The organism is Streptomyces sp. NPDC057565, assembly GCF_042801455.1.
In the GTDB taxonomy this organism is placed as follows: domain Bacteria; phylum Actinomycetota; class Actinomycetes; order Streptomycetales; family Streptomycetaceae; genus Streptomyces; species Streptomyces yanii.
The window spans coordinates 400,104-457,774 of record NZ_JBHVFU010000001.1 but is presented as its reverse complement, the minus strand read 5'-3'; the positions used below and the strand labels follow the sequence as shown (position 1 = coordinate 457,774).

The 57,671-nt window shown below is 68.8% G+C and carries 45 protein-coding genes and 1 riboswitch (2 of these 46 cut by a window edge); of the genes, 27 read left to right on the top strand and 18 right to left on the bottom strand.

The window, feature by feature from the left end; genetic code table 11:
• From ACFU8W_RS01925 to ACFU8W_RS01910, 4 genes are all read right to left on the bottom strand, one after another.
• Positions 1–2,471 carry the 5' portion of a carboxypeptidase regulatory-like domain-containing protein gene (locus tag ACFU8W_RS01925; RefSeq protein ID WP_384031330.1) on the bottom strand. It extends 1,660 nt beyond the left edge of the window, so the window shows 2,471 of its 4,131 coding nt (coding positions 1–2,471); the start codon lies at positions 2,469–2,471; its stop codon lies beyond the left edge, outside the window.
• 543 nt (positions 2,472–3,014) lie between these two features.
• A complete protein-coding gene (locus ACFU8W_RS01920) occupies positions 3,015–7,136 on the bottom strand; it encodes a S8 family serine peptidase (RefSeq protein WP_384031328.1) in 4,122 nt (1,373 codons plus the stop codon).
• Between the two features lie 875 nt (positions 7,137–8,011).
• On the bottom strand, positions 8,012–9,235 hold the full coding sequence (locus ACFU8W_RS01915; protein ID WP_384031326.1) for a glycoside hydrolase family protein: 1,224 nt from the start codon (positions 9,233–9,235) through the stop codon (positions 8,012–8,014).
• Between the two features lie 980 nt (positions 9,236–10,215).
• Positions 10,216–10,935, bottom strand: coding sequence for a GntR family transcriptional regulator (locus ACFU8W_RS01910; RefSeq protein WP_384031324.1), 720 nt, complete (start codon positions 10,933–10,935; stop codon positions 10,216–10,218).
• 300 nt (positions 10,936–11,235) lie between these two features.
• Between ACFU8W_RS01910 and ACFU8W_RS01905 the strand changes: the two genes are divergently transcribed.
• From ACFU8W_RS01905 to ACFU8W_RS01855, 11 genes are all read left to right on the top strand, one after another.
• Positions 11,236–12,306 carry a sugar ABC transporter substrate-binding protein gene (locus ACFU8W_RS01905; RefSeq protein WP_384031323.1) on the top strand — a complete coding sequence of 357 codons (1,071 nt, stop codon included), beginning with the start codon at positions 11,236–11,238 and terminating at the stop codon, positions 12,304–12,306.
• Between the two features lie 80 nt (positions 12,307–12,386).
• The gene (locus ACFU8W_RS01900) at positions 12,387–13,475 is read left to right on the top strand and encodes a mandelate racemase/muconate lactonizing enzyme family protein (RefSeq protein ID WP_384031321.1); all 1,089 of its coding nucleotides are present in this window, start codon (positions 12,387–12,389) and stop codon (positions 13,473–13,475) included.
• Positions 13,472–14,578 carry an ABC transporter permease gene (locus ACFU8W_RS01895; protein ID WP_384031319.1) on the top strand — a complete coding sequence of 369 codons (1,107 nt, stop codon included), beginning with the start codon at positions 13,472–13,474 and terminating at the stop codon, positions 14,576–14,578. Before ACFU8W_RS01900 ends, ACFU8W_RS01895 begins: the two co-directional genes overlap by 4 nt.
• Positions 14,575–15,639 (top strand): ABC transporter permease, encoded by a 1,065-nt coding sequence (locus ACFU8W_RS01890; RefSeq protein ID WP_384031317.1) that lies wholly within the window; start codon positions 14,575–14,577, stop codon positions 15,637–15,639. The genes ACFU8W_RS01895 and ACFU8W_RS01890 overlap by 4 nt, the downstream gene beginning before the upstream one ends.
• On the top strand, positions 15,636–17,165 hold the full coding sequence (locus ACFU8W_RS01885; RefSeq protein WP_384031315.1) for a sugar ABC transporter ATP-binding protein: 1,530 nt from the start codon (positions 15,636–15,638) through the stop codon (positions 17,163–17,165). The genes ACFU8W_RS01890 and ACFU8W_RS01885 overlap by 4 nt, the downstream gene beginning before the upstream one ends.
• Before the next feature lie 22 nt (positions 17,166–17,187).
• Complete coding sequence (locus ACFU8W_RS01880; RefSeq protein WP_384031313.1) at positions 17,188–17,511, top strand: L-rhamnose mutarotase; 324 nt, start codon at positions 17,188–17,190, stop codon at positions 17,509–17,511.
• A gap of 112 nt (positions 17,512–17,623) precedes the next feature.
• Positions 17,624–18,475, top strand: a complete 852-nt coding sequence (locus ACFU8W_RS01875; RefSeq protein ID WP_384031311.1) for a fumarylacetoacetate hydrolase family protein — start codon at positions 17,624–17,626, stop codon at positions 18,473–18,475.
• An 87-nt stretch (positions 18,476–18,562) separates the two neighbouring features.
• A complete protein-coding gene (locus ACFU8W_RS01870) occupies positions 18,563–19,321 on the top strand; it encodes an SDR family NAD(P)-dependent oxidoreductase (RefSeq protein WP_384031309.1) in 759 nt (252 codons plus the stop codon).
• A gap of 14 nt (positions 19,322–19,335) precedes the next feature.
• Positions 19,336–20,340: an aldo/keto reductase gene (locus tag ACFU8W_RS01865; protein WP_384031307.1), complete on the top strand. Its 1,005-nt coding sequence runs from the start codon at positions 19,336–19,338 to the stop codon at positions 20,338–20,340.
• The gene (locus ACFU8W_RS01860; RefSeq protein ID WP_384031305.1) at positions 20,331–20,768 is read left to right on the top strand and encodes a heterodisulfide reductase-related iron-sulfur binding cluster; all 438 of its coding nucleotides are present in this window, start codon (positions 20,331–20,333) and stop codon (positions 20,766–20,768) included. Before ACFU8W_RS01865 ends, ACFU8W_RS01860 begins: the two co-directional genes overlap by 10 nt.
• Positions 20,765–21,622 (top strand): amidohydrolase family protein, encoded by an 858-nt coding sequence (locus ACFU8W_RS01855; protein ID WP_384031303.1) that lies wholly within the window; start codon positions 20,765–20,767, stop codon positions 21,620–21,622. Before ACFU8W_RS01860 ends, ACFU8W_RS01855 begins: the two co-directional genes overlap by 4 nt.
• 44 nt (positions 21,623–21,666) lie before the next feature.
• Here ACFU8W_RS01855 and ACFU8W_RS01850 read toward each other — a convergent pair whose 3' ends face one another.
• On the bottom strand, positions 21,667–22,050 hold the full coding sequence (locus ACFU8W_RS01850; protein ID WP_345519258.1) for a VOC family protein: 384 nt from the start codon (positions 22,048–22,050) through the stop codon (positions 21,667–21,669).
• Positions 22,051–22,192: 142 nt separating this feature from the next.
• A complete protein-coding gene (locus ACFU8W_RS01845) occupies positions 22,193–22,861 on the bottom strand; it encodes a hypothetical protein (protein WP_384031300.1) in 669 nt (222 codons plus the stop codon).
• On the opposite strand from ACFU8W_RS01845, the gene ACFU8W_RS01840 reads away from it, so the two are divergent.
• From ACFU8W_RS01840 to ACFU8W_RS01820, 5 genes are all read left to right on the top strand, one after another.
• Complete coding sequence (locus ACFU8W_RS01840; protein ID WP_384031298.1) at positions 22,851–23,429, top strand: hypothetical protein; 579 nt, start codon at positions 22,851–22,853, stop codon at positions 23,427–23,429. The genes ACFU8W_RS01845 and ACFU8W_RS01840 overlap by 11 nt on opposite strands.
• A 441-nt stretch (positions 23,430–23,870) precedes the next feature.
• Positions 23,871–25,013: an ROK family transcriptional regulator gene (locus ACFU8W_RS01835; RefSeq protein ID WP_384031296.1), complete on the top strand. Its 1,143-nt coding sequence runs from the start codon at positions 23,871–23,873 to the stop codon at positions 25,011–25,013.
• A 1,155-nt stretch (positions 25,014–26,168) separates the two neighbouring features.
• Entirely contained in the window at positions 26,169–27,986 is a 1,818-nt protein-coding gene (locus ACFU8W_RS01830; RefSeq protein ID WP_384031294.1) for a glycoside hydrolase family 3 protein, read from the top strand.
• 16 nt (positions 27,987–28,002) lie between these two features.
• On the top strand, positions 28,003–28,887 hold the full coding sequence (locus tag ACFU8W_RS01825; RefSeq protein ID WP_384031292.1) for an endonuclease/exonuclease/phosphatase family protein: 885 nt from the start codon (positions 28,003–28,005) through the stop codon (positions 28,885–28,887).
• Positions 28,888–29,290: 403 nt separating this feature from the next.
• The gene (locus ACFU8W_RS01820; protein ID WP_384032036.1) at positions 29,291–31,738 is read left to right on the top strand and encodes a GH92 family glycosyl hydrolase; all 2,448 of its coding nucleotides are present in this window, start codon (positions 29,291–29,293) and stop codon (positions 31,736–31,738) included.
• A gap of 85 nt (positions 31,739–31,823) precedes the next feature.
• Here the strand turns inward: ACFU8W_RS01820 and ACFU8W_RS01815 are convergent, their stop codons facing one another.
• The 5 genes from ACFU8W_RS01815 to ACFU8W_RS01795 all read right to left on the bottom strand — a co-directional run bounded on the left by ACFU8W_RS01815 (position 31,824) and on the right by ACFU8W_RS01795 (position 42,548).
• Positions 31,824–32,822 (bottom strand): helix-turn-helix domain-containing protein, encoded by a 999-nt coding sequence (locus tag ACFU8W_RS01815; protein WP_384031290.1) that lies wholly within the window; start codon positions 32,820–32,822, stop codon positions 31,824–31,826.
• Between the two features lie 121 nt (positions 32,823–32,943).
• Positions 32,944–33,555 (bottom strand): hypothetical protein, encoded by a 612-nt coding sequence (locus ACFU8W_RS01810; protein WP_384031288.1) that lies wholly within the window; start codon positions 33,553–33,555, stop codon positions 32,944–32,946.
• 29 nt (positions 33,556–33,584) lie between these two features.
• Positions 33,585–37,259 (bottom strand): S8 family serine peptidase, encoded by a 3,675-nt coding sequence (locus tag ACFU8W_RS01805; protein ID WP_384031286.1) that lies wholly within the window; start codon positions 37,257–37,259, stop codon positions 33,585–33,587.
• Between the two features lie 752 nt (positions 37,260–38,011).
• The gene (locus tag ACFU8W_RS01800) at positions 38,012–40,828 is read right to left on the bottom strand and encodes a hypothetical protein (protein ID WP_384031284.1); all 2,817 of its coding nucleotides are present in this window, start codon (positions 40,826–40,828) and stop codon (positions 38,012–38,014) included.
• 754 nt (positions 40,829–41,582) lie between these two features.
• On the bottom strand, positions 41,583–42,548 hold the full coding sequence (locus tag ACFU8W_RS01795; RefSeq protein ID WP_384031282.1) for a pirin family protein: 966 nt from the start codon (positions 42,546–42,548) through the stop codon (positions 41,583–41,585).
• Between the two features lie 165 nt (positions 42,549–42,713).
• Between ACFU8W_RS01795 and ACFU8W_RS01790 the strand changes: the two genes are divergently transcribed.
• Positions 42,714–43,070 (top strand): tetratricopeptide repeat protein, encoded by a 357-nt coding sequence (locus tag ACFU8W_RS01790; protein ID WP_384031280.1) that lies wholly within the window; start codon positions 42,714–42,716, stop codon positions 43,068–43,070.
• 380 nt (positions 43,071–43,450) lie between these two features.
• Entirely contained in the window at positions 43,451–43,948 is a 498-nt protein-coding gene (locus ACFU8W_RS01785; protein ID WP_384031278.1) for a GNAT family N-acetyltransferase, read from the top strand.
• 77 nt (positions 43,949–44,025) lie between these two features.
• On the opposite strand, the gene ACFU8W_RS01780 is transcribed toward ACFU8W_RS01785, so the two are convergent.
• Together ACFU8W_RS01780 and ACFU8W_RS01775 are read right to left on the bottom strand one after the other, a co-directional pair.
• Complete coding sequence (locus ACFU8W_RS01780) at positions 44,026–44,799, bottom strand: CbtA family protein (RefSeq protein ID WP_384031276.1); 774 nt, start codon at positions 44,797–44,799, stop codon at positions 44,026–44,028.
• A 28-nt stretch (positions 44,800–44,827) separates the two neighbouring features.
• Positions 44,828–45,046: a CbtB-domain containing protein gene (locus tag ACFU8W_RS01775; protein WP_384031274.1), complete on the bottom strand. Its 219-nt coding sequence runs from the start codon at positions 45,044–45,046 to the stop codon at positions 44,828–44,830.
• 2 nt (positions 45,047–45,048) lie between these two features.
• A riboswitch (adenosylcobalamin (AdoCbl) riboswitch) is annotated at positions 45,049–45,199 on the bottom strand.
• 126 nt (positions 45,200–45,325) lie between these two features.
• On the opposite strand from ACFU8W_RS01775, the gene ACFU8W_RS01770 reads away from it, so the two are divergent.
• The 3 genes from ACFU8W_RS01770 to ACFU8W_RS01760 all read left to right on the top strand — a co-directional run bounded on the left by ACFU8W_RS01770 (position 45,326) and on the right by ACFU8W_RS01760 (position 47,073).
• The gene (locus ACFU8W_RS01770; protein ID WP_384031272.1) at positions 45,326–45,904 is read left to right on the top strand and encodes a histidine phosphatase family protein; all 579 of its coding nucleotides are present in this window, start codon (positions 45,326–45,328) and stop codon (positions 45,902–45,904) included.
• A 305-nt stretch (positions 45,905–46,209) separates the two neighbouring features.
• A complete protein-coding gene (locus ACFU8W_RS01765; RefSeq protein ID WP_384031270.1) occupies positions 46,210–46,704 on the top strand; it encodes an Asp23/Gls24 family envelope stress response protein in 495 nt (164 codons plus the stop codon).
• A 201-nt stretch (positions 46,705–46,905) separates the two neighbouring features.
• The gene (locus tag ACFU8W_RS01760; RefSeq protein ID WP_384032073.1) at positions 46,906–47,073 is read left to right on the top strand and encodes a hypothetical protein; all 168 of its coding nucleotides are present in this window, start codon (positions 46,906–46,908) and stop codon (positions 47,071–47,073) included.
• 158 nt (positions 47,074–47,231) lie between these two features.
• On the opposite strand, the gene ACFU8W_RS01755 is transcribed toward ACFU8W_RS01760, so the two are convergent.
• A complete protein-coding gene (locus ACFU8W_RS01755) occupies positions 47,232–48,671 on the bottom strand; it encodes a dihydrolipoyl dehydrogenase family protein (protein ID WP_384031268.1) in 1,440 nt (479 codons plus the stop codon).
• A 117-nt stretch (positions 48,672–48,788) separates the two neighbouring features.
• Here ACFU8W_RS01755 and trxA point away from each other — a divergent pair, with 117 nt between their 5' ends.
• On the top strand, positions 48,789–49,160 hold the full coding sequence (gene trxA / locus ACFU8W_RS01750) for a thioredoxin (RefSeq protein WP_345519221.1): 372 nt from the start codon (positions 48,789–48,791) through the stop codon (positions 49,158–49,160).
• Between the two features lie 84 nt (positions 49,161–49,244).
• Here trxA and ACFU8W_RS01745 read toward each other — a convergent pair whose 3' ends face one another.
• From ACFU8W_RS01745 to ACFU8W_RS01735, 3 genes are all read right to left on the bottom strand, one after another.
• Complete coding sequence (locus tag ACFU8W_RS01745) at positions 49,245–50,681, bottom strand: aldehyde dehydrogenase family protein (RefSeq protein ID WP_384031266.1); 1,437 nt, start codon at positions 50,679–50,681, stop codon at positions 49,245–49,247.
• 293 nt (positions 50,682–50,974) lie between these two features.
• Complete coding sequence (locus ACFU8W_RS01740) at positions 50,975–51,307, bottom strand: hypothetical protein (RefSeq protein ID WP_384031264.1); 333 nt, start codon at positions 51,305–51,307, stop codon at positions 50,975–50,977.
• 56 nt (positions 51,308–51,363) lie between these two features.
• Positions 51,364–52,386, bottom strand: coding sequence for a LacI family DNA-binding transcriptional regulator (locus tag ACFU8W_RS01735; protein ID WP_384031262.1), 1,023 nt, complete (start codon positions 52,384–52,386; stop codon positions 51,364–51,366).
• A 49-nt stretch (positions 52,387–52,435) separates the two neighbouring features.
• On the opposite strand from ACFU8W_RS01735, the gene ACFU8W_RS01730 reads away from it, so the two are divergent.
• From ACFU8W_RS01730 to ACFU8W_RS01720, 3 genes are all read left to right on the top strand, one after another.
• A complete protein-coding gene (locus ACFU8W_RS01730; RefSeq protein WP_266978230.1) occupies positions 52,436–52,654 on the top strand; it encodes a hypothetical protein in 219 nt (72 codons plus the stop codon).
• A gap of 169 nt (positions 52,655–52,823) precedes the next feature.
• Positions 52,824–54,341, top strand: a complete 1,518-nt coding sequence (locus ACFU8W_RS01725; RefSeq protein WP_384031260.1) for a flotillin family protein — start codon at positions 52,824–52,826, stop codon at positions 54,339–54,341.
• A gap of 214 nt (positions 54,342–54,555) precedes the next feature.
• Complete coding sequence (locus ACFU8W_RS01720; RefSeq protein WP_384031258.1) at positions 54,556–55,050, top strand: type II toxin-antitoxin system PemK/MazF family toxin; 495 nt, start codon at positions 54,556–54,558, stop codon at positions 55,048–55,050.
• Positions 55,051–55,147: 97 nt separating this feature from the next.
• Here the strand turns inward: ACFU8W_RS01720 and ACFU8W_RS01715 are convergent, their stop codons facing one another.
• Positions 55,148–56,002, bottom strand: coding sequence for a TIGR02452 family protein (locus ACFU8W_RS01715; RefSeq protein WP_384031256.1), 855 nt, complete (start codon positions 56,000–56,002; stop codon positions 55,148–55,150).
• A 148-nt stretch (positions 56,003–56,150) separates the two neighbouring features.
• On the opposite strand from ACFU8W_RS01715, the gene egtA reads away from it, so the two are divergent.
• Both egtA and egtB read left to right on the top strand, forming a co-directional pair.
• A complete protein-coding gene (gene egtA, locus ACFU8W_RS01710) occupies positions 56,151–57,488 on the top strand; it encodes an ergothioneine biosynthesis glutamate--cysteine ligase EgtA (RefSeq protein WP_384031254.1) in 1,338 nt (445 codons plus the stop codon).
• Positions 57,485–57,671, top strand: the start of a protein-coding gene (gene egtB, locus ACFU8W_RS01705; RefSeq protein ID WP_384031252.1) for an ergothioneine biosynthesis protein EgtB. Its footprint extends 1,148 nt past the window's final position; only the first 187 of its 1,335 coding nucleotides appear in the window; the start codon lies at positions 57,485–57,487; the stop codon falls past the right edge of the window. The genes egtA and egtB overlap by 4 nt, the downstream gene beginning before the upstream one ends.

The window sequence follows — 57,671 nt, the reverse complement described above, 5'->3', positions numbered from 1 at the left end:
TCCTGTGCGGTGTAGTAGTTCCCCACCGTGGCCGAGAACGTGTGCTCCCCGGTGAGCGAGGAGAACATCCAGTAGAAGCCGTCGCCCAAGTTCGGGTCGTTCGGCGTCGCCGCCGAGGTCGTCTTCTCCGCGGGCTTGTCGGCCGACGTCACCGAGGCGCCGTTGAGCCCGGCACCGATGTTTTTGTCGGTCACCCGGCCGAGGACCAGGCCGCCCGGTGCCGGGTCGCACGTGCGGTCGCCGAGGAAGACGTCGTCGACCTGCCACCACCACCCGAAGCTGGCGGTGAAGTGGAACCTCACCTGGACGCTGGCCTTGCCGGCAGCCTCGGACAGGTCCACGATCTCGGTCCGCGGCCCTCGGGCACTGTCGGCGCTGTGGTGCCAGACGTTGCTCCACGTCTGGCCACCGTCGACGCTGAGATCGACGTCCCCGGTCTGGCCCGAGAAGCTGTTGTAGTCGGTACGGAAGGTCAGGGACGGGTGGGTTCGCCGACTGAAGTCCATGACCGGGCTGATCAGCGAGCTGTCCTGCGTGTTTCCGTTAGTGTATTTCGCGCTGTCGATGACGGCGAAGCCCCCGGAGCCGCCGGTCCTGTTACCGCGCCTGCCGGGGTCGTTGAACACCCAGGTCTGGCCGTTGCCGACCTTGTCGTCCACTGTCCAGCCCGACGGCGCGGTGGTTCCGTCGAACGACTCGGTGGTGCCGTCGTTATGGAGGGCGTACCCGGCCGCGCTGCAGGTCTTCCAGTCGACCGATGCGTTGACGTCATGCGTCACATCCGCCGAAGCCACCTGCACATCTTGAGAGTCCCGCTTGTAGCCCGGATACAGCGGGTCGACCTGCAGTGTGTAGGTGTCGGAAACGGGCACATTCAGCGTGTACTTCCCCGTCTTGGGGTCGGTGTAGGCGACCGACGTCGGCTCGTCCTTGACCCGCACGGTCGCATAGAGCGGCCAGCCCTGGCCGGAACCGTCCTGGACCTTGCCCGTGACGTTGACGCGTGGCTTCGCGGTCAGCGCGAAGTTCTCGGTCACCGTCTGCCCGTCGGCGATCGCGACACCCGAAACGGTCTTGCCGGCGTACCCGAACTTGCTCGCGCTGACGTCATGGGTTCCGACTGGAGCGGTCAGGGTGTAGTGCCCCTGCCCGTCCGTCATTGCCGTGACGTCGCCAACGGATATCTTGGCTGCCGCCAGCGGAGTGGTGCCGTCGGTGACGGTACCCGTGACGGTGCCGTGAGGCGTGTAGCGGAACGCGGCGAGCCCGTTCGGGGTGCCGAGCCCGGTCGGCCCGTCATACCCCGCCCCTCCCTTGCACAGATATGCCGACGTGCAACCGCCGTTGCTTCCGGAGGTCACATCGTTGAGCGCGGTCGGCTGGGCGTAGGGGTAGGAGTTGGGCGCTGAACCCGTCGCCGGTGTCCCGGCCAGCGCGTAGACCGAGGCGATGATCGGGGCGGAGGCGCTGGTGCCGCCGAAGACTTGCCAGCCGCCGTGGTAGACCGCGACACCGGTATTCGGGTCGGCGACCGCGGACACATCCGCGACCGTACGGCGCGCACAGCCGGTGTCCTTCTGGAACGACGGCTTGAGGTCATACGCCGAGCAGCCACTGCCCGCGCCGCTCCATGCGCCCTCGGTCCAACCACGGGCGGTGGAGCCGTTCTTGACCAGCGACGTGCCGCCGACCGCCGTCACGTACTGGGACGCGGCCGGGTACGAGACGCCGTAACCGTCGTCGCCGCTGCTGACGGTGATCGCAACGCCGGGATGGTTGAAGTAGGCATCGTCGGCCTGGGCTTGATCGGAACCTTCGCGGCCGCCGTAGCTGTTGGAGACGAACTTGGCGCCCTGGGCCACCGCCTGGTTCACGGCCGCGCCGAGGTTGTCCAGGTAGTTGTCGTCGGCCTCGACCAGCAGGATCTTGCAGGTCGGGCATGTCGCGCTGACCATGTCGATGTCCAGCGCGATCTCCCCGGCCCACCCGGCATCCGGCGGCGGGTAGTTTGTGCCGCCGCGCTGGTCGATCTTCCTGAAGCAGCCGTTGGCCGTGGTGCACGGCGGCAGCCCGTACTGCTGGCGGTAGACGGCCAGGTCCGCCTCGGCGTTCGGGTTGTCGAACGCATCCACGATCGCGACTGTCTCAGTGGAGCCGGCGGCAGGCAGGTTGTACGCGCTCCGCAGGTCGGCCGGGCCGAAACCGGCGGGAGCAGCATCGAGCTGCAAACCCTTCACCGCGGAGACATCGGTGCGGACCATGGCCAGGCAGGACATCTCGCCGGCCTTCGACGGCTTGGCGCACACCTGATTGGTGGGATGTTGGCCGGCCGAGGTCGGGCCGGCGGCCTTCGTGGGCGGGACAGGATTCTTGGCGGAGGTAGCGGAGACGGAGGCCGCGGCCGGCACAGTGACCATCGTGAGTGCGACGACGGCGAGCGCCACGATCAGCGCGCAGACACGTCCGACCATCGCGGTTAACGCAAACGGACGCGATCTGAGACGGGCAGGTTGAGCGGAGGGAGAATGAGACATGTACAGCTCTCCTACGTACGGGGTGCGTGCAACCCCACATCGTGAATTCCTGATCGGGCAGATCTCGGCTCAGTCGCATTTCTTCAACCGCGACTCGTTTCCGCGGCCCAGCGTGACTGGAGTCCGTGATCACAGGGAGCTTGAGGCCCCAACTCGGTCTCTTTCGGCCGGATGATGACGGCCACGACCACACCGGGCTTTCCGTCGCCGTCACCTTCCAAGGAGAATTCCACGAGCATGTGCTTTCGCCACTCCGAATATGATGACGAAACGTCAAGACCATGCTCATTACCGTGCTTCGAGAAGATGAATCAACCGGACGAGGACGGAACCTTCCGGTCGCGAGGCGGTGCTCGGGTAGAAGAGAGGTTCAACAACGTACGGTGCACGAGACTTTGTTCGTCCCCTCTGCCGGATGACAGGTTCGGGTCGACCGTCCGTGCGGGCCGGGGCCGGGCCCGGCCCGCACGGAGCGTCAGATCAGGTGCAGATGTATGTGAGAGAGAAGTCGGCCGTGGTCGCCTTACCCGCCTTGATCTTGGCCGATTGGGTCTGCGACTCCCAGCCGTCCTTGGACGCGGTCACCGTGAGCGGGCTGTCGTTGACGTCCAACCAGAGCACGTACTGACCCTGTTGGTCGGTCTTCAGCGTGTAGTTCGCCGTCTTCGAGGTGATCTGCACGGTCGCTCCGATCAGCGGCGCTGCCTTTCCGGTGCAGCCGACTCCGGTAACCGTCCCAGTGATCTTTCCCCAGGTCTTGGGCGGGTTCACCGTGAGCGCCACCGGCACCGATGCGATCTCGTACGGGGTCTTCGCCTTGACCGTGAGCAGCGCGGTGAACGTGCCCGGCTGGGTGATCTCGGCGACGTTCGCGTTGAAACTCACGTTGACGTCAACGCTCTCGCCCGGCTGGATCGTCACCTCGGTCTTGTCCTCTGAGAGCCAGGGGACATCGGTCGCGCAATAGCCGGGCAGCAGCTCGGATTTATTGGTCGCGGCCCATTTGTCTTCTCCTCCGATCAAACCTCCGACCTTGTAGAAGCCGCAGGTGGAGCCGCCGCGGTAGACGGTGTTCATGGAGTTGGGCAGCGCGGACCAGGTGTCGGAGCCCGGGTCGTAGGCGAAGCCCCGGTTGGTGATCGTGGTGAGGCCGTTGGTCACACCACCGGACACGAGGAGCTTGCCGTCTGCCGCTGAGTAGCCCATCGCCCACAGGTCGATCGGCAGGTCGGCGATGCGAGTCCATTTGGCCGATGCAGGGTCGTAGCTGTAGGCGTGCTTGGTGGCGGTAGTGCCCGACGACCCGCCCGCGCAGTACAGCTTGTTCGCGATGGTGCCGCAGCCGAGAAAGCCGGCCGGTTCAGGGTAGGGCGTGGCCGAACTCCAGGAGTCCGAGGCCGGGTCGTACACCTGCACATCCGTCTTGTAGCAGCCGTTCTTGCAACCGCCGACGACGTAGATCTTTCCGCCCAGCACGGACACGGCGCCGGCGGCGTACGGTTTCGGCATGTCGGCGCCTGTGGACCAGGTACGGCTAGCCGGGTCGTAGATCTCGGTCTTGGCCACTGTAGAGGTCTCGTCCCAGCCGCCGAAGACGTAGATCTTGCCACCATAAGCGGCCGCCTGCGCCGCCTCACGGCCGGCGCGCAGGTTCGGCAGAGCACTCCACGCCTGGGCGACCGGGTCGTAGACGTATGACTTTTTTGAGCCGGGATATGTTCCGTCGGAGCCGGCGATCGAGTAGACCTTGCCGTCGAGGGTCACCACGGCGTTGTCCAGGACCGGCATGGGGTAGTCGGTCACCGTCGTCCACGGTCCCGCGTACCACTTCGCCGAGGGCTTGGCGGCCGAGGACTTGGCGGTCGTCTGCGTGGTCTTGCCGGGCCGGAACGAGACGGGCCGGTAATTTCCCTTCACTTCCCGCAGCGGAGCGCCCTTCTGCGCCGCGGCGGGCTGGTGGCTGCCCGGCCACTCACCGATCTTGGCGGTCACCGGGGCGGTTCCGGTGTTCTTCAAGGTCACCGTGGAGCTGCCCTGGCCCTTCCAGTCGACGGTCTGCTTGACCGGGGCCTGGCTGACCTCGATCCGGGGTGCGGGCAGGACGAACGTGCCGTCCGTTGCCCGGTGCGGGGCCACATCGAGGGTGCTGTCCTGTGCGCTGTAGGAGAGCCCTGCCGTGGCGGAGAACGTGTGCTCCCCGGTGAGCGAGGAGAACATCCAGTAGAAGCCGTCGCCCAAGTTCGGGTCCTTCGGCGTCGGCAGTGCGATTGCCTTCTCCGTAGGCTTGTCGGCCGACGTCACCGAGGCGCCGTTGATCGCGGCCCCGGTGTTTTTGTCGGTCACCCGGCCGACGACCAGGCCGCCTGGCGCCGGGTCGCACGTGCGGTCGCCGAGGAAGACGTCGTCGACCTGCCACCACCACCCCAAGCCGGCGGTGAAGTGGAACCTCACCTGGACGCCTGCCTTGCCGGCGGCCTGGGACAGGTCCACGATCTCGGTCCGCGGTCCCCGGGCGTCGCTGGTGTGGTGCCAGACGTTGGTCCACGTCTGACCGCCGTCGACGCTGAGATCGACGTCCCCGGTCTGGCCCGCGAAGCTGCGGTAGTCGGTGCGGAAGGTAAGGGCCGGGTGGGTTCGCCGGCTGAAGTCCATGACCGGGCTGATCAGCGAGCTGTCCTGCCTGTTTCCGACACCGTATTTCGCGCTGTCGATGCCGGCGAAGCCACCGGATCCGCCGGTCAAGTTGCCGCGCCTGCCGGGGTCGCTGAACACCCAGGTCTGACCGTTGCCCACCTTGTCGTCGACGGTCCAGCCCGACGGCGCGGTGGTGCCATCGAACGACTCGGTGGTGCCGTCGGAGTGGAGCCCGTACCCGGCCGCGCTGCAGGCCGTCCAGTCGACCGACGCATCGACGTCATGCGTCACATCGGCCGAACCCACCTGAACATTCTGCGAGTTACGCTTATAACCCGGATACAACGGGTCGACCTGCAGGGTGTAGGTGTCGGAAACGGGCACACTCAGCGTGTACTTCCCCGTCTTGGGGTCGGTGTAGGCGACCGCCGTCGGGTCTTCCTTGACCCGCACGGTCGCATACAGCGGCCAGTCCTGACCGGAACCGTCATGGACGTGGCCCGTGACATTCGCGCGCGGCTTCGCGGTCAACGCGAGGTCCTTGGTCACCGTTTGACCGTCGGCGATCGCGACACCCGAAATGGTCTTGGTCTCGTACCCGAACTTGCTCGCGCTGACGTCATACGTTCCCGGTGGGTACACGGCCAGGGTGTAACGCCCATGCCCGTCCGTCATCGCCGTGACGTCACCCACGGTGATCTTGACCCCCGCCAGCGGAGTGGTGCCGTCGGTGACGGTACCCGTGACAGTGCCGTGCGGCCCGGAACGCAAGCCCGCGACGTTCAGAAGCAGGTTGGGGGAACCGGTGCCCCGGTCGGTCACCACTCCGGTGGTGGCTGAGGAGGTCAGCGCCGCTGTGACCTGCGATGGGGTGGCGGTGGGGTCCTCCGCCAGGTAGAGCGCGGCTGCTCCGGCCACGTGCGGGGACGCCATCGAGGTGCCTGAGATGGTGTTGGTGGCGGTGTCGCCGGTGTACCACGCCGACGTGATGGTTGACCCAGGCGCGAAGATGTCCACCGTGCTTCCGTAGTTGGAGAAGCTGGAGCGGGCGTCGCCGCTGGTGGTGGAGCCGACGGTGAGGGCCTCGGTCACACGGGCCGGGGACGAATTGGCGGCATCGATGTTCTCGTTGCCCGCCGCCACGGCGTAGGTGACCCCCGAGGCTATGGAGTTGCGGACAGCGGTGTCCAGCGCAGTGTCGATACCGCCGCCGAGGCTCATGTTGGCCACCGCGGGCTTGACAGCGTTGTTGGTCACCCAGTCCACGCCCGCGATGACGCCGGAGGTGGTACCGGAGCCGGCGTTGTCGAGCACGCGTACCGCGACGATCTTGGCGTCCTTGGCCACACCGTACGACGAGCCCGCGACCGTGCCGGCGACGTGCGTGCCGTGGCCGTTGCCGTCCTCGGCGATGTTGTCACCGTCCACGGCGTCGTACCCGTAGCTGGCGCGACCGCCGAAGTCCTGGTGGCTGATATGCACACCGGTGTCGATGATGTAGGCCGTGACTCCGTGGCCCGCCGTACTCGGGTAGGTGTAGCTGCTGTCGAGCGGCAGGGCTTGCTGGTCGATCCGGTCCAGCCCCCAGGAGGGCGGGTCGGGCTGAGTGCCGGTCGCCTTGACGGCCTGGTCCTGGACGACGGACTCCACGGCCGGGTCAGCGGCGAGCCGCTTGGCCTGCTTCTCCGTCAGCTCGACGGCGTAGCCGTTGAGTGCCGTGTGGTAGGTCCTCTTGACCTTGGCACTGTACTTGGCGGCCAGCGCCTTGCCCTTGCGCGAGTCGGCGTCGGCTCCCTTGCCGAGGATCACGATGTACCGATCCTTGATGGCACCGGGTGCGCCCGCGTTCTCGATCGCACCTTCGGCCTGACTCGCCGCCGTCGCGGGCAGCGCCGGACCGACGCCAAGTATCAGGGCCGCAACGGTGACCGCGGCCGCGCCCTTGAGAGCGCGCCGGGTACGAGACATGACCGTCGTGGTTAACGCGACCGGACGCGATCTGCGCCGGGATGGTCGCGCGGAGGAAAAATGAGACATGAATATCTCTCCTACGGGTGCAATGTGCAAGCCCGGATTGTGAATTCTTCATCAGGCAGATCTCGGCTCAGCCGTACTTCTTCAGCCGCGACTCGTTTTCCGCCGCCGAGCGTGCCGCAGTACGGACTGGCGTCCGTGACCACGGTGAGCTTGAGGCCCTACTCGGTCTCTTTCCGGCCTGGCGACGGCGCTCATGTCGGTTTTCCGTCGCCGTCATTGCCGAGGGCGGATTTCATGAGCACGCGCCCACGAATCGCACCCCGAGAGGAGAACACGGCTGCATGAGGCTGTTTTCGAGGATGGGGCGAGCAGGGTTCTGTGTCTGGGCGGCCGCCGTCGGCAGGAAGCCGGATGCTGCGGCCGTCGTCGCGCCGAAGCGGTGACGAAGCGTCAAGAACCTGCTCACTACCGCGCTTCCAGACGATGGATCAACCGGACGGCATCGGCACTTTCCACCTCGAGCTGGTGCTCGCCGAGACGAGGAGTTCGACGGGATACGGTCCACGGGACTTTGTTCACCCCTTCAGTCGGATGACGGGTTTGCGCGGACGTTACGGCCGGCGGCACGGCTCCGTCATCGGTTGAATGTCGGGACGATCCCGGCGCGAGCCCAACGAATGTCGAATCGCGGTCGTCTTCACGCCAGACGGTGTCGCGGGGGCGATGCTCGATCCCCAAAGACGACGAGGCCACAGCCCATAGAGCTGTGACCTCGTCACCACAACGGCGATCGCGGTATTAATACATGACACTCCCCTATCGACCGCGCTTCTGCAGGCACTGATGCGGCATCACGGACTGCGTTGCTACGGCCAGCGCAGTGGGATGGCGACGTTCTGGGAGCCGGCGGCGGCGCTGCCGCGGGCCATGGCGCAATGCAGTGTGACGGGGCGGCCGTTGTGGTCGAAGAGGAGCTGGGGGCGTTCCAGCGAGCCGAGGGTGATCAGGGTGCCGTCGGTGAGCCTCAACTGCCTCAGCGAGACCACCGGGTGTGCGGCCGGCTTCCATGTGAGGCCGTCGGTCGAGGTGACCATGCCGAGTGCCCCATATTGGGGAGTGAGTGCGTGGGTCCGGTCGGCTCCCTTGTAGAAGTCCTTGACGATCGCGTAGAAGCGGCGGTCGGCACGGTCGTACCAGAGATACGGATCCTCCGCCTGGGTCTCGGCGGTGCCCAGGGCGGTGGCGGTGTAGGGGAAGGGGCCCTCGGGACGGTCGGACTGGCCGACGACGGTGATGTAGACCCCGTTGGCGTTCCAGGTCTTGTACGTCATGAGGAAGCGGGGACGACCGTCCACGGCGGGGGCCTCGGTGACGGACGGGTTGACCACCATCTGGAAGGTGTTCACGTAGTCGGGTCCGGCGATGGGGGTGTCGCTGCGGGTACCGCGGCCGGCGATCAGGTCCTCCAGGGTGCGGGCGCTGATCACACCGATGCGCTGGCCGGCGTGGTACTGCAGCCAGAGAGTGGGCTGCTTGGAGAACCACGGCTCGGGGGTGTTCGCCGGGTTGTTGGCGATGAAGTACAGGTAGTAACGGCCCTGGAAGTAGCGGATGTGCGGGTTGTGCGCGTTGTAGCGGTCCCAGCGGCCGGGGTCTCCCGTCCCCTGAACAACGGTCCGCACGTGCCGGTACGGACCCTGAGGGCCCGGCGAGACCGCGACGGCGATCTCGCTGTACTTCATCCAACCGCTGAAGCCGTAGAAGATCTTCTCCGAGGGGTCCGGACCGCGGCCGGCCGAACCCTCCTGCCAGCGTGAATAGAAGAGGTAATACGCGCCGTCGCGGCCACGGATAGGGGCGCCGCACCAGGTGTACCAGCCCTCGGTACCGAAGATCTGCACCCCTGGGTCGACCGGCTGAATCGCTGCCTGGAAATCCGGGGAGGACGGACCGGCCGAGTCATCGGCGCCCACCAGTCCACCAGGGGAGGTGGCGGCCAGTGCCGCCGGGCCGCTGAGGGCGGTGGCGGCCACGGCCGTCGATATCGTCGTGAGTGCTCTGCGTCGCGTGATGCCATTGCTGCCGTTCAAGGCCAGCTCCTTTCGGTCCTTGGGGCTCTGCGTCCTGCATCGGCCCCTCTGAAGTTCCTCGACTTGCCCTGTGCCCTTGCCTGCTCGCGGAGTTGGGCAACGGGGAGGAGATCTGACACCGAGGTGCAGCTCCCCGATGACGGACGCGAGACTGCGCACCTCGGTGCCGGGTGACAGGGCACTCCTGCGGCTGTCGTAGGTACGGCGATCGCCGGAGCGCCGATCAACCGTGCTGTCGAAGGCGTGAGAGGCCTCCATGCCGCGGGGCGACTGCGGTTCCTATATGATTTGCCGCCGACCGGAGGAACGTCAAGATGCGGGGCGGGAGAGATCCAACCGGGACCGGCGAAGCCCGCCGTCCTTCAGGCCTGAACGCACGGACCGCGCCCCGGCACACTCGCCATACCGGCCGCGGTAGCACAAAGGGCCCGCTGTCAGGGATTTGAGGGCTTCATAGCTGTCGATCGACGCCTGCGCCCGGATAGTTCGGGCGCCATTGAGAAGGCGCCCGAACCGGCCTCGCGAAGGGCGGGCACACCTTCGGGGGCACGCCCACCCTTCTCCTGACCAACGCAGATCCTATACGATTTTGTAGGCTCTTTCGGCCGGCGAGTGGTCGGTTCGCCACCTGGACGTGAGGCGTCATGTCGGGATTGCGCTGTCGTGCTGCGGCGTCGTTGCGTCCCTCCGCAGACCGTGGCGACCATCGACGAGGCGACGGCCGCGGCCGACGTGCGCGGCGTCACCCAGGCATCGGCGGCCCGCCCAGGTGCGTACCCCTGGACAGCGCGGATGGCTCCGGCACGTACTACGTCGCCGAAAGCATCGCCCCGGCTCGTTGCGACGGGGCGGGCCGCCCTGCTGCCGCGCAGATCGGCGGTGGAGCCGACGCTCGGGCGCTACCGGAAGTCTTCGGGAATCTGTGGACGGTGCCGTGCCGTAGCTGCGGCCGGGCCCGCAGATCCCCGCACTCCTCGCGTTCAGGTGGTGACGTCGTACGAACCGTCTTGCGTCGGGTCGATGTCGGGGGTGCCGTGGTCGGCATCGCCCAGCGCGGGCAGCAGTCGCTGCCGGGCCCGCCGGATGTGGCTGCGCATGGCCGCCGCTGAAATGTCCGGGTCCGCCTCGCGCAGCGCCTCCAGGATGCGCTCGTGCTCCACGCACGTCGCCTCGGCACTCTCTTCACGGAAGTGGAGTCGGTAGAGGTGCGCGTGCGCATGAAACCGCCGCAGCGTGTCAGCCATCAGCGCATTGCCGACGGCGTTCGCGATCCGGGCGTGGAACAGCGCGTCCTGGAGGAAGAAGAGACGCAGAGTCTCCCGGCTCGCATCATGCTGCACCCTGCGCATCTCGCGGAGGTGCTCCTCAAGGGCGAGCAGGTCGTCGGCTGTGATGCGGGTGGCCGCCCGGGCCGCCGCGACGGGTTCCAGGAGCAACCGCATCTCGAACAGGTCACCGAAGTCCGCGCTGGTCATGAGCGGCGCCGCCGTATAGCCGGCCAGGGAGCGCTTGACCACCAGGCCATCGGATTCCAGCCGCGCCAGCGCCTCGCGGACAGGCGTGGGCGAGACGTCCAACTCGGCAGCAAGGCCGTTGATGTTGAGCTTGGTCCCAGGTTCGATCTCATGACTGACCAGCCGCTGCCGGATCATGTCGTAGACCGTCTCGGCCAGGATCAGGCGTCCCGGTGCCGAAGCCATCGTGCCCCCTTGTGTCGCTGCCTCTTCTCACTCTATCCAGCTCAAAGATCATATACGATCAATGAAACCGCGCCGTGGACGAGTGCTGAGCACACACGCCCCCCACGGGACGCCTTCCACCCGGAGAAGCGAGCCGGGGAACCCTCGCACTTCGCAGGAAAATGCTTATGTGGAAGCCAGGATCCCCGGCGGTTCCGCAGCCTTCATCTCGATTGAGTCACGGCTCTTGACGGTCTGGGATCGGAAGGCCCAAGCTCCTCGAAAAATATACGATCCATCGAATCGTAAGGAAGCTGAACCATGAAGCGTTCGCTCATTCCCCAGGCGAGGCTCGTCATCGGAGCATCCGTGATACTGGCGGTGGCTCTCACCGGCTGCAGCACCAAGGGCTCGGCGTCGGCCGGCGATCAGGCCACGCCGGCCGCGAAGACAGCGACGTCGAGTGTCAAGGTCGCGTTGGTGCCGGGCGGAGCCCACCCGTACTTCCAACCGTGGAGCGCCGCCGGCGCCAAGGCCAAGGCCGACTTCGGGCTCGGTGACGTGACGTTCAACGAGACGGCCGAGTGGGACCAGAACAAGCAGAACGGCCTGCTGACCTCGCTGGCGGCGCAGGGCTACAACGCCTTCGGTATCTTCGGGGTCTCACCGACCGACATCAACGCCACGTTCAGCGACCTGAAGTCCAAGGGATTCGCGGTCGGGTCACTGGGCTCCTGCCCGACCGGTGATGCCGACAAGGCCGACTTCTGTCTGTCGACCGATGTCGAGCAAGCCGCGTACAAGGCCGCGAAGGCAGCCATCGACGCGATGGGCGGACACGGCACTCTCGTCCACCTCACCGGCAACAACGTCGACTCCAACACCCAGCGCCGGATCGCCGGGGTGAAGAAAGCCGTCGACGAGACCAACGGCAAGGTCAAGCTGCTGACGACCGTCACCGACACCGACAAGGACCTGCAGACGGCGCAGAAGGCGGTCTCGGACCTGCTCACCAGTCACGGCTCGAAGGTCGACGGGATCGTCTCGACCGCCTACAACCCGGCGGTCGCGGCTGCCGCGGGAGTGAAGGCCGCCGGCCTGCCGATCAAGGTCATCGCCATCGACGACGACCCGAAGATCCTCGCGGGCATCAAGAACGGCTCGGTCGCCGCAACGGTCACCCAGAATCCGGTCGGCCAGGCATACGTCGGTGCGTGGGCACTCGGTCGGCTTCAGAGCAAGGCATGCACGGTGCGCACCCCCGGTGTGGTGATCGACTCCGGGTCCTTCGTCGTCACCCGCGCCAACGTCGCCGGCTACGACACCGAGCGTGAGGCCAAGACCCAGCAGCTGCTCAGCGACTTCAAGACCGACGTCCTGTCCTGCTCCTGACCAGCAGCGCGCACTGCCGTCCGGCTGACCCGCGGGACCGCCGGACGGTTCCAGCCACCGAAACCAAGGACATGAGAATCATGGCCAAGATCGTCGAAGCTACCGCCTACCTGGCCGACATCGAAGTGGAGACGCTTCGAACCGACGCTGTCCAGGCGTTCCTCAAGCAGGAGACGGTTTTCGTCGACCTGACAATCGACGACGGCAGTACCGGCACCGGCTACTCGTACACCATCGGCACCGGCGGGACGTCTGTGCTCGCGATGCTCCGCGAGCACCTGCTGCCGCGGCTGATCGGCGCCGACGCCGCCCAGATCGAGCACATCTGGTTCGACCTGTTCGCCTCCACCCGGGCCACCACGGTCGGCGCGATCACCTCACTCGCGCTGGCCGCGGTCGACACCGCTCTGTGGGACCTGCGTTGCAAGCGCGCCGGAGAGCCGCTGTGGCAGCTGGCCGGCGGCTTCCGCCCACGCGTACCGCTCTACGACACCGAAGGCGGATGGCTGCACCTGTCGACCGAGGAGCTGGTGCAGGGAGCCCTCGCCTCGCAGGCCGCCGGCTGGCAGGGAGTGAAGCTCAAGGTCGGCAAGGAGCGCGTCGACCAGGACCTCGAACGGCTGAGCGCGGTACGCGACGCGGTGGGCCAGGGCCTCGACATCATGGTCGACGCCAACCAGTCGATGACCTACGCCGAGGCCCGACGGCGGGCCGCGGCCTTCGAGCCCCTCGGCCTCGCCTGGTTCGAGGAGCCGCTGCCCGCCGATGACGTGGCGGGCCACGTCGCCCTCGCCCGGTCGACCTCGATACCCGTCGCGGTGGGCGAATCCCTCTACTCCGCCGCGCAGTTCCGCGACTACCTCGCCCGTGGCGCGGCGTCCATCGTGCAGGTCGACGTGGCACGGGTCGGCGGTATCACGCCGTGGCTGAAGGTCGCCCACCTCGCCGAGACCTTCAACGTCGACGTCTGCCCGCACTTCCTCATGGAGCTGCACGTGAGCCTGGTCGCCGCGATCCCCAACGGGCGCTACGTCGAACACATCCCCCAGCTCCGGGCCGTCACCCGCAGCCCGATGCTCGTCGAGGACGGGCACGCGGTCGCGCCCGACGCCCCGGGCCTGGGCATCGCATGGGACCTCGACGAGATCGACAACCGGAGGAAGGCATGACCACGGTCCGAGTGGACGAGAACAAGCAGCCCGCCGAACCGCGGTCGGCCGAAGAGCACTCAGCCGAAGAGCAGTCGTCGGCTCGCCGCTCCGCACCACGCTCGCCCGGCTTCGCTCAGCGAGTGGGCCTGCTCCTGGTGATCGCCGCCCTGGTCGTGCTCTTCGGCTCGATGCGCGGCGCGTTCTTCGACCAGCAGCTGGTCGTCTTCCCGCTGCTCCGGGACATCGCGACGATCACGGTGGTGGGCCTCGCGCAGCTGGCCGTGCTGTCGATCGGTCACATGAACCTTGCGGTGGGTCGGATGGCCGCGTTCTCCGCGATGTTCATGGGCTTGGCCTATCAGAACTGGCACCTGCCGCTCTACGTGGGCCTCGTGATCGGACTTGCCGCGGGTGCCGCGATCGGCGCGCTGACGGGCTGGATCATCACCGCCACCGGCGTCAACTCCTTCGTGGTGACGCTGGCCATGGACTTCGCCCTGCTCGGCCTGGTGTCCCTCGTCTACTCGCAGTTCGCCACCATGGCGGCCTTCACGGCCAAGCCGGCGGGCATGGCGGAGCTGCGCGACTACTCCTTGGCCGATATCTGCGTCGGCCAGGTCTGCGGATCCCCGGCTGTCCCGCAGCTGATGCTGTTCACCCTCGCGGCCATGGGGCTCGTCGGTTACCTCTACAGCCGGACCCGGCTGGGTCGCGAGCTGCTCGTGGTCGGCTCGAACATCACCGCCGCCAACCTTTCCGGGATCCCGGCGGGACGCCGGGTCGTCACCGCGCACGCCCTCTCCGGGACGCTGGCCGGGCTGGCCGGATTCATGCTCGCCGTCACCTCCGGATCGTTCACCGCCGGTATCGGCAGCGAGTTCATGATCCCGTCCTTCCTCGGGCCGGTGCTCGGCGGCACCCTGCTCACCGGCGGTGTCGTGTCCGTCATCGGCACGTTCCTCGGCACCTCACTGGTCCAGGTGATCCGCCAAGGGCTCACCACGCTCGGCGTCGGCCTGGAGAACCTCAACATCTACCTGGGCGTGATCCTCCTTCTCGCGCTCTCCACCGAACGGATCAGGACCGCGGTCTCGACCAGGAGGACGGTGTCATCCTCATGAGCATCCAGACAGCACCCGACATGAGCACGCGGAGCATGCCCGGGGCGGGCGTACGGCGGTTGCCGCGGCTCGGCCGCTCGACGGAGGCGACCCTCGCGGTCGTCAGCGTCCTGGCGTACGCGGGGCTGGTCGCCGGCTCGCACGGCAGCTTGCTGCACGGCAACGCGGTACGCGGTGTCCTGGTCTATCTGACCGTCCCGATCCTCATCGGGCTCGCCCAGCTCGTCGTCCTCGCCGTCGGGCAGATGAACCTCTCGGTCGGCGCGCTGGGCGGCTTCCTCTCGGTCTCCATCGGCGCGCTCATGGCCGACCACGGCGTCCCCACAGGCGTCGCCGTCGCCATTGCCCTGGCCGGAGGTGCGGCCATCGGAGCGGCCAACGGCCTGCTCGTCGTGACCACCCGGATCAACGGCTTCATCGTCACCCTGGCCGCCATGACGATCCTGGGCGGCCTGCAGTACAAGGTCGCAGGGACGCGCACCATCGACCTCCCTGAAAGCTCGCTCAGCAGGCTCGGATCCGCGAGCTTCCTCAACGTCCCGGTGATCTTCCTGATCGCCCTGGCGACCGCCGCGATCCTGGCCTTCTTCCTGCGCCGGGCCACGGCCGGACGGCGGCTGCTGGCAAGCGGGGGCAACCCGCTGGCCGCGAGGCTGTCGGGGATATCCAACGACCGCTCGCTCATCCTGGCGCACAGCATCTCGGGGCTCGTCGTCGGCATCGCCGCGGTGCTCACCGCAGCCTCGGCACCGGGGGTGAACACCAGCATCGGTGTGGACTGGCTCCTGCCCAGCTTCGCGGCGCCGATCATCGGAGGCGCCGCGCTCGCCGGCGGCGCGATCTCCGTCCTCGGCACGGTCCTGGCGGCCTTCGTGGTCCGGCTCGTCGACGTCGCCCGAGCGCAGTACTCACTCGACCCCAGCTGGGTCAACTTCACCGTCGGGGCGGTCGTCCTGGGCACGGTGATCCTCGGTCGGCTCCGCGAGACCCGACGAGCCCGCGCCGCGCGGCGTCCCGCCGCCGACGCGCCGCAACAGCACACCACCGGGAGCCCCTCGTGACCGAACGAAAGCCCGCACTCCTCGCCGCAGGCCTGGTCAAGCGGTTCCCCGGGGTCCGAGCCCTGGACGGCGCCACCCTGCGCATGGACCCCGGTTCGGTCCACGCTCTCCTCGGGGAGAACGGCGCCGGGAAGTCGACCCTGATCAAGATCCTCACCGGGGTGCACCGCCCCGACGCAGGGACCCTGTCCCTGGCCGGCCGTCAGATCACGCTCCACTCGCCGCTCGACGCGGTCAGGGCAGGCATCGGTGTCGTCCACCAGGAGCGCAATCTCGTGCCCGAGTTCTCCGTCGCGGAGAACACCACCCTGCACCGCACACCCACCCGCCGCGGGCTCGTCGACCGCGACCGGATGCGCGAGGACGCGCGTCGCTGCCTCGAGTTGATCGGCCTCGACCTGGACGTCGACACCCCGGTGAAGGAGCTGTCGGTCGCGCAGATGCAACTCGTGGAAATCGCCAAGGCACTGTCGGGGGACAATCGCGTCCTTCTGCTGGACGAGCCGACCTCGGCGCTGACCCTGGCCGAGGCCGACCGGCTGCTGGAGGTGGTCCGGCGACTGCGTGACCAGGGCACGTCTATCCTGCTGGTCAGCCACAAGCTGGAGGAGGTCTTCGCGGTCGCCGACACCGTCACGGTGTTGCGCGACGGTGCGTCGGTGCTGGAAGCGGCCCCGCTGGCCGCGCACAGCCGCGACGAGGTGGTCGGACTGATGGTCGGCCGCAGCCACCAGCAGGTGACGTTCCCCCCGCGGACCCGCGACGAGGAGGGGCCGGCCGCGCTGGAACTCGACTCCGTCTCCACCGCGTCCGGGCATCGCGACGTCAGCCTCGACGTGGGCCGCGGCGAGATCGTCGGGCTCTACGGCCTGGTCGGCGCGGGGCGTACCGAGTTGGCGAAGGCAGTACTGGGCCTGGACCGGATCACCGGCGGCCGGATCCTCGTGGCCGGACAGGAGGCCCGCATCGGCAACGTCGGTCAGGCGCTCAACACCCACCGCATCGGCTACGTCCCGGAGAACCGCAAGGAGGAAGGTCTCTTCCTCGACCAGCCGTTGACGATGAACATCGCAGCCACGGTCTGGCCCCGCATCCGCAGGGCTCTGGGCTACGTGGCCCGGCGGCGGGAACGCTCTCTCGCCGAGGAGTACACCGAGCGGCTGGGGATCAGGACGTCCGGAACCGGACAGCTCGTCGGCCAGCTGTCCGGCGGCAACCAGCAAAAAGTCAGTCTGGCCAAGTGGCTGGCCGCCGACACCGAGATCCTCATCATCGACGAGCCCACCGTCGGCATCGACATCCGTACCAAGGCCGCCTTCCACCAAGTGATCTGGCAGCTCGCCGCCGAGGGCATGGCGATCCTGCTGATCACCAGCGACCTGCCGGAGATGGTGACACTCGCCGACCGCATCGTCGTCATGCGGGACTTCAAGGTCACCGGAACCGTCGACAACAGCCACGACTACGCCGAGACGAGCCAAGCCGTGATCGGCCTCGTGCACCACGTCGACCGACCGGCCGCATGACAGAGAAGTGGTGAATCCATCCATGCGCAGATTCGGCATGGTCATCGCAGCGAGGCCCGAAAAGCTGGAGGAGTACAAGCGGCTGCACGCCGAGCCGTGGCCCGGTGTCCTGGCAGCGTTGCAGGCGCATCACATCACGAACTACTCCATCTTCCACAACGACGGATTGCTGTTCGCCTACTTCGAGTACCGGGGCGACGACTTCGCCGCTGACATGGCCTCGATCGCCAGGGACCCGGTGACACAGGAGTGGTGGAAGCTCACCGACCAGTGCCAGCGACAACTGTCGACAGCGCGCGAGGGCGAGTGGTGGACGGAGATGGAACAGGTATTCCTCATGGAGTAGCTGACCGTGCCCGACCGTTCGGCCACCAAGGCCCCGCACATTCACCCGATGCATGCAGACAGAGGCATGCGAGCCATGGAGGCCCGGCCTCCGCACCACTGGAAGGTACGACATGAAGCTGCTGCGTCTCGGCGCACCCGGCGAGGAGGTCCCGGCCGTCCTCGGCGACGACGGCCGCGCGTTCGCCCTTTCGGGCCTGACCCGTGACATCGACGGGGCATTCCTCGCCTCCGGCGGACTCGACCGGGTACGCGACGCCCTGGCCCAGGGCGGGCTGCCCGTACTCGAGACAACGGGCCTGCGGATCGGCGCGCCGATCGCCGGTCCCGGCAAGGTCGTCTGCGTCGGCCTCAACTACCGCGATCACGCGGAGGAGACCGGGGCCGCCGTCCCCGAACGGCCGGTGGTCTTCATGAAGGACCCGGCAACCGTGGTCGGGCCGTACGACCGGGTGCTGATCCCCCGCGGCTCGGTGAAGACCGACTGGGAGGTCGAACTTGCGGTCGTCATCGGCAAGGAGGCCCGCTACCTGGCCGACCCCGACGAGGCCGCGGAGTGCATCGCCGGCTATGCCATCAGCAATGACGTCTCCGAGCGTGAATTCCAGCTCGAGTACTCCGCCCAGTGGGACCTCGGCAAGTCCTGCGAGACCTTCAACCCGCTGGGCCCCTGGCTGGTGACCCAGGACGAGGTCGGCGACCCGCAGGCGCTCGGCCTGCGGCTGGCCGTCAACGGCGAAGTACGCCAGGACGGCGACACCAAGAACATGATCTTCGGCGTCCACTACCTCGTCTGCTATCTGAGCCAGTACATGGTGCTCCGGCCGGGCGACGTGATCAACACCGGAACGCCGGCCGGTGTGGCCCTCGGCCTTCCGGGGACCCCGTACCTGCGCGCGGGCGATGTGGTGGAGCTGTCCATCGACGGCCTCGGCACCCAGCGCCAGACCTTCATCAGCGCGTGACAGCCGGCACCTGCCGCTGCTCACAAGACTGCTTCCACAGCAAAGAAACCTGATGGTCAATCATCATCCCGACGGAGAGGTCGCAGCATGACCAAGGATCTTGACGGGCTCACCGCGCTCGTCACCGGCGGCGCCTCCGGCATCGGCCTCGCCACCGCCACCCTGCTCGCCGAGCGCGGCGCGCGGGTGGCCGTCCTCGACCTCGCCCCGGAAACGGTGAGCGAGCCCCTGGTCGGCTTCACCGCCGACGTCGGCGACGACGCCTCGGTACGCGCGGCCGTCCAGCAGGCGGCCGAGGCCTTGGGCGGGGTCGACATCCTCGTCAACAACGCCGGCATCGGCGCAGCCGGGACGGTGGAGGACAACCCCGACGACCAGTGGCACCGCGTCCTGGACGTCAACGTCCTGGGCATCGTCCGCACCACTCGGGCCGCCCTGCCGTACCTGCGCCGCTCGGACCACGCCTCGGTGGTCAACACCTGCTCGATCGCCGCCACCGCCGGACTGCCGCAGCGCGCGCTGTACTCGGCGAGCAAGGGCGCGGTGCTGTCGCTCACGCGTGCCATGGCCGCCGACCATGTCCGCGAGGGCATCAGGGTCAACTGCGTCAACCCCGGAACGGTGGACACCCCGTGGGTTGGGCGCCTGCTCGACGCCGCCGAGGACCCGGAGGCCGAACGCGCCGCACTCGACGCCCGCCAGCCCCACGGCCGCCTGGTCACCGCCGAGGAGGTGGCCGCCGCTGTCACCTACCTCGCCTCGCCCGCCGCGGCCTCCGTCACCGGCACGGCCGTCGCGGTGGACGGCGGCATGGCCGGCCTGCGACTGCGGCCGAGCACCCGATGAGGAGGGATACCGCCATGCGACAAGCACAGCTCGGCCGCAGCACCGCGACGGTCACCCGGCTGTCCTTCGGGGCCGCCGGGATCGGCAACCTCTTCGCCCCGGTCACGGACGAGTCCGCCGCCCGGACGGTCCAGGCGGCCTGGGCGGCGGGCATCCGCTCCTTCGACACCGCACCCCACTACGGACTCGGCCTCTCCGAGCGCCGCCTGGGCGCGGCCCTGCGCGACCGCCCCCGGGCGGAGTACACCGTCGCCACCAAGGTCGGCAGGCTGCTGAAACCCGTTCCACACCCGGCAGGTGACGATCTCGCCCACGGCTTCGCCGTGCCGGCGACCCACCGCCGGGTGTGGGACTTCAGCGCCGACGGCGTGCGGCGCAGCCTGGAGGCCAGCCTGCAACGGCTCGGTCTGGACCGCGTGGACATCGTCCATCTGCACGACCCCGACGACCACTTCGCCGAGGCCATCGGCCAGGCCTACCCGGCACTTGAACAGCTGCGCGCGGAGGGCGTGGTGCGCGCGATCGGCGTCGGCATGAACCGGTCCGAGATACTGGCCCGCTTCGTCCGCGACACCGACATCGACGCTGTGCTGCTGGCCGGACGGTACACCCTGCTCGACCAGGGTGCGATGGCCGAGCTGCTGCCCGAGGCGGCCCGGCGCGCCGTGTCGGTCGTCGTGGGTGGCGTCTTCAACTCCGGAGTCCTGGCAAACCCGAGGCCCGGGGCCACCTTCGACTACGCCGCTGCCCCACCCGAACTCGTCGACCGCGCCCTGCGGATGCAGACCATCTGCGAGCGCCATGGCGTGCCGCTGCGCGCGGCGGCAGTCCGATTCGCCCTCGCCCCGCAGGCCGTCGCCGGCGTGCTGATCGGTGCCCGGTCGGCCGAGGAGGTCGCCGACGCCGCCCGGCTGCTCAGCCTGGACATCCCGGACGCGCTCTGGCAGGAGCTGCGGACCGCAGGCCTGCTGCCCGACCACCTGCCCTTCCCGCAAAGAGACCAGCCGCCATGCGCATAGCGCTGTTCGTCACCTGTTTCAACGACACGCTCTTCCCCGGAACCGGCCGAGCCGGTGTCAGTCTGCTCGAACGGCGCGGCCACACGGTGGAGTTCCCGCTGGAGCAGACCTGCTGCGGCCAGATGCATGTCACCACCGGCCACCGCCCGGACACCGTGCCGCTGGTAGCCCGGTTCGCGCGGACCTTCCGGCACTACGACGCCGTCGTCACCCCGTCCGCCTCCTGCGCCAAAATGGTGAGGGAGAACCACTCGACGCCGACCGAGGAATACGGCGACGCCGCGCTCCGGTACGAGGTCTCCGATCCGGTCCCGCGGGTCCACGAACTCACCGAGTTCCTCACCGACATGTTGCAGGTAACCGACGTGGACGGCATCCACGGTCCCCGCACTCTGGACCTCATCACCGTCACCACGGAGGAACTGTGACCGACCGCCGGATCATCGACGCACACCACCATGTCTGGGACCTGAAGGTCCGGCCGCAGGGCTGGATCACAGGTGAGGACCTCGCCCCGCTGAACCGGTCCTTCGCCGTCGCCGACCTCGAGCCCGAGGCCCGCGCAGCGGGGGTCACCGCCACCGTCGTGGTGCAGACCGTCACCGTGCCGGCGGAGACCCCCGAGCTGCTGGCCCTGGCCACCGAGGGCGGACTCGTCGCCGGGGTGGTCGGCTGGATCGATCTCACCGCCCCGGACGTCGCCGACGCCCTTGACAGGCTCCGCGAACAACCGGGCGGGGACAGGCTGGTGGGTATCCGGCACCAGGTTCAGGAGGAGCCGGACCCGCACTGGCTGCTGCGCCCGGACGTCCGGCGCGGTCTGCTCGCCGTCGCTGCTTCCGGTCTCGCCTACGACCTCGTCGTCAAGCCGCACCAACTGCCCGCCGCCGTCGCCGCAGCGGCCGGCCTGACCGGGCTGACCTTCGTCCTCGACCACCTGGGCAAGCCCCCCATCGCCACCGGCGCGCTCGATCCCTGGTCGAACGACCTCCGGAAGTTCGCCGCGCTGCCCAACACCGTGTGCAAACTCTCCGGCCTGCTCACCGAAGCCGTCCCCGGCAGTTGGCGGATCGAGGACCTTCAGCCCTACGTCGAGACCGCGCTGGAGGCATTCGGACCCCAGCGTCTGCTTTTCGGCTCCGACTGGCCGGTATCGACGCTGGAAGCCGGCTACAGCGAGGTCGTGCGCATCACGGACCGACTCACCGACTCGCTCAGCCCGGTCGAGAAGGACGCCCTCTTCCGCCTGAACGCGATGCGCGTCTACAACCTCGGCGGGTAGCGACAGAGAGCGAATACGAAACCCGCCAGGACGGGGCGTGAGCGTCAGGAATTCATGGCGGCTCGGTCGGACTCACTGCGCAGAACGCAGAATTCGTTACCTTCGGGATCAGCAAGGATGACCCAGCCTGAACCATCGGGATTCCGGTGATCGGCGACAAAGGTGGCACCGAGACCCAGCAGCCGGTCCACCTCCTGATCACGCGAGGTCTCAGGGCGCAAACACAGATGGATCCGGTTCTTGATCGTCTTGGCCTCGGGCACCTGGTTGAAGTGCAGCACCGGGCCCTCCGCCAGCAGCACCTGAGTCTCGCGGGCACCCGGCCTGTCCTCCGGATGCTGCGGACGACCAGTCACATTGCTCCAGAACCGGGCCAGCTCGTAGGCATCCGCACAGTCGATCGCTATGTTCTGCAATACCGAGATCATGCGCGCGAGCCTTCCTGATCTCCACGCCGAACGCCACCGAGTTGCGTCGGTGCTCGTCGTTGTGGACAGCGGGAACCACGCCGGGTGCTCGGTGTCCATGGTGATCCGGTGGGTCGCCGGGTCGGGGATGGCCGGCAGGTTGCTACCGGGACACAGTGACGGCGCACTGAGCTGACGTCAGTTCCCGGCCGTCTTCGGCAAAGGCGACGGCGTAGTTCCCAGGTGCGACGTCGGTGCCGACGCTCAGGCGGACCGTTTCCGAAGCCTCGAGCGGGCCCGAGGCTCGCAGACGGCCCTGGGTGCGCTCGGCCGTGAGTCCCTGGGGCGTAGTGAGTGTCCACTCCACGTCGTGCCCCTGGAAGTCGACATCCTGCGCCGTGATCGTCACATCGACGGAGGCCCCCTGCTGCACGCTGAACCGGATCTGCGGCAGGTAGCCCCACGCCGGGGAGCGGTACTCCTTGGCAATCTGCTGCCGGGTGACCTGTTCGCCGTAGCGAGGGGTCGTGTAGGCCGATTCGAGCTGGATGCCGTTGAAGCGGTGCCGCTGGGTCAGTCGGCGGTAGAGGGCCATCGCCTGCTGCTTGCCCGCCTGATCGCCGACCTGGGTGTACCGCGTGATGTCGATGTCGGCCAGGGCGAGTTCGCAGCCCCAGGCGAGCCGGTCGAGGACGATCGCGGCGGCACTGCTCCGGTCGGTCTTCGCTCGCGCCGCGGCGACGTCGGCCGCGGCAGCCTGGTACTTGGTCCGCAGGGCCGTCGCTTGACCGGGCGTATTGAGGACGTCCGGGTCGTCCGCGGTGCGCGGCACCCTGGTAGTAGCTGAACTGCGGTGCGAAGAAACCGACTCCGAGCTGCTCCAGCAGCGCGTATGTCGCGTGCACCACGCCTCGGTCGCCCACCCCGCCCAGCAGTACACCGAGCGGCGCGGCGCTGAGCAGGTAGGTGTCGGTGGCCTGGTCGCGCAGCCGTGTGTCGGCCTCGGTCAGCAACACCTGCGGGAAGGCGGTTGCCTGGCGTTGACTGCCGGGGAGCACGAGCACTCCGGAGGTTGCCGTCTGCGGCTGCTGTTGGGGCTGTGCACGCAGGATCCGAAGGCGGGCACCGCTCATCTTCTCCACGTAGTCGGCCAGTTCAGAGGCCGCGAAGCGTGCGGTGGCGCCGCCCCACCACAGCACCGTCGCCTTGCCGAGGCCGCCGTGCACGAGCGGGAACGCGACCACGGTGCCGCTGTCGTCCGAGGCCCGGGCCGGCGTCCCGACGGTTGTCATGACGACGGCTCCGGTCACGCCGACAAGGAACGTTCGACGCTTGAGGTGCTGCATGACGCCTCCTGGTGTCGGGCATTGCGTGTCATGGATGCGGGGGTACAGGCCTGACCGGCGTCTTGCGCCGGTGGCGTGTGATGTCACTGTCTGCAGCGGAGGCTCGTACGAGCGTCGGACGGTGCGGGGTCCCGCGATGTGTGCGGCGAGGCAGTGACGGAACAGGATCAAAAATTATTCCGAAAACAGATCGTATTGAGTGCGGGGCGACGACAAGAGGTCTACACCGGAATCCCTTCTTGGACGGTTGCAGCCGGCCCGGTCCCTCCCAGTCGCGGCCCCCGCGCCCGGCCGTCGCTTCCCGTTCCCAGACCCACGGCGACCTGCGCATCAGCGGTGCCACGCGGGTATTGGTCAGGACGGACGGAGTGTGTTCACCCGGACCCGTCCGCCACTACGGAAGCACGACTCGCTGCACTCGGAGGCCCCTGCCGCGGCAGCGGTGATTTCTTCCAGACTTTGCCCGAATAACGAACAAGAGCGCATCATGCTGCGGTGACTACTACTCCTGCCCGCCGCAACAGGTCGGCCTACGATGATCTGGTTCTCGCAGAGCTTCGCCGATCGGGTGCGCTCAGCCGCGCAGAGCTGAGCCGGCGCACCGGCCTGCCCAAAACCACGCTGTTCAGCATCGTCGCCGGACTCCTCGAAGGCGGCGTCCTGGTCGAGCAGAGCGCCGACGACACCGCAGGGCGCGGCCGCGGTCGGCCGGCGACCCGGGTCGTGCTCAATCCCTCCGCCGGCCTGTACGCGGGGTTCGACATCGGCCGCAACCGGATGCGCCTCGTCATCGTCAACACCTCGCACGAGGTGGTGGCCAGCGGCATGCACGACCTGCCTTCCGCGGTGCGCGCCGACATAGTGGCCCCCGCGGCGGCGGACCTGCTGCGACGGACGGCCGATGAGGCGGCGGTCGCCCCGTCGACACTGACCGCGATCGGCGCGGGCCTCGTCGGACTCGTGGGCGTCGAGTGGAAGCCCGAGGAGATCGAAGCGCTGCGGACGTGCATGGCCGAGGAGTTCGGGGTGCCGGTGGTGCTGGGCAACAACTCCCGCGCCGAGGCCCTGGCCGAGGCGACCTGGGGCGCGGGACGCTCGGTGGAGGATCTTGTGTATGTGCGCTGGTCCACCGGAATCGGCGGCGGCTTGGTGGTCAGCGGTCGAGCTGTGACCGGGGCGCACGGGCGCGCGGGCGAGATCGGCCATGTGAGCGTTGATCCCAACGGGAAGCCCTGCCACTGCGGTGGCCGGGGCTGCCTCGAAGGGGTCGCCGGAGGCGCGGCACTGCTGGAACAGTGCGCCCGACAGGGTCTTGCCCTGGCCGACCTGGATGCCCTGATCGCCGCCGTGCGCAACCTTTCCCCGACGGCGACCCGAGTGGTCTCCACCGCTGCCGACCGGCTGGGCCGGGTACTTGCCGGAACTGCGGCGCAACTGGATCCGTCGCGGATCGTGGTGGGAGGGGAGTTGGCGCAGCTGGGGTCGCTGGTCCTGGACCCGATCCGCCAGGCGATCAGCCGGCTGACCCTGCCGCGTGCGGCGGAACGGGTGGATGTTGTGCAGGCGGATCTGGGAGTCAACGCCGCGGCCCTCGGGGCGGTGACCCTACTGCTTCGGGACGGGACGACAAGCACGTGAGGCAATGGTCGGCGGTGACAAACCACCTACCTCTTGTGAGCCAGACCTTCTCTGAATATGATCCGATCCTGGAAAAAGCGCTGCCGAGAACTTTCCGCCACTTCCTCCCGCGGCCCGGCCTGATGCGCTGTCCCACCCACTCCTGCAACCGCTACCGGGTCGCCGCCCGCACCTCCAACGCTCCCGACAGCTCCGCCGGTCACATCGGATTCCGGTGCGCCTACTCCGACTGACCCGCAAACACCCGATGCTCTTCGTCGAGTTGCCCGAATCCGTCTCTTAGGGCAACGCTGTCGACGAAGCGCAGGAAGGTGAAGCGGGCGCGGTCGGACTGACGGGCTCCCGGGCAGTTGCTCCAGGCCGCGGGTGCAGGAGGCGGCATCGCGGACCACGGGCAGCCGGCCCTGGCCGTCTGACTCCCACAGCGTCTGCAGCGTGCGGGTCGGAAGACCTGCGCGACCATCGACGTGACGGACCGGGTAGGTCAGCGAGGCCCGGCGGCCGACACCGTCCGAGTGAGGGCCACCGCCGGCCGGGCAAGCCCGCCCCCATGACGGCCAAGGCCGCCTTCAGCGCGACCAGCCGCGCGGAGATCTTCCACGCGGCTGGTCCCCCTTGCCTGACATGGGAAACGTGTGACTCCCCTACCGCTGAACTGAGGTCGACCCATGCGCTGTAGTCCGGTCAACAGCGGAAGGCATTCATGTGCCGGTCCCCCATTTGACGCAGCACCCCACAACCGCTGCAAGAGGAAACGAGTGGCGTATTTATGACACGGCGAATTACGCCATCCACTCAACAGGATTCTCCGATGAACCCTCACCAATTGCCCGGCTCAGCCGCACCCAGACGTGTTTCAGACCCCCTGTTCGACCGGACAAGCCCGCTGACCGGTAAGTAGACGGCCTCTCAGCCGCAGCCAAGTCAACAAACCGAAACGGGGAGTTCAGCGGTACTGCGGTAGCCCGCCCCTGGGCTGGGCTGATTTCCGAACAGACCGTCGGACCCGGGTTCCGGGACATATGGATGTCATCAGTTAGTCATATGCGCTTCGGTGATCTACAGTCAGCGATTCATCGAAGTTCCCTAATTTCTCGGCTCGTTGTGTCTCCGCCTTTGTGAGGCGGTTCTGGTTCCATACCTGGAGAGCGCCGCATGCCATTTCCCGAACATTCCGTCAGCCGTCGAGCGATCCTCGCGGCCGGCGTCACTGCGGCAACCGCGGTCGCGCTCAACGCGCCGCGCGCCATGGCCGCCACCGCGCCACCGGCCCCTGCCGCCGAGACCGGTTGGGTGAACTCCACGCTCAGCCGGATGACGCTGGAGGAGAAGGTCGGCCAGCTGTTCACCACCCGCGTGTACGGCGAGTCCGCGGACACCAGCGACCCCGACGCGGTCCGCACCAACCAGTCCTTCCTCGGAGTGGACAATGCGGCACAGGCCGTGGCCCGCTACCACCTCGGTGGCTTCGTGTACTTCGCCTATGCCGGCAACACCCGTGCGCCCGAGCAGGTCGCCGGACTCTCCAACGGCGTCCAGCGGGTGGCCCTCGAGCAGCCGTCACGAGTGCCGCTGCTGCTGAGCATCGACCAGGAGCAGGGTGCGGTGGTGCGGCTGGGGCCGCCGGCCACCCAGTTCCCCGGCAACATGGCCCTCGCCGCCGGACGCAGCGTCGCCGACACGGGCATCGCTGCCGGCATCACCGGGCAGGAGTTGCGGTCCGTCGGCGTCAACCAGAACCTCGCGCCGGTGGCCGACGTCAATGTCAACCCGGCCAACCCGGTGATCGGAGTGCGCTCCTTCGGCGAATCCCCCGAGCTGGCCGCCGAGATGGTGGCCGCGCAGGTGCGCGCCTACCAGGCCGCCGGTGTGGCCGCGACCGTCAAGCACTTCCCCGGCCACGGCGACACGGCGGTCGACAGCCACAGCGGACTGCCGGTCATCAACCACTCCCGCACGGAGCTGGACCGGATCGACCTGCCTCCGTTCAGGGCCGCCATCGCTGCCGGCGCCGATGTGCTGATGACCGCTCACATCGTCGTGCCGGCGCTCGACCCGTCCGGCGACCCCGCCACCCTGTCCCACCCGATCCTCACCGGGCTGCTGCGCGAAGAGCTCGGCTTCGACGGCGTCGTGGTGACCGACTCGCTCGGTATGGCCGGCGTACGGCAGAAGTACGGCGACGAGCGAGTGCCGGTGCTCGCGCTCAAGGCGGGCGCCGACATGCTGGTCAACCCGCCGGTGATGCGGATCGCCTACGAGGCGGTCCTGGCCGCGGTCCGCAGGGGTGAGCTCACCGAGCGCCGCATCGAGGAGTCGGTGGCCCGGGTGCTGCGGCTGAAGTGGCGCCGCGGAATCGTCCGCGCGCCGTTCGTCGGCACCGCGGACGTCGCGGACACGGTCGGCACACCGGACCACCTCGCCGTCGCGCAGCGGATCACCGACCGCACCACGACGTTGCTGCGCGACGAGGCCGGCGCGCTCCCGCTCGGACCGACGGACCGGGTGCTTATCACCGGATGGGACGACCCGGCGGCGCCGACGACCACCGCGGCCCTGGGCCGGGCGCTCACCGACCGGGGCCTGGCGATGGACGTCCTGAGCACCGGGGCGAAGCCGTCCCGGGCGCGCATCGACGCCGCCGTCGCGGCCGCGCGGTCGCACGGCGCCACGGTGGTGCTCACCAACCGCGCGGCCGCCGATCCCGGCCAGCAGCAGCTGGTCGAGGCGCTGCTGGCGTCCGGTGCCCGGGTCGTCGTGGTGGCCGTGCGCGACCCGTACGACGTGATGTGTTTCCCCGAGGTGCCCACCTACCTCACCACCTATGCGTTCAACGACGTGGCGATGCGCTCCCTCGCCGGGGTGCTGACCGGGGCGATCCAGCCCGCCGGACGACTGCCCGTGACCATCCCCGATCCCACCCGTCCGGGAACGCCCCTGTTCCCGTTCGGTGCCGGCCTCACCATCATCTGATCGATCCGGAGTAGACATGAAGCTCGATTTCCGACGTCCCGTCCGCGGCAGCCGTGCCGCCGCTGCCGTACTCGCAGTCACCGCCGTGCTCGCCTCGGTGGCACCGGCGACGGCCGCGGACGCCAACGTCCCCGGGTCGCAGGCCCCGGCGGTGTCGCTGCGGGTGGCGACCTACAACATCCACGCCGGGGCCGGCGAGGACAACGTCTTCGACCTCGACCGCACCGCCGAGGCGATCCGCGGTCTGCGCGCCGACGTGGTCGGCCTCCAGGAGGTCGACGTGCACTGGGGTGCCCGTAGCAATTTCGTCGACGAGGCCCGTTCGCTGGCCGATAAGCTGGACATGCAGGTGTTCTTCGCACCGATCTACGACATGGACCCGGCCACCCAGGGCGGGGACCGGCCGCAGTACGGCGTCGCTGTGCTGAGCCGCTACCCCATACTCGAGGCCGAGAACCACGACATCACCCGGCTCTCCACCCAGACGCCCAATCCGGTGCCGGCCCCGGCGCCCGGCTTCGCCGAGGTGACGGTCAACGTCAATGGCTCGCACGTGCACGTCTACGACACGCACCTGGACTACCGGGGCAACCCGTCGGTCCGCAAGGCCCAGGTGGCGGACATGCTCGATGTGCTTGCGGCCGACTCCGGCCCGAAGGTCCTGGTCGGCGACTTCAACGCCGAGGCGAAGGCCCCGGAGTTGGCGCCGCTGTGGCAGCATCTGCGGGACACCGCACCGAACATCGGCGGGACGTACCCGGCGATCAACCCGGTCAAGCGCATCGACTTTGTGACCGTCTCCCCTGACATCACCGTGGTGGGTGCCCAGGAAGTCGCGACGGAGGCGTCGGACCACCGCCCCGTGGTCACGGACCTGGAGCTCCACCAGCGCGGCCGCTAACCGCTCGAGGCCCGGCAACGCCCCGGCAGAACGCCGACCGCAGCCCCGTCCACGCTGCCTCCTGCCCGGCAACGGCGGCAGCGCGGACACGGGTTGCAGGCGCAACAGCTCCACAACAGGGCAATCGCGAACTCATCAACCCCTGCCCTCCCCGGCCGGGCCGGCCCGGCCGGGGAGGGCCTGTTCGACGGCAGCGCTCCCGCCCGAGACCCTGCCGGGCGGCGCAGCGGAGTCCCTCGCCTCCACAGGCCATGGTTCACAAGGAATTCATCCGAGGTAACGCGGGGGGCCGCGTCACGCCTGCGCGGCCCGCCTAACTTCTCGCCTGTTCCGGGCGTTTGCACTCCATAAGGGAAGCCCGGAATGCGCAGTACGCACGAAAGGAAAGTGCTTCAACATGCAAATGTTCCGGAGAACACGGGACCACCGTCCAGCCATCGCCGCCGGCGTTGCCGTCATCTCGGCCGGGCTGCTCCTCCCGATGCTCGGAAGTCCCGCAGCAATCGCCGACTCCACCGCGGCGGCCCCGGTCCCGCACCCCGTTCAGTATGTGGACCCGCTCATCGGCACCAGCAACGGCGGCAACACCTACCCCGGCGCCAATGTGCCGTTCGGGATGATCGCCTGGTCGCCCACCAGCACCGCGGGCGACCAGACCAACACCGCCGCCGCCAACGGGTACTCCTACAACACCACCCGTCTGCGGGGCTTCTCCCTCACGCACATCAACGGCGCGGGGTGTCACCCGGGAGCAGCCGGTGACGTGCCGGTCATGCCGTTCGCCGGCGCTGTGGACTCCTCGCCCACCGCCGACACCAAGGACGCGAAGTACGCGGCGAACTTCTCGCACGCGAACGAGAAGGCCGAGCCGGGCCGTTACCGGGTGGGCCTCGACTCGGGTGTCACCACCGACCTGGCGGTCAGCGAGCGAGCCGGCGTGGCCGACTTCACCTTTCCCAAGGACAAGCCCGCCAACCTGCTGTTCCGGGTCTCCAACTCTCTGAACGGCAGCGAGGACGCCCACGTCGACATCGACACCGCGCACAACAAGGTCACCGGCTGGGTGGAGACCGGCGCGTTCTGCGGCAGGCGCGCCAACGGCGGTACGCCCAACAACAACCGCAAGAGCTACTACCGCTTGTACTTCACCGCCGCCTTCGACCGCGGCTTCTCCGGCGTGGGTACCTGGCACGACGACAAGCTCTCCCCCGGGTCCACCAGCGCCGACGGTGGCGAGGGCTACCTGACCGGCGCCGACCGGGCAGGCCGGGGCTCCGGCGGATACGTCTCCTTCGATCCGTCGACCGACAACGATGTCACCATGCGCGTCGGGATCTCCTACGTCTCCCTGGCCGGTGCGGAGGCGAACCTGCGCGGTGAGATCGCCCCGACCGCGAGCGTCGAGGACGTGGCGAAGGCCGGGAAGGGCGCCTGGGACAGGGCGCTGAAGTCCGTCAAGATCAGCGGAGGCGACGAGAGCCGCCGTGCCGCTTTCTACACCGCCCTCTACCACTCCCTGCAGCAGCCCAACCTGATCAGCGACCGCGACGGCACCTACGTGGGCATGGACCGCAAGGTCCATGCACTCGCCCGCGGCCAGAAGGCGCAGTACAGCAACTTCTCCGGCTGGGACCAGTACCGGGCCCAGGTGCAGCTGCTCGCCCTGCTCGAACCGCGCGTCGCGGGCGACTTCGCCCAGTCGCTGTACAACTTCGCGCAGCAGAACGACGGGGTCTGGGACCGCTGGGTGCACATCAGCGGCGCCACCCACGTCATGACCGGCGATCCCTCGGCGGCCACCCTGGCGACGTTCTACGCCATGGGCGTCCGCAACTTCGACGTCCAGGGCGCTTTCGACTCCCTGTACCGCCAGGCCACCGTGCCGCACCCGTCCGGGCTGTCCGACGCGGGCTGCCCGGGCCAGTGCGAGGGCAATCGTCCCAACCTCGCCCAGTACATGAAGTCCGGCTACGCCGCGCAGGATCAGTGCCACTGCTGGGGCGGCGCCGCCGAGACGCTCGAGGACTCCGTCGCCGACGCCGCTCTCGCACAGTGGGCCCAGCTGCTGGGCCGTGACGAGGAGTACAAGACGCTGAGCGAGCGCGGCGGCTACTGGAAGAACGTGTTCAACCCCGCTGCCACCCCGACCGCCGGCTACATCCAGGCCCGCAACGTCGACGGTTCCTGGGTGACCCCGTTCAACCCCGCCTCCGGCCTCGGCTTCGCCCAGGGCAGCGCCGCCACCTATCTGTGGATGGTGCCGCAGGACGTCCAGGGGCTCGCCACCGCCATGGGCGGACGCGACAAGGCAGCGGCCCGCCTGGACGACTTCTTCCACAAGCCCGACGGCTCCTGGTCCATCCGCGGCGGCGACGCCCTGCGCTACGACCCCACCAACGAGCCAGGCATCCACGCCCCGTGGCTGTACAACGCCCTCGGCAAGCCGTGGAAGACCCAGGAGACCGTCCGCCAGATCCTCAACACCGTGTACGGGACGGGCCCCGCCGGCCTCCCCGGCAACGACGACCTCGGCACCATGTCGGCGTGGTACGTCTTCGCGGCGCTCGGCATCTACCCCAAGGCACCGGGCTCGGCCGACCTGCTGCTGGGCACTCCGGTCTTCCCGCACGCCGTCATCGCGGGCGCCGGGGACCGGGAGGAGATCACGATCGACGCACCCCAGGCATCCCGTGCCAACCTGTACGTGGACTCGGCGACCCTCAACGGCAAGAAGCACAACTCCTCCTGGGCGGACGGCTCGCTCGTGCGCCGAGGCGGCTCCCTGTCGTTCGAGGTGAGCGACCGGGCCAACACCGGCTGGGCGACCGACCCGGGCACCCTGCCTCACTGATTCTGCCCCGGTGAGCAACAGCCGCGGTCGGTGGCAGGGCCACCGGCCGCGGCACCTGTGCAAGGCAGTTCGTGTCCACCAGGGTTCATGTGGTCCGGTTGTCGGCCGGCTCGGTTTCGAGCCAGCCCAGCCGCGCCGCCCGGTAGCCCAGTTGAATGCGATTCTGCACCTTCGCGATGTCCATCAGATTCCGGACCCGGCGCTGCACTGTGCGCAGGGAGCTGTTCAGTTGGGCGGCGATCGCTTTGTCGGCGAGGCCGGTCAGTGACAGGCTGAGGATTTGTGCGTCCAGGTCGTCGATGGCCGGCGCGTTGCGCAGGGCGCCTGCGGAGGTGGCAAACTCCGTTGCCTTCTCCCATTCGGACTCGAAGAGTGCTATCAGCGCATCAAGCAAGGTGCTCGCGTGCACGAGCAGGGCTCCCGGCTTTGTGGCACTGGCCGAACCGAGGAGGGGAACAAAGGCGAACTCTCGGTCCACGATGAAGAGTTTCAGTGGCACCGCCTCTGCGGTGCGGAACTCCTCTCCTTTGGCCCGCGCCTGGACGACCTCGTCGATCGGCAGGGCTCCCTCGTCGAGCAGCGCACGTTCGAGTACTACGCGGTAGCGGACGCCGCGCGCGATGACCGCGGCGTCGCTCATGTTGCCGACCGAAAGGACCGGCGCCTTGACGAGGTTCATGACCTCTTTCCGTGCGCCGAGTTGTATTTGTCCGATGCGCTCCCGGATGGCCTCCGCGCCGTGGATCACATCGACGATGTCCGCGGCGCCGCGCCCGAGGGCGGCCGCGCGGTAGATCTCGTCGAGGGAGTCGAGTTCGAGTTCCGCCAGCTTGAGCTCGTTCTGTCGCTCGATCAGCAGTGCCCGGAGCGCTGCCGCCGGTGGGGAGGCCACGAACCGGGTGGTGTCCCCGAGGCTGCGCGTGGCGAGTCCCCGGGCTTCGAGCATGCCGAGGATGCGCACGACCTGGCGGGTGTCGCAGCCGACGGACTCGGCAAGTTCGGCGGGAGTGGCAGAGGCTACCGAGATGAGCGTGCGGTAGGTCTCCGACTCTGCGGGGGTCAGTCCCAGCACGTCTGTCAGCATGTGTGCTCCTTGGCCTGTTTGTCGTCCCTGGCCGTTGAGCCGGGTGAGACGGCCGGGACGGGACTCACGTCCCGCCCCGGCCGTGGACCTGCGGGCCGGTTCACCGCTTCAGCGGTTCACCTCAGCCCAGTTGGTACGCCTTGGGGATGGTCTGCTTGACGGTGTCCTTCGCACTGTCGGTAGCGCTGATCCGCAGCCCGACCCCTGCCGGAGCCTCGTCACGGCTCGGGTGGTTGATGTCCACGGTGAAGGTGTTCTTCCCACTGGCCTTGACACTCGCCGACTTCCAGGTCTTACCGCCGTCGAAGCTGGCCTCCGCCCGCAACTCGGTCACGGTCGGTGGGGTGCTGAGCCGCTCCTGGTAGTAGCCGGTGACCGTGATGTGGTGAACACCGTCGGACTTGGCGGTGTTGTCCAGGTCCAGGCCCAGGTCGTACTTCAGGAAGATGAGCGGCTCGGGCCGGCACGGAAGACCGGGCTTCTTCTGGATGATGTCGCCGACGCAGGGCTGCGACGGGGGCGCGTCGTTCTTGGTCGGCTGCGCGGAGGTGTACTCCCACACGGTCTTGGTCCCGTTGGTCTCCGCCTGGAACGAGTAGCGGGCTGATTCCGCCGGCAGGTCGTAGGCGACGACGTCAGCGCTCAGCGCGCATCCCGTCAACGCCATCAGCGCGGCGGCCGCCACTGCCGCGAGGTTCGCCGTCCGGCGCCACCGTGATGGCGCACTGTTCATCGCAACGTTCTCCTTGCTCACGTCGGTCCTCATCGCTGTCCCCCCGAGACCGGGTCCGCCGCGTTGCCGGGCTCACCGAGCCCGATGAAGACCGTGGCCGGAACAAACTTCTTCGTGACTTCGTCGCCGGCCTCGTTGAAGAGGCTCACGTCACAGGCGGGCGGCGCGCAGGTCTCCATATTCCAGACGATCAGGCTGACGCCGAACGGGTCGTTGACGATGCCGACCATGGCCTGGCGGCCACCATTGCTGCTGGTCGTGTACAGGTTCGGCCAGAACTGGTCGGCGTCCCGGCAACCCGCGCACGGCAGGCCAGTGCTGATCGTGACGCCCGACTTGGTGCGGGGCTGCGGCACCGCTCCGGGCAGCGACGGACCGGCGTTCCAGTCGACCGTGCTGTTTCCCTCGAGCGTCAGGTCATGGATCTCGGCCGTGCCCGCTGAACGCAGCAGGGACGGCGCGAGGTAATCCTTGACGGACTGCTCGAAGTGGTCGATCGCGTTGTCGTCTCGCGGTCCGACCAAGGTGGTGAGCTGCCGCTGGCTGAACGGCTTGGGCAGGTTCGCTGTCGATGCCGCCGGGCCGGAGGCGGTCATCCGGGTCCAGTTGAAGTAGGGAACCGCGCCAGGCCGGTCGGCGTGGATGCGGTGATCGACCCGGTCGAGGTCCGAGGGCAGGACCCGGTGCGGCAGGCTGCTGGGAATCCGGCCGGTCGTGTGGAACGCCAGCGCGTAGGCCTTCGACACCTCACTGTTGCCGCCGAGGACGACCTCGACGCCGCCTTCGGCGCCGCTCCCGATCCGCTGGATGAGCGTGGCGGCCGCGGTCGGCGACACGGTCACGATCGGCAGCGCCGTGTACGGGCCGACCGGCGGGCAGCTGTCCGGACCGTCCTTGCATATGCCGCCCTCGGTGAGGTACGTCGGCAGGGTGATCCGATTGGTCTCGCCGGCCACCAGCACCCCGACCGCGCCCGCGGCGGCAGCCGCCGCCACTCGCTTGCGCAGTGCGGTGAGGTCGCAGGTCGTCGTGCAGATGTCGGTGGGCCTCAGCAGGACGAGCGCGCCCTTCGCGTCGACCTTGGCGAGTTCCTCGGCCGAACCGGTGCCCGCGTGGACAACGGGCTTGTTCCCGTTGGTGGGCAGTCGGGGAATCGTCAACCGCACGAGGCGGCTCTTGACCTTCCCGTTCTCGTCCTTCCATTGCTGGCCGCCGGCGAAGATGGTGGCGTCGGGCGTCGGGTAGCGGGCGTCCAGGTCGAAGGAGTCACCGTTGCCTGTGGCCCTCATCGTCACGGACGGCGGTACCAGGACATGCTCGCTGTTGAAGGAGAGCGTGCCGACGCTCACCTCACCGGTCGGCAGGACCCACCAGTGCGCCTCACCGGGACCGTAGTCGGCGACCAGCCGCGAGCTGATCCCCCAATTGCCGTCCGCGGAGGTCCGCTGAAGCCTGAAGGACGCGCGGTAGGTCTCGGTCGGCTCCGGGGTATTCACCCTGACCGGCTTGACCTTGCGCAGGTCCAGCTCCACGGTGGTCGGCCCGTTGACCTCCACCTGCGGTGCCATCGGTGCGGCCTTGTGCAGCTCACCGGCCGCGTCCCGCCACGTCACCGCCATGGCCGCCGCGACCGTGCCGGCGAAGACCTGTGCCTTGGTCGTCTCGCCGCCCGGTACCGTCACCGGCTTTTCGTACAGGTGCAGCTTGTCCTCGTTCACCGGGACGACCAGCGCGTTGCCGTAGGAGAGGTCGGTGGCGCCGGCCGGGGGAATGACCTTGATGGTCAGGTCGTGGCGGACCGGCTCCAGGAACGCCGAGATCCGTGACGATCCCAGCTGCGTCCCCGCGCTGTCGTTGGCGATCAGCGCGCCGGTGTATCTGCCGTACTGCCCGGCACTATCCAGCACCCTGCCGTCCATGGTCACCGTCACGTCGGCCGAGCCCTTGGCGGGCACGGTCACGTGGTCGGCGCTGAGCGTGAACAGCCCCGCCGGTGCGGGCTTGCCCGAGGAGGTGGTCTCGGCGGACAGCGTGAGGGTGATCGGCTCGTCGGTGAAGTTGCTGTAGGTGACCGTCCTGGACACCGGCGCGTGCGGGTATGCGGCCCGGCCGAAGTTCAGGTTCCCGTCCGGGATGATCTTCGGGTCAATCGCCTTGACCAGGTCCACCCGGCCGGCGCCCTGCTCGTACAGGTCGTGCCCGAGGTCCTTGGCGGTGGCCATCAGCAGCGCCTTGATCTGCCGTCCGTTGAACTCCGGGTGCTGCTGGGCGATGATCGCCGCGGCGCCGGTCGTGTGGGGGGTGGCCATGGAGGTGCCGCTGGCGGACGTGTAGAAGTCGTCCACGGGCTTGCCCATCCCGGTGCCCTTGGCACGGGCCGCGACGATGGCGACGCCCGGAGCAGCGATGTCCGGCTTGGCCCCGCCGTCCCCGACGCGAGGTCCGCGGCTGGAGAAGGGGGCCATCTTGTCGCTCTTGTCCACGGCCGCGACGGTCAGTGCCTCGTCGGCGGAACCCGGCGACGCGACCGTCGAGGAGCCCGGGCCGTTGTTGCCCGCGGCGATGACGAACAGGGTGCCGTATTTGCGGCTGAGCTCGTTGACCGACTTGCTCAGCGGGTCCGTACCGTCGGTGGGCTGGCCGCCGATGCTCATGTTCACCACGCGGGCACCGGACTTGGCGGCCCACTCCATACCGGCGACGATCGCGTCGCCGGCGCACTTTCCTTCGGCGTCGCAGATCCTGCCGATCTCGAGCTTCGCACCGGGTGCCACACCGCGCAGCCGCCCGTTGGAGGCCTGGCCGGTGCCAGCGATCGTGGACGCCACATGGGTGCCGTGTCCGTGTTCGTCCACCGGACCCTTCGGGCTGCCGGTGAAGTCGACCGCCTCGGTGATCTGTCCGGTGAAGTCGGGGTGGGTGGCGTCGATGCCGCTGTCCAGCACCGCAACCTTGACGTTCGAACCGTCGTAGCCGTGGCTCCAGGCGGTGGGTGCGCCGATCTGCGGTACGGACTGGTCGAGCTGAAGCTTCGTCAGCTCGTTCAGCCACACCTTCTTCACTCCGTCCAGCGGGCCGGCCGCCTTGGCGGCGGAGACGGACTTGCCGGGGTTCTTCTTGCGCACCTCCCGCCACCACTGGCCGTTGCCCTTGACGCTCATGGAGCGGCCGTTGATGCTCGACAGGACTCTCTTGGCGGAGGTGCCGGCGGGAGTCGCCGCCGTCCGGGCGTTGGTCTTGGCGGTGAACGTCTCGATCACCGGGACCTCACCGGTCTTGCCCTCAACCGCCCAATCGGCCAGCTTGGCAAGGTTGAACAGCTCCCAGTCCAGCAGGTCGGCACGCAGCAGCGGCAACGCGTCGTCCGGTACGACGTAGTCCTGGCCGTCCCTGGTGACGGTCTGGAAGACAACCGACTCATGCCCGGCCCGCTCCGCGGGCTCGATCGAGCGGACGAAGGGCTTCCGGTCCTTGCCGACACCGATCGTCACCTTGTCACCGGTCACCAGCGTCAGCTGCAGGCTTGCCTGAGTTCCGGCGGCAGCCTTCAGAAGGTCGTCGCGGGCCGACGCGGCCAGGTTGGCGGTAGCGGAAGCCGGGGCTGGGGCCGGGCCGGCGGCACTCGCCGAGGCTGTCGGCACGGCCATCCCGAGGACGGTGATGCCGACAACCGCGATGGCGAGCCGTTGTCCCGAGCGTCTCATCGCCAGGCCTCCTGAGATGCCGTTCTTTCGTATTCGCCGTGAATATGGCGGGGGATGCACGAATTCCTCCTACTCGTCGCGGCAAAGCATTTGCTGGCCGCATCGACCAGATACTGAGGGTTGGTCAGAGATAAAGGCAACTGACTGACCGTGGCGGATTTCTTCCATGCCGCAAACCCGCCACAGCAATGGACCGGACCACCGGCGGGGAGACGCCATGCAGCCTTGGCGATGCTGGTCAGACGCGACGGATCACCATCGGCGCCGCCTGAGGGGCTCCCGAAGATTCCGAGACACGAACGCAATGGGATTGCCCTGTAAGGAATCGAGGGAATTAGCAGACAGCGGGTCCATGTCCGCCTCCCTCCGGATTTTCGCAAAGAATCGGTCCAGCGGGCACAGAAATCAAGCAAGCCGATTGCTCCGCGGCATATTTCGCGAAAAATCTTCGGCGGCAAGAGGATGCCTCACGTGGTGATGGGCCGGCGGTGCAAGACGCACGGTTGTGGGTGCCGATCCATCGCGTCGACCGGTTCCTGACGGGCTGTGGGAGTCGCTCCGTTGCTGCCGCCGCCCACTCCTCGCCCGCAGGGCTGAGGGACCGCGCCGCGTGGTGAGCAGGCTCCGGAACACCTGGCGCGGGTGCTCGGCGTCGACGACCGCCACGATCCCCGCGGTGTCGAGACGGTTGAGCACCATGGGGTAGGGCGAGGGGCCGCGGGTGCGGCCCCTCGCCCGGCGTTTCTCCGATGTCATTCGGAGCCGAGATTGAGCCGCCAGGCTCCGAGCCCGTGTGTCGCGGCGTAGAGGATCCGCTTGCCCGGCACGACGGTCAGGCCCGCCACCTCGACGTTGGGCATTCCAGGAGCACCCTGAGTCCACGTCTTGGTCCCGGCCGCGAGCCGCAGCACGCCGAAGTCGGTCGCCGCGTAGAGGTCACCGGAGGTGTCGTCACGCACCAGGTCGTTGATCGGCTGGTCACCGAAGTCGTACGAGCGGTCGGTCCAGCCGGCTTTGCCGGTCTCCGAGTCGAACCGGACCTCGAACACGTGCCCTGCGGTGTCCGGCGTGGCCGAGTTGAAGCCGCTGTAGGAGATCCAGGCGTGGTTTCCGTCAGCGGGGTCGACGTGGATGCCGCTGATGAACCGGTTCGGGGTCGACGCGTCGTCGATCCGGGTCCAGGAGACCGAGGCCGCCGGTTCCGCGTCGATGTTGCGGGAGACGAAAACCCGGCCGGTGGTCGTCGCCGCCCAGGCGGTGCTGGTGTCGGCGGTGGTGCGCTCGATGGCTGCCACCCCGCCCCCCTTCCGGTCGCCCCAGGCAGCGTCGTTGAGCGGCTTGGACCCGAGCTCGACCCAGTCGCCGCACTTCGTCTGACGGTCGCGGGTCCTGGAGTTGCAGACCTTACTGGCCTCCTCGACCGTCCGGTCACCGAGCCCGAACGTCTTGGTCCGGTAGACCGACCGGCCGGCGCCGGCGAATATCGTGCCGCTGACCTTCGGGTCGCTGAGCATAGGCGCATAGAACTCGGTGAAGGCCTTCCCGGCGATCCCCTCGGTGGCCCAGATCCAGTCGTCGTTGTTTCCGTTGTTGAAGTTCACCTCCACGGTCGTGCCGGAGAAGGTGTGGAAGCGGAACTCCGGCCGGCCGACATCGAAGCCCGACTGGCCGCCGTCGCCGATCGCCGTGTTCCGCCACAGGCTCGGGCTGCCGTCGGTCTGCCAGGTGCCGTTGTCCTGCGTCCCGCCCTGCAGCACGTTGCTGTTGTGCGGGCTGACCGACAGACTGTTGAACTGCAGCGTGCTCAGTCCCTTGTTGAGGCTGCGCAGCTCAGACGGGATACGGGAGAGCATCTGCAAGCAGCGGGGCTTGCTTCTCTCGGACAGGTTCCGGCGAGGGTCGTCGCACCACGCCGAGCGGTCGACGAACGTGCCGCTGGAGCGCACCACGCCGCCGTCACTGGCCGAAAAGAACTGGAACGGGTTCTTGGGGTTGGTCACCAGGGCCTGCTGGTCCGGGTGCAGGCCGTTCGGATGCAGCCGGTCGGTGCCGTCCATCGTCATGTCGGTGCCGGTCGCCCCGGCGTCGGTGGACAGGATCACCGCCTTCTTGTTGGAGATGTTGTCACCGTAGGAGTAGGAACCGCCGACGTAGACCATGTCCGGGTGCCCCTCGGGGGTGTGGACGACGATGTCGTACCAGCACGTCTGGGTGCAGAGGCCTGACCAGGCGTACCCGGGCTTGGTGGTATCGGAGGTGGCCAGATCGGAGAAGGCAGGGGTGCCGGTGGCCACGTCATCGCTGCGGAACAGCCGGGAGGCCGGCTGGGACATGTTGCCCTCGTAGACGTACATCCGGGTCTTGCCGTTCGGCAGCCGGGTCACGTCGAAGTTGGCACGGGTATAGGGGAGCGTCGCGTTGAGCGACGGCTTGATCTGCGTCCAGGTGGTGCCGCCGTCCGGCGACCGCCAGATGCCCCGCGACCATACGGACGCGTACACGATCTCCGGGTTGCCGGGGTCCAGTTCGACACCCTGGACACCTCGCGGCGAGCAGACGCCCTGGTTGGCGTACTCGGCCTGGCTGCCGGTGCAGTCCGCGACATCGGCCGACCCGTTGTGAACCAAGGCCCAGGTGGCTCCGCCATCGGTGGACTTGTACAGACCCCACTTGGCCGCGTCGGGCACCGGACGGGTGATCCCGGAGCAGCAGGTGCTCGAAATGCTGCGCATCGCGGTGGTGGTGCCGGCGTACATCGTCCGGGGGTCACCCGGCTTGACCGTGATCTGACTGATGCCCTTGCCGCCGAGTTCCGCCTTGCCCAGTGGTCCGGTCCAGGTGTCGCCACCGTTGGTGGACTTGTAGATGCCGACGCCGGCCACGCAACCCGAGGAGCAGGTGTTGGCCTCGCCGGTGCCGACGTAGATCGTGTTGCCGGTGGCGTCGTTGCGGTCGAGGCTCAGCGTGCCGACGGAGTTGATGCCCAGCGGTCCGCCGAGGTACTTCCAGCTCGGCTCGTCGGCGAGCGCGTTCTCGGTCCGCCAGACGCCACCACCGGCGGCCCCGATCCACAGCCTGCAGTGACCCGGCACGCAGGTGGGACTGATCGCCTCTGCGGTGGTACGGCCACCCGCGACGTACTCGTTGGGCAGATAGCCGTCCGCGTCGCGGTGCGGGGAGGACGGATAGACCGCTTCCTTGGGCCCCACCGTGACCCAAGTACCCTTCTTCCCCTTGCCGGTCGGGAACGGCCGGCCCTTGGCCGAGCCATAGGCGGCACGAGCGCCGTTCATCTGCTCCAAGGTGATGGTGTCACCGGGGTAGGCGCGATGGCGGAATGCGACCTGTCCGGCGGTTCCGGGGTTTTCCCCCTCGCCTTCCTCGCCCTCCTCGCCGCCTTCCTCCCACGGCTCACCAGGGGATGCCTCGTGCAGCTTGTCCAGATCCTTGCCGGTTTCGGCTCTCTCGACCCGTGGCGTGGTTCCTGACCAATAAGTTGCCACTACACCGGTCGAGAGAGCGAGTATCCCGGCCACAAGTACGGCGATCAACTGGCGGCGTCTGCTCATTGCGTGAATTCCTTTCTGTGTTCGCTGCGACCGGCGGAGCGGCAGGGCAGCTTCAGCACCGATCAAGGTGGGAGTGGCGCGCATCGGCGACCGAGACGACTGCCCGGCAACCGCCGAGCTCTCGCGTCGCGCTGCCCCGACACGAAGACACTCAGGCCGACTTGGAGGCGCGCCCCTTTTACAAGAGAGAGAGGCGAGCGCACCCGTCACCAGGCCGACCACCTGCGGTACGGCCGGTGCGCCCGCCTGCACCTCTGAGGGCGACCACAACAGCAGTTCCCACGGCGACCGCTGGGAGCGCCGGCCGCGGCGGCCAGAGCTGGACATACAGCACGAACATCGCAAACGCCATCCACGCCACCGTCATCACGTCGAACCAGCGCGACGCTTCGATCTTCGCTCCCGGTTCGCTCGGTCCAGAGACTAGGCAATACACGCGCCGGGTTCTGTCCATCGTTTGGTTGATCCGCGAGCCCGCTGCCGGATGGGACTCCGCAGCGGCGACGAGGAGTGGGACAGTCGGGGACGAGCTGTTCTGTGCTGTGGGCCTCGCACCCGAAGACGTGACAGAAGGGTCGGTCTTCGCCGGTAGGGGCGTCGGACCGGGGCCGGTTGTTACCTCCACGGTCGGCGCGATCCGTCCGTCGGCCGATCGGCGAGCTGAAGAGCGCATCAGCGCAGGCGTGAGCGCGGGCCGGTCCCGGAGGACCGGCCCGCGCGCCGTGTCGGAAGGTCGGGGATCAGGAGGACAGAGTCAGCGCACCCTCCCCCGCGGTTTCAGCGCCACGGGCGGGAGTTCGGGGGCGGGCAGTCGGTCGCCGTCGTAGCCCTTCACCTCGCCGAAGCGGGAACTGTTCATCCAGTCCTCCCGGGCCTTCGCAATGTCCTCGTGCGTCCGCCCGATGAAGTTCCACCACATGACGAGCTCCTCCTCGAAGGGCTCGCCCCCGAGGAGCATCAGCCCGGCGTCGGAGTCGGCGCGCAGCGGGAGTTCGGTGCGGCCGCAGCCGAGGTAGAGCATCGATCCGGGCAGCAGGGCCACGCCGTCGACCTCCGCCTCGCCGGACATGGACAGCACGGCGTACTCGAAGTCCGGATCGAGCGGCAGACGTGCCTGGGCGCCACGGGTCAGGGCGATGTCGGCGCCGACGATCGGGGTGTAGGCGGTGCCGGGGGAAGTGGCGCCGTCCAGCTCGCCGAGGATCACCGTGGCGGTGAGGCCGGGGGCGGTCACGGTCGGCAGGTCGGTGTGATGCTGGAAGTGCGGCTCGACGTGGCGGTGAGCGTCGGGCAGCGCAACCCAGAGCTGGGCGCCGTGCAGAAAGCGAGCGTGCGGCTTCGGGCTCTCCTCGGAGTGGCTGATCGCCCGGCCGGAGGTCATCAGTCCCAGTTCTCGCGGGCGGATCGTCTGCAGGCTCCCCAGGCTGTCGCGGTGAAGCACCTCGCCGTCGTGGAGCCAGCTGACCGTCTGCAGGCCCATGTGGGGGTGGGGCGGCACCTGCATCCCGGGTTCGTCGGCGATGTCGTCGGGGCCGTAGTGATCGACGAAGGCCCAGGCTCCGACCATCCGGCGGCCGAGATTGGGCAGCAGCCTGCGAACCTCGGTGGATTCGCCGAGCTGGACGTGACGCGGGTTGAGGAGTTCACGCACCGGGTCGGCGACGACAAAGCCCCGGCCGCCGCAGACGGAGAGTGCGGCCTGGCGATCGAGATTGCTCATGGCGCTCAACCTATTCCTGCGCAGGCGCGGGCGGTCGGTACCCACGCCAAAAGCTTGGTGGAATGTTCAACCATAATGAGGTGTTGTGCAAGCTGACAGCGGGCTGCGCGAACGATTGGACGCACGGCCCGACGGATCGCCGAAGGCCGCGACCGAGGAGGACAAGTGAACGACACCTATTACGAGTTCGGCACGGCAGCGGACCGCTGGGACCGCGCCCGGATGTTCTTCGAGGCCAAGGAGTACCTGACCGCGGCCCGGATCCTGGGCGGACTGGTCGAGGAAGCGCCGGAGCAGGTCGCGCCGCGGCTGCTGCTGGCCCGCGCCTACTACCACTCGGCGCGGCTCGGCAAGGCCGAGACGGAGCTGCGGGCGGTGCTGGAGCGCGACCCGGTGGAGCACTATGCGCGGCTGATGCTCGGCCGCACCCTGGAGCGGCAGGGCCGGCAGGAGGAGGCGACGCCTCACCTGAGGATGGCGGCGGCGATGTCCGGGGACTTCGGCGAGGACATAAGCAGCTGAGACGGCGGGGCTCCGGGACGGACACTGTCCGACGAGGGACGCCCGCCCTCATTCCCGGCCGCTGTGGGTGCAAGACGGTGGGCCCGGTCGGCGAACGCATGCCGACCGGGCCCACCGCTGCGGACGGACCGTGTCCACATGCGTCGGCCTGGGAGGTGGCGGCTGCGTCGACCGGGGCCCATGTCAGCGGAAGGCCGCCACGTGGTGCTCCGCCCAGTGCGCGAAGGTCAGGGCACTGCTACCCCCCTTCAGGCAGCAAAAATTCCGATAATTCCGGTGCGCCGAAGGTCGCCGCCGTGATAGTCCGACGGGTCATGGGAGATCTTGTGACACCTCGACTCGTACTCCACCCGTTGAGTCCCGCCGAGGCGGAAAACGTAGTGGCCCACCGTCCGGGGCCGGGTGCCCTATGGGCACCGGAGTACCCCACCGACGGCGACACGGCCGGGGCCAGGCATTTCTTGGAGCATTGCGCCGACTCCGGCAACCCCCAGCCGTTCGGCGCCTACGAGATCCGCCTCCGCCAGGACGGGCACGCCATAGGCGGAGTGGGCTTTCACGGCGCTCCGAACGCGGAGGGGCAGGTGACGATCGGCTACGGCCTGACCCCTGCGGCGCGCGGCAAGGGGTACGCCTCCGAGGCGCTGCGAGCGCTGCTGGAGTTCGCCCGCGACGAGGGCATCGCCGCCGTGAACGGCGATGCCGACCTCGACAACATCGCGTCCCAGCGCGTCATGGTGGCGGCAGGCATGCGTTTCGTCAGGGCGGACGACCGGGTCAAGTACTTCATCGTCGAATGGTCGGACACGCCGGAGGTGCCGGACACAACGGAGGTGACGTACGTGGTTGAAGCCACCGCCGCGACGGACGCCGTATAAGAGGAGCTCAGGGGCAGAACCCGCCGGGACGCTCCGGCGGGTTCTGCCGTCATACGGCCGACGAGTCGGCCGGCGCCTCAGCTCGCAGCGGCGCCCGCATGGGACGTGGTACCGCCCCCGGACGTCATCGCACCGGTCTTCGGCACGAGCAGTCGCTCGGTCAGATAGCCGAAGACCAGACCGAAAGTGGTCCACAGCGTGGCCTGAACGGCGAGAGTGGCGAGGCGGAACTCCCACAGCAGACTGGCCGGGAAGTCCTTTCCGACCTCATTGAACGAGGGCAGGAAGGCGTAGGCCAGCCCGATGACGAGCACATAGGCGGCGGACGCCGCAATGGACGCGTTCCAGTTGCCGAGGCGGGGAGCCAGCCGCTTGCCGAAGATGACGGCAGCGACGGCCAGCAGCACGCTGAGGGCGACCATCAGGAAGAACAGGGTGGTGCGTTGGCCGATCGTGTCGGGGTTTCCGACAGCCGGCGGATTGGCCGGGTACTTGAGGAATGGCACGACATACACGGTCAGCAGGGCACCGAACGCAATCAATGCGGCCGTGGCCCTCGGGCCGAACCTGCCGATGCGGCCGAGGGCGTAGCAGAAGACCAGCGCGGCGATGCCGCCGATAGCCACGCCGAAGACCAGGACACCGGTGGCGAGACCCGCGGTGGACTGCATGGTGCGGCTGACGAGCTCCTCGCCGCCGCCGTGGTCGTGGCTGTGAGCCTCTTCGAGGGCGATCGCCGCGTTCACCCGGGATTCACCGAGGAAGTAGGCGACCGCAAGAGCGAGCGCGCCCGCGGTAAGTCCGGCCAGCATGCCGCGGACGAGCAGGGCTCTGACGGATATGGAGTTCATGAGGGGTTCCCCTGAGGTGCGCAGCGTGTCAGTGGCAGGGGAAACCGAGCAGGTGGCGACCGTCGTGAACCCACTCGTGGACACCTTCGCCGGAAATGAGGGCGGTGGCACCCTGCTCGGCGCCGACGAAGTACAGGAGGACGAGCATGAGGATGCCGAAGAAGACCGCCCACGGGGCAATGGCCTTCAGCGAGATGGGGGTGATGGCGGGTGTTGCAACGCTTGCGGGGGCAGCAGTCTGTGCCATGGCAGAACCTCCTGAGGGAACACGCGTCCCGATCGTGGTGCCTGAAGACGACAGTGCCGGGTCTGACTTCCCGTACAGGTACGGGTTCACAGTGGCGCGACCGTGCCGGATTCTCACCGGACTTCCATCACACCGTCGTCATGTTCGTCGCGACCATACCGCCTGCGGGCACCCGCCGCCATGGCGCCATCCGCGGGGCCGGAAGACCCGGAGGCCATGGTGTGCTTACCCGAGAGTCCACAGTTCAGGGAGTTGACACCGGTGTTGACGGTACAGGTGATGTTGATCTCACCGGCGCTCAATGCGGCGCTGCGTGAAGCCCGTTTCGACGGCGACGCCCCGCTCGACGCGTCCGGTGTCCGGCGGGCGCGTGCGGCCGCGGACGCGGTGCCTGCCGCCGACCGCCGGGTGTGCGGCGCGGACGAGCGGTGCGCCGGGACCGCCGAGGCGCTGGGGCTGCGGTCCGAGCCCGAACCGTCCCTCCGTGGCTGGGACTTGGGGCGCTGGAGCGGGCGGCGGCTGGCTGAGGTGAGCGAGGCCGAGCCGGAGGCGGTGTCGGACTGGCTGTCCGGCCCTTCGGCGGCACCGCACGGCGGTGAGTCGCTGCTGGACCTGTGTGCGCGAGTAGGCGGCTGGCTGGACTCGTTGCATCGGGACGGCGCCGGTGACGGCCGCGTGATCGCCGTGGTCGAACCCGCAGTGGTGCGCGCTGCGATCGTGCATGCGCTGGGCCTTCCGCCGCAGGCGTTCTGGCGGTTGGACGTCGCCCCGTTGACGCTGACCGAGCTCAGCGGCCGGTCCGGCCGCTGGAACCTGCGCTGCGGGCGGTCCCTGAGCGCCGGAACCGTCGCCCCGTAACCCGGCGTCGTCCTTCACACCGCCGGACCGGCCCGCCCCGCCCGTGACGTCAGGTCACAGCATCTCTCCGGCGACCGGTCGGTCTGTTCGAGTCCGTCGACGGAGAGACCGAAGCGGGCGTGGAGACGGAGCCCAGGAAGGTGTGAGGACGAGAAGGGGCAGTCCGCCCACCCGCCCCTCCTCTCCGCGCGGGGCCCGTCCGTGGGTCCGCCCATACACCCGTACCGCTCGAGCGATGCGGACAAATGGTACGTAAAATGGCCAAGGCGTTCGAACCCACCTTCTCTTCGGAAGGGCGACCGACCATGACCGATCAAACACAGGTGAAGCGGCCCGAAACCACCCGCTCGCAATCAGAGGCCACGCACGAAGCGGGACCGCACGGTGGAAACCGCCGAACGGAACCCGGGTCGCGGGGCCGAACCACGATCGCCGACGGTGTGGTGGCGAAGATCGCCGGACTGGCGGCCCGGGGTGTGCCCGGAGTCCAGGGCATGGGAGGGGGATTCGCCCGCGGCATGGGGGCCGTGCGGGAGCGGGTGCCCGGAGCGGGAGGTCAATCCGTCACCAGCGGTGTCAAGGTCGAGGTCGGCGAGGTCCAGACGGCGGTCGACCTGTCGATCATCGTCGAATACGGATACCCGATCGTCGAGCTCACGGGCGACGTCCGGACCGAAGTGATCGCCGCCATCGAGCGGATGACCGGCCTGGAGGTCGTGGAGGTCAACATCCTGGTGACCGACGTGAAGCTGCCCGACGAGGAAGAGGAACAGCAGGCGCCGGAGAGGCGGGTCGCGTAGCGGTTCGCCGGACCGGATCGCGCGTGGTCGAGAAGGCCCGTCGGACCGCCTCGTCGGCCCGAAACCCCGGCTGTCCCGTGTGATCCACTGCGGTCCTCCCGGCCAGGGATTCCCGGCCTTGGACGGCACTACGGGCCAGAGCGGTCGTCCGCCACGCGGGGACATGCCCTCCGGCGCATACTCGAAGGTGGCCCTGAAAGATTGGGGGACGCAATGATCGTCCTCGGAGTCATTTTGCTCGTGATCGGCATGGTGGCCGGAATTTCCTTCTTGTGGACCATCGGCGTCGCACTCGTGCTGATCGGTGCGGTCCTCTGGATTCTCGGTGCTGTCGGCCACGGGATCGGTGGACGGCGCCACTACTGGTGAGAGGCGGAAAGAACGCTTCGCCCCGCGAGCTGACCGGCACTTCGGGGACGTAGGTGCAGCGTGCATCTGCGCGGGACGACGCACCCCGGAGACGGGTCCCGACGTCCCTCCGGGGGACGTCGGGACCCGTCGCCGACGCACCGGCTCACCAGCCGTACTCAGCCGCGGTACGCCTCCAGCAGGCGCAGCCACACCTCGCTGATCGTCGGATAGGCGGGGACCGCGTGCCAGAGCCGGTCGATGGGGACCTCACCCGCAACGGCGACCGTCGCCGAGTGCAGCAGCTCGCCGATGCCGGGGCCGACGAAGGTGACGCCGAGTACGATCTCGCGGTCGAGGTCGACGATCATGCGCGCGCGGCCCCGATAGCCGTCCGCGTACAGTCCGGAGCCGGCGACGGCGGCGAGGTCATGGTCGACGGCGCGGACCCGGTGCCCGGCGCGCTCGGCCGCGGCGAGGGTGAGCCCGACGGAAGCGGCCTCCGGGTCGGTGAAGACGACCTGGGGGACGGCCGCGTGGTCGGCGGTGGCTGCGTGTGCGCCCCAGCGCTCGGTCGACAGCGGCGCGGTGCCCTGCGCTCGGGCTGCGATCGCGGCACCCGCGATGCGGGCCTGGTACTTGCCCTGGTGGGTGAGGAGCGCCCGGTGATTGACGTCGCCGACTGCGTACAGCCAGTTGCTGCCCTCGACGCGGCAGCTGTCGTCGACCTTCAGCCAGGATCCGGGCTTCAGTTCCACCGTCTCCAGCCCGAGGCCGTCGGTGCGCGGGGCACGGCCGGTGGCGAAGAGGATCTCGTCGGTCTCGATGCGCTCGCCGTTGTCCAGCTCCACGGTGACCGGCCCGTCGGGGCCGGCACGTCGCACGGAGGTGGCGGAGACGCCCGTACGGATGTCGGCTCCGGCCTCGGTGAGGGCCTCGGCGACCAGCTCGCCCGCGAACGGCTCCATCTTCGGCAGCAGCCCCTTGCCGCGGATCAGCATCGTCACGTGCGCGCCGAGAGCCTGCCAGACGGTGGCCATCTCCACGCCGACGACTCCCCCGCCGACGATCACCAGTCGGCCCGGCACCTCCTTGGCGCTGGTCGCCTCGCGGCTGGTCCAGGGGCGGGCGTCGGCGACTCCGGGAAGGTCGGGAACGACGGCGCGGCTGCCGGTGCAGACGGCGACGGCGTGCCGGGCGGTCAGCCGGTGTTCGGAGCCGTCAGGGCCTGTGACGGAGACCGCCTTCGTACCCGTCAGGCGTCCCTGACCCCGGTAGAGGTCCGCCCCGATCCCCTTCAGCCAGGCGACCTGTCCGTCGTCCTTCCAGTGCGAGGCGTAGTCGTCACGGTGGGCGAGAACGGCCTCCGCGTCCAGGGGGCCCTGAACAGCCGCGCTGAGTCCGGGGACCTTGCGCGCATCGGCGCGGGCCACGACCGGGCGCAACAGCGCCTTGCTCGGCATGCACGCCCAGTACGAGCACTCGCCGCCGACGAGCTCCGTCTCGACGACCGCCGTGGACAGTCCGGCAGCCCGGGTCCGGTCCGCCACGTTCTCACCCACAGGCCCCGCACCGATCACCACGACGTCGTACACAGCGTTCTCCACAGCATCTGTCATGGGGGACAGTCTGACCGGGGGTGTGAGCCCCGGCCACATGGGCAGGCGGAATAGCGCAGAACCGGGCACCGTTGTGCCGGACACGTCCGAACGGGCACAGGAAGAGGTAACGAGAGCATGAGCACCGTAGAGCTCACCAAGGAAAACTTCGATCAGGTCGTCAGCGAGAACGAGTTCATCCTGATCGACTTCTGGGCTTCCTGGTGCGGCCCGTGTCGGCAGTTCGCGCCGGTGTACGACGCGGCGTCCGAGCGCCACGGCGACCTGGTCTTCGCCAAGGTCGACACGGAGGCGCAGCAGGAACTGGCGGCGGCCTTCGAGATCCGGTCCATTCCGACCCTGATGATCGTCCGGGACAATGTCGCGGTGTTCTCCCAGCCGGGGGCCCTGCCGGAGACGGCGCTCGAGGACATCATCGGGCAGGCCCGCAAGCTGGACATGGACGAGGTCCGCAAGTCCATCGCGGACCAGCAGAAGGGCGAGAAGTAGGCAGCGCGGGCGAGCGACGCCGCAGGGGTCCGGCCGGCGAACCGGCCGGACCCCTGCGGCGTGCCCGCCACCCTTGAGCTCCTCCTAGAAGGGGTGGCCGGACGGTTCGCGGCGGACGGTCGTCCAGCGCAGGTCGGTGAAGGCCTCCAGGTTGGCCTCGCCTCCGAAGCGCGCCCCGGTGCCTGACGCGGCGATGCCGCCGAAGGGTGCGACCGCCTCGTCGTTCACCGTCTGGTCGTTGATGTGGGCGATGCCGGTCGGGATCCGGTCGGCGAGTTCCAGGCCGAGGGCGGTATCGCGGGTGACGATGCCGAGCGACAGCCCGTACGGGCTGTCGGCGGCCAGCGCCGCGGCCTCGTCCAGGGTGTCGAAGGACCGCACGGGGGCGACCGGACCGAAGACCTCCTCCGCGTATGCGGGCGTCCGGCCGTCGACGTGGGTGAGGACGGTGGGCCGGTAGAACAGGTCGCGGTGAGTGCCGCCCGCCGCGAGCTTCGCGCCCCGCGCGGTGCTCGACTCGACCAGCCGGTGGATCTTGCCGAGCTGGCCGCGGTCGATGACCGGGCCGAGATGGACCTGCTCACGGTGCGGGTCGCCGACCGCCAGCGCCTCCGCCTTCGCGGCGAGCCGCTCGACGTACTCGTCGTGCAGCGAGGCGTGGACGAGGTGGCGGCCGGTGGTCATGCAGATCTGGCCCTGGTGGAAGAAGGAGCCCCAGGTCGCCTGGGCCACAGCGCCTTCCAGGTCGGCGTCCTCCAGGACGACGAGGGCGGAGTTGCCGCCGAGCTCGAGGTGGACACGCTTGAGGAGCCGCCCCGCGGCCTCGCCGACGGCGCGGCCCGCCGTGGTGGAGCCGGTGAAGGAGATGACCGGGACGCGAGGTTCGGCGACGAGCGCCTGTCCGGCCTCGGCGCCGCCGGGCAGGACGTGCAGCAGGTTCTCGTCGAGTCCGGCCTCGGCGAAGACCGCGGCGAGTGAGAGTCCGCCGCAGACCGCGGTGCGCGGGTCGGGCTTGAGGAGAACCGCGTTACCGAGGGCGAGTGCGGGCGCGACGGACCGGATGGACAGAATCAACGGCGCGTTGAACGGGGCGATGACGCCGACGACGCCGACCGGGACCCTGCGGGTGTAGGAGAGCCGCTGGTCCTCGCTGGGCAGGACCTGACCGGCCGGCCGGGAGGCGAGCGCTGCGGCTTCGTAGCACTCCTGGGCGGCGACGTGGAGCTCGAAGTCGGCCTTGCCGGGGATCGATCCGGACTCCCGTACGAGCCATTCGCGCAGCTCGTCGGCGTGGGCGGTGAACAGGTCACCGGCCCGGCGCAGGACGGCCGCGCGCACGAAGTGCGGGGTTCGGGCCCAGGCTGACTGGGCGGCGACCGCGGCCTCGGCGGCTGCCGCGATGTCCTCGGGCGCGGCGAGGGTGACGTGTCCGAGGACCTCGCCGGTGGCGGGCTCGACGACGTCCGACTCACCTCCCGCGAGCGTGCGGGACTGCCAGGCTTTGGGGTCGAGCAGGGACATGAAGACTCTCCAGTCGATCGGTTCGAGGGGTGGTCCCATGCGGTGGGGCGCGCGAAGTGTGCGGCCGCGGCCTCGCGGGACTACGCGATCCGGCGCAGCCGTGCGAGCTGCGTTCGGCCATCGAACGTGATCTCGCCCGGTTGAACGTGCAACATCGTAGTCACGCCACACCGAACGAAAAGGGAATTGATCGAACTGCTGCTCCCTTTGGCGCGCATGGAACGGTGCGGACGTCACACACGAGCGGGTTGCCCAACTCCAGCCTCATGCACAGCAGTTGCCACCATCGACGGTCAGCTGTCGGCGGTCCGCTCCGAGATCCTGACCGAGAGCCCGATGTCCAGTTCGGCACCGTCGACAAGCAGCGCCTCCACGGTGTGGGTCGCCGGATCGATGTCCGCCACCATGCCCTCCCCGGCGTACCGGGGGTAGCCCGACGCCCCCGTCTCGCCGGTGGCCTCCACAACGGCAGAGCGGATGGGGGCCCCGACGGACCGCACATCGCCGGCGTCGGCGGACTCGGAGGTTCCGGAGGCCTCGGAGGCGCCCTTGGCCTTCGGGGCCTCAGCGGGGCCTTCGGTGAACTTGGGGACCAGCAGGATCTCGTAGCTCTGCGGTTGGCTCATGGTCATGACGCTAGGCAAGCGACGCGCGACGCGCACGTTGCCGCGCTGAACCCGCCTCAGCTGGACTCCCGGGGGATCGCCCGCGCCCTCAGCAGATCATGGCGCTCCGGCACGCCTCCCGGATGCCGCACCAGCCGGTCGACGAGGTCAGCCAGTGGCTGCGACGCCGCCAGCTCCATCCGCACACTGCTCAGCCGGGGCCTCAGCAGCCTGCCGAGCAGCAGGTCGTCGGCGCCCACCACGGCCGTCTCAGCCGGTATCTCGATGCCCGCGTCCTGGAGGGCCCGCATCAGGAGCATCGCGTAGGCGTCGTTGTATGCGAACACGGCGTCGAGTCCGAGCGTGCGCCACCGGGCGGCGAGCGCGTCGGCCGACTCCTCGTCGTACCGCAGGGGCAACGGTTCGACGAGGGCTCCGACATCGGCCGCCACCCGGCGGGCTCCGGACAGCCTCGGTTCGGCGAACGGGGCGAGGCCCGGTTCCTCGGGCATGACCACGCCGATCCGGCGTCGTCCGCGTTGCAGCAGATGTCCGGTCGCGCAACTGCCGACCTCCCGCTGGTCCATGACCAGGGCGTGGGCGCCGTCCACCGGTTGCGGGCCGAGGGTGATCACCGCCTTGGCGCCGGAGCGTCGCAGTACGGCTATGCCCTGCGGGGTGAGCGCGACCCCGCCGGGTGCGATCACGGCGACGGGGCGGAGTTCGGCCCAGGCCCGGGCGGCTTCGTCGGCGTCCAGACCGAGGCTCCCGTGCTGGACCACGGTGTAGTCGAGGCGGCGCAGCCCGGATTCGAGTTCGTGGAGGAAGCGGTGGTGGAGCGGACCGGCCGGGTGGTCCCCGGTGGGCATCAGCACCGTCCGGGTGTGTCCGGCGCGCAGGCTCCGGGCCGCCGCGTGCGGCACATAGCCGAGTTCGGAGGCAGCCTCCCTGACCCGGCGGCGGGTGGACTCGCTGATCCGGACGGTGGGGTTGTTGTTGAGTACGTACGACACGGTGGCCCGCGAGACTCCGGCGAGCCGCGCCACGTCGGCGCTGGTCGGGACGGGGCCTTCGGTGGGCTGCTTGGGTAACTGGCTCATGGCGTCGGGCAGTCTTCCAGACCGCATCGAGGTGGGTACGCTCCGGGGCATGGATGACTCGTCGATGGTGGGGCTGCTCGGCAGGGTGACCGGGACCGTGGGGCCGGGTCTGGTCGGTGAGGTGATCGTTCAGATCCGTGGGGGCGCCGAGCACTTCCTCGCCCATCCCGCCCCGCCGGGGGTCCGCATCGAGCCGGGGACGGTGGTGACGGTGATCGAGTATCTGCCGCCGCGCACGGTCTATGTGGCTCCTGCTTACGACAGTTGAGGTGCGTGAAGGACCGGCGTCCGGCGTGCGGCAGTCAAGATTGCGGCAAGGTTGCGCACACCTCTTCTCCGCCGTCGCGCGCAGGAGAAGACTCCCTCTGTTCAGCAGTGCCGACGGGGTACTGCGATAAGGGGAGCTGCCAAAATTGCGAGCTCCTCCAAGGGGGCGCATGCCGATGGTCATCGGCGTCGCGGCGGGTCTCGTACTCGCTGCCATCATTGTGTTGATCGGCCTGTTCAAGCTCATGTGGCGGGTGGCCGAGCCGAACGAAGCACTCGTCATCTCCGGTTCCAAGCACAAGACCGAGGGCCTCGGACAGGGCATGGGGTTCCGCATCGTCACCGGGCACGGCACGCTCGTCCTGCCGGGCGTGCAGGCGGTACGGAAGATGTCGCTGGATCTCAACGAAACGGAACTGTCCGTCGATTGCGTCACGCATCAGGGGATTCCTCTGCGGGTGCGCGGTGTTGTCATCTTCAAGGTGGGCGACGACTTCGTGTCGATCGCCAATGCGGCCCGTCGATTCCTCGATCAGCAGAAGATGATGTCGGAGCGGGTGCACAACGTGTTCGCCGGTCATCTCCGTTCCATCGTCGGCGGGTTGACCGTCGAGGACATGATCAGGGACCGGGAGAAGCTCACCGGTCAGACCCGGGCGGCGTGCGGCACCGAGATGGAGAAACTCGGGCTGATCGTCGACTCGCTGCAGATCCATGAGATCGAGGACCCGACCGGATACATCAAGAATCTCGCCATGCCGCATGCCGCGGCGGTGCAGCGGGACGCCCGGATCGCGCAGGCCGAGGCCAACCGGCGGGCCACCGAGGCGGAGCAGCAGGCCGCCGCCCGGATGTCTGAGGCGACCCGCGACAGCGAGATCCTGCAGGCCGGGTATCAGGCCGAGCGGGACAAGGCCGCGGCCAAGTCGCGACAGGCGGGACCCCTCGCCGACGCGGCGGCCAGGCAGGAGGTCGTGGTCCAGGAGACCCGGGTCGCCGAACTGGAGGCCCAGCGGCGCGAGCAGCAGCTGCAGGCGGACGTACGGAAGCCCGCGGATGCCCAGGCCTACGAGAAGCGGACGCTGGCGGAGGGTGAGCGCGACGCCCGGATCTCGGCTGCCGAGGCGCATGCGAAGGAGACGGAGCTCGCCGCGATCGCCGAGGCCAACCGGGTCAAGACGGCGGCGATGGCGGAGGCCGAGGCCACGAAGGCGCGCGGCGCCGCGGCCGCGTCGGCGACCCGGGCGACCGGTGAGGCGGAGGCAGCGGCGGCGCAGGCCAAGGGGCTGGCGCTGGCCGAGTCGACCCGCGCCAAGGGGCTGGCCGAGGCCGAAGCGATCAAAGCACGTGCTGCTGCCCTCGCGGAGAATCAGGAGGCCGTCGTCGCCCAGCAGTTGGCGGAGAAGTGGCCGGAGATCGTCGAGGCGGGCGCTGGAGCCTTTAGCAGTGTGGACCACATGGTGCTGCTGAACGGCGCCGACGGGATGTCGGATATGTTCGCGAAGGCGCTGACGATGGGTGGCACAGGGCTGGGTCTGGCCCGGCAGCTGCTTTCGACGATGAGCGAGAAGGGCGGGACGGCAGGGGCCTCGGCGCCGGTCAACGGTGTCACGCCCACCGTGCCGCCGTCGCCGCGCAAGGAACGCATTCCGGTGACGGGTGATCAGGAGGGGAACCTGTCCTCCTGATCGCTCCCGGTAGGTGTGGCCGGTCCTCGTCCGTCATCCACGGGCGAGGACAGGCCACGGCTCCGGTCCTCGGCATGTGGCGCCCACAGCTCCGTGTCGACCACCCCGTGCCGACGCAGTACCGGCCGACGGGTGCCGACCGCGGTCAGGGACTGCTGTCCGTTCGGCGGACCCGGTCCCACGAAATGGGCCGGTCAGCACCTACGGTGTTCCGATGACCTTCCCTCACCGTTCAGACAGCACGTACCTCTCGGGCTCCACCCGCGCCGCCGACGGCTCGGCCGACTTCCCCGGGCGCTCCGGCCCCGCCGCGACCGTCGAGGCGGACCCGCACGACGTGGGCCCGGTCCGCACCTCGTACGCCCCCGACCGCGACGGTGATCCCGACCCCGGCGAGATCGTCTGGACCTGGGTGCCCTTCGAGGAGAACGACGGGCGCGGCAAGGACCGCCCGGTGCTGGTGGTGGCCCGGGAGGCGGCAGGCACGCTGCTCGCGGTGCACCTCTCCAGCAAGCAGCACGACCGGGACCGCGAGTGGGTGGCTCTCGGCGCCGGGCCGTGGGACAGCTCGGGCCGGCCGTCCTGGGTCGATCTGGACCGGGTGCTGCGGGTGCATGAGGACGGCATGCGGCGCGAGGCGTGCGCTCTGGACCGGGACCGGTTCGATCTGGTCGCCGACCGGCTGCGGGAGCGTTACGGCTGGCACTGACCGGCGGGGTCGGGGGCCGTCATGCTGCTGACGTTGACCCCTCTGGCCCAACGTCACCGTGTCGGTCGACGTCCACCGCTCCGGCTCAACGGCAAGGTCAGGGAGTATCCGGTCCCGACGGCCGCACCGCCTGTTCGAACGCGCGAGCGAATGCGGTACGAGTGGCCGATTCAGGACCGCGGTCGAGGATGCCGAAGACGATCTGCTCGAAATGCCCGGCGAACCTGCCCCCGTCGGTGAGCAGCTCCCGGAAGGCACGGGCCACCTGCGCCGGATCGTTACGGAACACGCCGCAGCCCCAGGCGCCGAGCACCAGCCTGCGGTATCCGCGCACCGCAGCGACCTCCAGCACCCGTTCGGCGCGGGACGCGAGCGCGGCGGGGATGCGCGGGGCCTCCTCGGGGGTCCGGCTGCGGATCACTCCGGCGTTGGGTGCGGGCGAGGTGAGGAAGCCCACGGTGTACGGGATGTCCAGCAGGCGCCCCCGGTCGTCCCGGAACACCGGTACGCCGGGTGAGTGGATGACCCGGTCGGTGTAGAAGGCGCTGCGTTCGGCGCGGTGGTGGGCGTAGTGGTCGGGGGCGCGCAGCAGGGTGGCGTAGAGCGCCGAGCTGCGGCAGAGCGCCTCCTCCTGGGCCTGCGCGCCGTTGAGGTAGCCGCCGCCGGGGTTACGGGCGGAGGCGAAGTTGAGCACGGCGACCTTGCCGGGCCCTTCGCCCGTCATCCGGCGCGCCGCTTGCAGGCTGCTCTCGCCGGTGACCTCGACAACCGTGGCGCGGTCGGAGTCCAGAACGGCGACGGGCACCGGCTCGGGCCCGTACAGCCGGGTCCCGGAGAGCGCAGCGGCCAGAGCACGCTCGATACTGACCTCACGCCCCGCGGGGGTGCGGTATCGCCCCTCTTCCACGATGGTCTCGGTCTCTCTTGCGATGGCGCGAAGCCGTGCGCTCATCAATACTCCCCCGTGTGGTGCATACGGGGCATGGTCAGTGTTTCCGAGGCCCGGATGCAACCGAATTTCTTTCGCGCAGGGGCCCCCTTGTGCGATCTCCTGGCACGGGTTTGGGTGGTACGGACGCACCGAAGAAGGAGGCCCCGGAATGTCACCGGACGCACCTGTCGGCCACGGTCCGGCCGAGTACAACCAGCCCCTCGGCGAGGGGGAGGCGGAGGATTTACTGCGATGTATCTGCTTCAAGACGGGCCCGCCCCGCACGGTCGGTGTCGAGCTCGAATGGCTCATACACGACCGTGACCACCCCCGGACGCCGGTCCCCCACGACCGTCTCCACGCGGCTGTCGCCGCTGTACGCGCACTGCCGCTGAGTGCGGCGCTCACCTTCGAACCGGGCGGCCAGCTGGAGCTCAGCTCGCGCCCCGCCGACTCCCTGATGGCCTGCGTCGATGCCATGACCACCGATCTGGCCGCCGTACGTGCCGCCCTCGACGCGGAGGACCTCGCACCCGTCGGTTTCGGCGTCGATCCCTGGCATCCGCCGCACCGTCTGCTGCACGAACCCCGCTACGACGCCATGGAGGTCTCGCTCGACCGGTCGGGTACGGCCGGCCGCGCCATGATGTGCACCACCGCATCCGTCCAGGTCTGTCTGGACGCCGGCGAGGAGGAGCCGGGGCCACTGGGCTACGGGCGGCGCTGGCAGCTGTCGCATCTGCTGGGTGCGGTGCTGGTGGCGACGTTCGCCAACTCGCCGTACCAACAGGGTCGGCCGACGGGGCTGCGGTCCACCCGTCAGTCGATCTGGGCGGATCTCGATCCGGTACGAAGTCTGGCGCCGCCGGGTCATCTGGCCCCGCGGGACGCCTGGGCCACGCATGTGCTCGACACCCCCGTGATGTGCATACGGGGCGGCGAGGGGCCATGGGCCGTCCCGGAGGATCTGACCTTTCGCGACTGGATCCGTGCGGGCGCGCCACGGCCGCCGGTGCGCGCTGATCTCGACTACCACATCAGCACGCTCTTTCCGCCGGTGCGCCCACGCGGACATCTCGAACTGCGCATGATCGACGCGCAGCCGGGTGACGACGGATGGCTCGTACCGCTCGCCGTCACCACCGCCCTGTTCGACGACCCGGAGGCCGCCGAGACCGTGTACCGCACCGTCAAACCGCTGGCCGAGACGGCGGGCCCGCAGTCGGCACCGCGCAACCCGCTCTGGACCGGCGCCGCCCGTGACGGCCTGGCCGACCCCGAACTGCGGGCGGTGGCCGATGTCTGCTTCCAGCTGGCCCGCGAAGCGCTGCCCCGGATGGGTGCGAACGATGCCGTGCAGGAGGCGGTGGCGAATTTCCACGACCGTTATGTCGCCCGGGGGCGATGTCCGGCCGATGATCTGTCCGGACTGCTGACGAGGGAAGCGGTGCAGGCGATGCACGCGGCCACGCTCCGTCCGGAACCGGGAAAGAAGGCAGGCTCATGACGCACTCCCCCACCCCCTCGGCCACCGGCCTGGACACCGAGGCGCTCCGTCGGCGCGCCCTTGCGGCGCTCCTCACCGCCCGGGAACGAACCACGCTCCTCACCGACAGCGTGGACGACCATGAACTGACCGCTCAGCATTCACCGTTGATGTCGCCCTTGGTGTGGGACCTCGCACACATCG

Bases quoted from the DNA above. Each gene is read 5' to 3' on its own strand.
- ACFU8W_RS01920 (WP_384031328.1), bottom strand. From the start codon at position 7,136: ATGTCTCGTACCCGGCGCGCTCTCAAGGGCGCGGCCGCGGTCACCGTT.
- ACFU8W_RS01910 (WP_384031324.1), bottom strand. From the start codon at position 10,935: ATGGCTTCGGCACCGGGACGCCTGATCCTGGCCGAGACGGTCTACGAC.
- ACFU8W_RS01905 (WP_384031323.1), top strand. From the start codon at position 11,236: ATGAAGCGTTCGCTCATTCCCCAGGCGAGGCTCGTCATCGGAGCATCC.
- ACFU8W_RS01900 (WP_384031321.1), top strand. From the start codon at position 12,387: ATGGCCAAGATCGTCGAAGCTACCGCCTACCTGGCCGACATCGAAGTG.
- ACFU8W_RS01895 (WP_384031319.1), top strand. From the start codon at position 13,472: ATGACCACGGTCCGAGTGGACGAGAACAAGCAGCCCGCCGAACCGCGG.
- ACFU8W_RS01890 (WP_384031317.1), top strand. From the start codon at position 14,575: ATGAGCATCCAGACAGCACCCGACATGAGCACGCGGAGCATGCCCGGG.
- ACFU8W_RS01880 (WP_384031313.1), top strand. From the start codon at position 17,188: ATGCGCAGATTCGGCATGGTCATCGCAGCGAGGCCCGAAAAGCTGGAG.
- ACFU8W_RS01875 (WP_384031311.1), top strand. From the start codon at position 17,624: ATGAAGCTGCTGCGTCTCGGCGCACCCGGCGAGGAGGTCCCGGCCGTC.
- ACFU8W_RS01870 (WP_384031309.1), top strand. From the start codon at position 18,563: ATGACCAAGGATCTTGACGGGCTCACCGCGCTCGTCACCGGCGGCGCC.
- ACFU8W_RS01865 (WP_384031307.1), top strand. From the start codon at position 19,336: ATGCGACAAGCACAGCTCGGCCGCAGCACCGCGACGGTCACCCGGCTG.
- ACFU8W_RS01860 (WP_384031305.1), top strand. From the start codon at position 20,331: ATGCGCATAGCGCTGTTCGTCACCTGTTTCAACGACACGCTCTTCCCC.
- ACFU8W_RS01850 (WP_345519258.1), bottom strand. From the start codon at position 22,050: ATGATCTCGGTATTGCAGAACATAGCGATCGACTGTGCGGATGCCTAC.
- ACFU8W_RS01830 (WP_384031294.1), top strand. From the start codon at position 26,169: ATGCCATTTCCCGAACATTCCGTCAGCCGTCGAGCGATCCTCGCGGCC.
- ACFU8W_RS01825 (WP_384031292.1), top strand. From the start codon at position 28,003: ATGAAGCTCGATTTCCGACGTCCCGTCCGCGGCAGCCGTGCCGCCGCT.
- ACFU8W_RS01820 (WP_384032036.1), top strand. From the start codon at position 29,291: ATGTTCCGGAGAACACGGGACCACCGTCCAGCCATCGCCGCCGGCGTT.
- ACFU8W_RS01815 (WP_384031290.1), bottom strand. From the start codon at position 32,822: ATGCTGACAGACGTGCTGGGACTGACCCCCGCAGAGTCGGAGACCTAC.
- ACFU8W_RS01810 (WP_384031288.1), bottom strand. From the start codon at position 33,555: ATGAACAGTGCGCCATCACGGTGGCGCCGGACGGCGAACCTCGCGGCA.
- ACFU8W_RS01805 (WP_384031286.1), bottom strand. From the start codon at position 37,259: ATGAGACGCTCGGGACAACGGCTCGCCATCGCGGTTGTCGGCATCACC.
- ACFU8W_RS01800 (WP_384031284.1), bottom strand. From the start codon at position 40,828: ATGAGCAGACGCCGCCAGTTGATCGCCGTACTTGTGGCCGGGATACTC.
- ACFU8W_RS01795 (WP_384031282.1), bottom strand. From the start codon at position 42,548: ATGAGCAATCTCGATCGCCAGGCCGCACTCTCCGTCTGCGGCGGCCGG.
- ACFU8W_RS01780 (WP_384031276.1), bottom strand. From the start codon at position 44,799: ATGAACTCCATATCCGTCAGAGCCCTGCTCGTCCGCGGCATGCTGGCC.
- ACFU8W_RS01775 (WP_384031274.1), bottom strand. From the start codon at position 45,046: ATGGCACAGACTGCTGCCCCCGCAAGCGTTGCAACACCCGCCATCACC.
- ACFU8W_RS01770 (WP_384031272.1), top strand. From the start codon at position 45,326: ATGTTGATCTCACCGGCGCTCAATGCGGCGCTGCGTGAAGCCCGTTTC.
- ACFU8W_RS01765 (WP_384031270.1), top strand. From the start codon at position 46,210: ATGACCGATCAAACACAGGTGAAGCGGCCCGAAACCACCCGCTCGCAA.
- ACFU8W_RS01755 (WP_384031268.1), bottom strand. From the start codon at position 48,671: ATGACAGATGCTGTGGAGAACGCTGTGTACGACGTCGTGGTGATCGGT.
- trxA (WP_345519221.1), top strand. From the start codon at position 48,789: ATGAGCACCGTAGAGCTCACCAAGGAAAACTTCGATCAGGTCGTCAGC.
- ACFU8W_RS01745 (WP_384031266.1), bottom strand. From the start codon at position 50,681: ATGTCCCTGCTCGACCCCAAAGCCTGGCAGTCCCGCACGCTCGCGGGA.
- ACFU8W_RS01740 (WP_384031264.1), bottom strand. From the start codon at position 51,307: ATGAGCCAACCGCAGAGCTACGAGATCCTGCTGGTCCCCAAGTTCACC.
- ACFU8W_RS01735 (WP_384031262.1), bottom strand. From the start codon at position 52,386: ATGAGCCAGTTACCCAAGCAGCCCACCGAAGGCCCCGTCCCGACCAGC.
- ACFU8W_RS01730 (WP_266978230.1), top strand. From the start codon at position 52,436: ATGGATGACTCGTCGATGGTGGGGCTGCTCGGCAGGGTGACCGGGACC.
- ACFU8W_RS01725 (WP_384031260.1), top strand. From the start codon at position 52,824: ATGCCGATGGTCATCGGCGTCGCGGCGGGTCTCGTACTCGCTGCCATC.
- ACFU8W_RS01720 (WP_384031258.1), top strand. From the start codon at position 54,556: ATGACCTTCCCTCACCGTTCAGACAGCACGTACCTCTCGGGCTCCACC.
- ACFU8W_RS01715 (WP_384031256.1), bottom strand. From the start codon at position 56,002: ATGAGCGCACGGCTTCGCGCCATCGCAAGAGAGACCGAGACCATCGTG.
- egtA (WP_384031254.1), top strand. From the start codon at position 56,151: ATGTCACCGGACGCACCTGTCGGCCACGGTCCGGCCGAGTACAACCAG.